At 48.2% G+C, this 57671-nt stretch carries 50 protein-coding genes, 12 tRNA genes, 1 rRNA gene and 2 riboswitches (1 of these 65 running past the window's edge); of the genes, 53 read left to right on the forward strand and 10 right to left on the reverse strand.

The annotated features are described in order from the left end of the window. From rrf to AC58QO_RS31725, 24 genes are all read left to right on the forward strand, one after another. Positions 1-111 (forward strand): 5S ribosomal RNA (gene rrf, locus AC58QO_RS31610); the annotation flags it as partial. 5 nt (positions 112-116) lie between these two features. Then, positions 117-192, forward strand: a tRNA-Asn gene (locus AC58QO_RS31615). 29 nt (positions 193-221) lie between these two features. Next, positions 222-313, forward strand: a tRNA-Ser gene (locus AC58QO_RS31620). Positions 314-348: 35 nt separating this feature from the next. Next, positions 349-423: transfer RNA gene (locus AC58QO_RS31625), tRNA-Glu, on the forward strand. A 14-nt stretch (positions 424-437) separates the two neighbouring features. Further along, positions 438-510, forward strand: a tRNA-Val gene (locus AC58QO_RS31630). Between the two features lie 56 nt (positions 511-566). Next, positions 567-643 (forward strand) — tRNA-Met (locus AC58QO_RS31635). 12 nt (positions 644-655) lie between these two features. Beyond that, a tRNA-Asp gene (locus AC58QO_RS31640) sits at positions 656-732 on the forward strand. A gap of 18 nt (positions 733-750) precedes the next feature. Then, positions 751-826 (forward strand) — tRNA-Lys (locus tag AC58QO_RS31645). A 19-nt stretch (positions 827-845) separates the two neighbouring features. After that, positions 846-925, forward strand: a tRNA-Leu gene (locus AC58QO_RS31650). A gap of 157 nt (positions 926-1082) precedes the next feature. Continuing rightward, positions 1083-1334 carry a DUF1450 domain-containing protein gene (locus tag AC58QO_RS31655; protein WP_497272640.1) on the forward strand — a complete coding sequence of 84 codons (252 nt, stop codon included), beginning with the start codon at positions 1083-1085 and terminating at the stop codon, positions 1332-1334. A gap of 113 nt (positions 1335-1447) precedes the next feature. Continuing rightward, complete coding sequence (locus AC58QO_RS31660) at positions 1448-1957, forward strand: ferritin (RefSeq protein ID WP_497272642.1); 510 nt, start codon at positions 1448-1450, stop codon at positions 1955-1957. A gap of 131 nt (positions 1958-2088) precedes the next feature. Beyond that, the gene (locus AC58QO_RS31665) at positions 2089-2715 is read left to right on the forward strand and encodes a GyrI-like domain-containing protein (protein ID WP_497272644.1); all 627 of its coding nucleotides are present in this window, start codon (positions 2089-2091) and stop codon (positions 2713-2715) included. 56 nt (positions 2716-2771) lie between these two features. Beyond that, positions 2772-3227: an SH3 domain-containing protein gene (locus tag AC58QO_RS31670; protein ID WP_497272646.1), complete on the forward strand. Its 456-nt coding sequence runs from the start codon at positions 2772-2774 to the stop codon at positions 3225-3227. Between the two features lie 26 nt (positions 3228-3253). Beyond that, positions 3254-3952: an AIM24 family protein gene (locus tag AC58QO_RS31675; RefSeq protein ID WP_497272648.1), complete on the forward strand. Its 699-nt coding sequence runs from the start codon at positions 3254-3256 to the stop codon at positions 3950-3952. Positions 3953-4053: 101 nt separating this feature from the next. Continuing rightward, positions 4054-4128: transfer RNA gene (locus AC58QO_RS31680), tRNA-Gly, on the forward strand. A gap of 6 nt (positions 4129-4134) precedes the next feature. After that, positions 4135-4211, forward strand: a tRNA-Arg gene (locus AC58QO_RS31685). Between the two features lie 20 nt (positions 4212-4231). Continuing rightward, positions 4232-4308, forward strand: a tRNA-Pro gene (locus AC58QO_RS31690). Between the two features lie 18 nt (positions 4309-4326). After that, positions 4327-4397, forward strand: a tRNA-Gly gene (locus tag AC58QO_RS31695). Positions 4398-4693: 296 nt separating this feature from the next. After that, entirely contained in the window at positions 4694-5641 is a 948-nt protein-coding gene (locus tag AC58QO_RS31700; RefSeq protein WP_497272650.1) for an acetylxylan esterase, read from the forward strand. 58 nt (positions 5642-5699) lie between these two features. Continuing rightward, complete coding sequence (locus AC58QO_RS31705; protein ID WP_497272652.1) at positions 5700-6206, forward strand: GNAT family N-acetyltransferase; 507 nt, start codon at positions 5700-5702, stop codon at positions 6204-6206. A 126-nt stretch (positions 6207-6332) separates the two neighbouring features. Next, positions 6333-6495, forward strand: a riboswitch (cyclic di-AMP (ydaO/yuaA leader). A gap of 2 nt (positions 6496-6497) precedes the next feature. Beyond that, positions 6498-7373 (forward strand): C40 family peptidase, encoded by an 876-nt coding sequence (locus tag AC58QO_RS31710; RefSeq protein WP_497272654.1) that lies wholly within the window; start codon positions 6498-6500, stop codon positions 7371-7373. 186 nt (positions 7374-7559) lie between these two features. Beyond that, positions 7560-8219: a hypothetical protein gene (locus AC58QO_RS31715; protein WP_497272656.1), complete on the forward strand. Its 660-nt coding sequence runs from the start codon at positions 7560-7562 to the stop codon at positions 8217-8219. Between the two features lie 179 nt (positions 8220-8398). Further along, positions 8399-8932, forward strand: a complete 534-nt coding sequence (gene yyaC / locus AC58QO_RS31720) for a spore protease YyaC (RefSeq protein ID WP_497272658.1) — start codon at positions 8399-8401, stop codon at positions 8930-8932. Between the two features lie 67 nt (positions 8933-8999). Beyond that, on the forward strand, positions 9000-10913 hold the full coding sequence (locus AC58QO_RS31725; RefSeq protein ID WP_497272660.1) for an ABC transporter ATP-binding protein: 1914 nt from the start codon (positions 9000-9002) through the stop codon (positions 10911-10913). A 354-nt stretch (positions 10914-11267) separates the two neighbouring features. Here the strand turns inward: AC58QO_RS31725 and AC58QO_RS31730 are convergent, their stop codons facing one another. After that, a complete protein-coding gene (locus AC58QO_RS31730) occupies positions 11268-11870 on the reverse strand; it encodes a CcdC protein domain-containing protein (RefSeq protein ID WP_497272662.1) in 603 nt (200 codons plus the stop codon). A 164-nt stretch (positions 11871-12034) separates the two neighbouring features. Here AC58QO_RS31730 and AC58QO_RS31735 point away from each other — a divergent pair, with 164 nt between their 5' ends. The 4 genes from AC58QO_RS31735 to AC58QO_RS31750 all read left to right on the forward strand — a co-directional run bounded on the left by AC58QO_RS31735 (position 12035) and on the right by AC58QO_RS31750 (position 14022). Then, on the forward strand, positions 12035-12331 hold the full coding sequence (locus tag AC58QO_RS31735) for a hypothetical protein (protein ID WP_497272664.1): 297 nt from the start codon (positions 12035-12037) through the stop codon (positions 12329-12331). Next, the gene (locus AC58QO_RS31740) at positions 12325-12960 is read left to right on the forward strand and encodes an HAD-IA family hydrolase (RefSeq protein WP_497272666.1); all 636 of its coding nucleotides are present in this window, start codon (positions 12325-12327) and stop codon (positions 12958-12960) included. The genes AC58QO_RS31735 and AC58QO_RS31740 overlap by 7 nt, the downstream gene beginning before the upstream one ends. Before the next feature lie 141 nt (positions 12961-13101). Continuing rightward, positions 13102-13578: a signal peptidase II gene (lspA, locus tag AC58QO_RS31745; protein WP_497272668.1), complete on the forward strand. Its 477-nt coding sequence runs from the start codon at positions 13102-13104 to the stop codon at positions 13576-13578. A 93-nt stretch (positions 13579-13671) separates the two neighbouring features. Then, positions 13672-14022 (forward strand): hypothetical protein, encoded by a 351-nt coding sequence (locus AC58QO_RS31750; protein WP_497272670.1) that lies wholly within the window; start codon positions 13672-13674, stop codon positions 14020-14022. A gap of 86 nt (positions 14023-14108) precedes the next feature. Here AC58QO_RS31750 and AC58QO_RS31755 read toward each other — a convergent pair whose 3' ends face one another. Then, on the reverse strand, positions 14109-16256 hold the full coding sequence (locus AC58QO_RS31755; protein ID WP_497272672.1) for a DNA topoisomerase III: 2148 nt from the start codon (positions 16254-16256) through the stop codon (positions 14109-14111). Positions 16257-16434: 178 nt separating this feature from the next. On the opposite strand from AC58QO_RS31755, the gene AC58QO_RS31760 reads away from it, so the two are divergent. From AC58QO_RS31760 to AC58QO_RS31775, 4 genes are all read left to right on the forward strand, one after another. After that, positions 16435-18057 carry a sensor domain-containing diguanylate cyclase gene (locus tag AC58QO_RS31760; RefSeq protein ID WP_497272674.1) on the forward strand — a complete coding sequence of 541 codons (1623 nt, stop codon included), beginning with the start codon at positions 16435-16437 and terminating at the stop codon, positions 18055-18057. A 21-nt stretch (positions 18058-18078) separates the two neighbouring features. Further along, positions 18079-18762 (forward strand): NAD(P)H-binding protein, encoded by a 684-nt coding sequence (locus AC58QO_RS31765; RefSeq protein ID WP_497272676.1) that lies wholly within the window; start codon positions 18079-18081, stop codon positions 18760-18762. Positions 18763-18820: 58 nt separating this feature from the next. Next, entirely contained in the window at positions 18821-19114 is a 294-nt protein-coding gene (locus AC58QO_RS31770; protein WP_497272678.1) for a Dabb family protein, read from the forward strand. Between the two features lie 89 nt (positions 19115-19203). Next, complete coding sequence (locus tag AC58QO_RS31775; protein WP_497272680.1) at positions 19204-20778, forward strand: choice-of-anchor I domain-containing protein; 1575 nt, start codon at positions 19204-19206, stop codon at positions 20776-20778. 100 nt (positions 20779-20878) lie between these two features. Here AC58QO_RS31775 and AC58QO_RS31780 read toward each other — a convergent pair whose 3' ends face one another. Continuing rightward, entirely contained in the window at positions 20879-21736 is an 858-nt protein-coding gene (locus AC58QO_RS31780; RefSeq protein WP_497272682.1) for an AraC family transcriptional regulator, read from the reverse strand. A 147-nt stretch (positions 21737-21883) separates the two neighbouring features. Between AC58QO_RS31780 and AC58QO_RS31785 the strand changes: the two genes are divergently transcribed. Next, positions 21884-23182 carry an alpha-glucosidase/alpha-galactosidase gene (locus AC58QO_RS31785; RefSeq protein ID WP_497272684.1) on the forward strand — a complete coding sequence of 433 codons (1299 nt, stop codon included), beginning with the start codon at positions 21884-21886 and terminating at the stop codon, positions 23180-23182. Between the two features lie 217 nt (positions 23183-23399). Here AC58QO_RS31785 and AC58QO_RS31790 read toward each other — a convergent pair whose 3' ends face one another. The 6 genes from AC58QO_RS31790 to AC58QO_RS31815 all read right to left on the reverse strand — a co-directional run bounded on the left by AC58QO_RS31790 (position 23400) and on the right by AC58QO_RS31815 (position 29094). Beyond that, positions 23400-23717, reverse strand: coding sequence for a dehydrogenase (locus AC58QO_RS31790; protein ID WP_497272686.1), 318 nt, complete (start codon positions 23715-23717; stop codon positions 23400-23402). 71 nt (positions 23718-23788) lie between these two features. After that, positions 23789-25993, reverse strand: coding sequence for an MMPL family transporter (locus AC58QO_RS31795; protein ID WP_497272688.1), 2205 nt, complete (start codon positions 25991-25993; stop codon positions 23789-23791). Positions 25994-26067: 74 nt separating this feature from the next. Further along, positions 26068-27447 (reverse strand): sensor histidine kinase, encoded by a 1380-nt coding sequence (locus AC58QO_RS31800; RefSeq protein WP_497272690.1) that lies wholly within the window; start codon positions 27445-27447, stop codon positions 26068-26070. Next, entirely contained in the window at positions 27444-28124 is a 681-nt protein-coding gene (locus tag AC58QO_RS31805) for a response regulator transcription factor (RefSeq protein WP_497272692.1), read from the reverse strand. Before AC58QO_RS31805 ends, AC58QO_RS31800 begins: the two co-directional genes overlap by 4 nt. Positions 28125-28272: 148 nt before the next feature. Beyond that, positions 28273-28719: a cupredoxin domain-containing protein gene (locus AC58QO_RS31810; protein ID WP_497272694.1), complete on the reverse strand. Its 447-nt coding sequence runs from the start codon at positions 28717-28719 to the stop codon at positions 28273-28275. 75 nt (positions 28720-28794) lie between these two features. After that, positions 28795-29094, reverse strand: a complete 300-nt coding sequence (locus AC58QO_RS31815) for an HPP family protein (protein WP_497272696.1) — start codon at positions 29092-29094, stop codon at positions 28795-28797. A 114-nt stretch (positions 29095-29208) separates the two neighbouring features. Between AC58QO_RS31815 and AC58QO_RS31820 the strand changes: the two genes are divergently transcribed. From AC58QO_RS31820 to AC58QO_RS31875, 12 genes are all read left to right on the forward strand, one after another. Next, positions 29209-30123, forward strand: coding sequence for a LysR family transcriptional regulator (locus tag AC58QO_RS31820; RefSeq protein ID WP_497272698.1), 915 nt, complete (start codon positions 29209-29211; stop codon positions 30121-30123). A gap of 113 nt (positions 30124-30236) precedes the next feature. Further along, positions 30237-30836 carry an undecaprenyl phosphate transporter UptA gene (uptA, locus tag AC58QO_RS31825; protein ID WP_497272700.1) on the forward strand — a complete coding sequence of 200 codons (600 nt, stop codon included), beginning with the start codon at positions 30237-30239 and terminating at the stop codon, positions 30834-30836. Positions 30837-30910: 74 nt separating this feature from the next. Then, complete coding sequence (locus AC58QO_RS31830) at positions 30911-31477, forward strand: thioredoxin family protein (protein WP_497272702.1); 567 nt, start codon at positions 30911-30913, stop codon at positions 31475-31477. A 19-nt stretch (positions 31478-31496) separates the two neighbouring features. Then, entirely contained in the window at positions 31497-32120 is a 624-nt protein-coding gene (locus AC58QO_RS31835; RefSeq protein ID WP_497272704.1) for an MBL fold metallo-hydrolase, read from the forward strand. 619 nt (positions 32121-32739) lie between these two features. After that, on the forward strand, positions 32740-33018 hold the full coding sequence (locus AC58QO_RS31840) for a hypothetical protein (RefSeq protein WP_497272706.1): 279 nt from the start codon (positions 32740-32742) through the stop codon (positions 33016-33018). 140 nt (positions 33019-33158) lie between these two features. Further along, positions 33159-33353: riboswitch (cobalamin riboswitch) on the forward strand. A gap of 161 nt (positions 33354-33514) precedes the next feature. Continuing rightward, positions 33515-40360, forward strand: a complete 6846-nt coding sequence (locus AC58QO_RS31845) for an S-layer homology domain-containing protein (protein ID WP_497272708.1) — start codon at positions 33515-33517, stop codon at positions 40358-40360. A 62-nt stretch (positions 40361-40422) separates the two neighbouring features. After that, positions 40423-41331 carry a DUF4430 domain-containing protein gene (locus AC58QO_RS31850; RefSeq protein WP_497272710.1) on the forward strand — a complete coding sequence of 303 codons (909 nt, stop codon included), beginning with the start codon at positions 40423-40425 and terminating at the stop codon, positions 41329-41331. Next, the gene (locus tag AC58QO_RS31855) at positions 41328-42221 is read left to right on the forward strand and encodes an energy-coupling factor transporter transmembrane component T (protein ID WP_497272712.1); all 894 of its coding nucleotides are present in this window, start codon (positions 41328-41330) and stop codon (positions 42219-42221) included. The genes AC58QO_RS31850 and AC58QO_RS31855 overlap by 4 nt, the downstream gene beginning before the upstream one ends. Beyond that, entirely contained in the window at positions 42194-43882 is a 1689-nt protein-coding gene (locus AC58QO_RS31860) for an ABC transporter ATP-binding protein (RefSeq protein ID WP_497272714.1), read from the forward strand. Before AC58QO_RS31855 ends, AC58QO_RS31860 begins: the two co-directional genes overlap by 28 nt. Further along, positions 43849-44577 carry an ECF transporter S component gene (locus AC58QO_RS31865; RefSeq protein WP_497272716.1) on the forward strand — a complete coding sequence of 243 codons (729 nt, stop codon included), beginning with the start codon at positions 43849-43851 and terminating at the stop codon, positions 44575-44577. Before AC58QO_RS31860 ends, AC58QO_RS31865 begins: the two co-directional genes overlap by 34 nt. Before the next feature lie 218 nt (positions 44578-44795). Next, complete coding sequence (locus AC58QO_RS31870) at positions 44796-45950, forward strand: Gfo/Idh/MocA family protein (protein WP_497272718.1); 1155 nt, start codon at positions 44796-44798, stop codon at positions 45948-45950. 21 nt (positions 45951-45971) lie between these two features. Continuing rightward, a complete protein-coding gene (locus AC58QO_RS31875) occupies positions 45972-47054 on the forward strand; it encodes a Gfo/Idh/MocA family protein (protein WP_497272748.1) in 1083 nt (360 codons plus the stop codon). On the opposite strand, the gene AC58QO_RS31880 is transcribed toward AC58QO_RS31875, so the two are convergent. Continuing rightward, complete coding sequence (locus AC58QO_RS31880; RefSeq protein WP_497272720.1) at positions 47038-47937, reverse strand: AraC family transcriptional regulator; 900 nt, start codon at positions 47935-47937, stop codon at positions 47038-47040. The genes AC58QO_RS31875 and AC58QO_RS31880 overlap by 17 nt on opposite strands. 503 nt (positions 47938-48440) lie before the next feature. Here AC58QO_RS31880 and AC58QO_RS31885 point away from each other — a divergent pair. The 8 genes from AC58QO_RS31885 to AC58QO_RS31920 form a co-directional block, all read left to right on the forward strand. Next, positions 48441-49310: a carbohydrate ABC transporter permease gene (locus AC58QO_RS31885; RefSeq protein ID WP_497272722.1), complete on the forward strand. Its 870-nt coding sequence runs from the start codon at positions 48441-48443 to the stop codon at positions 49308-49310. A gap of 35 nt (positions 49311-49345) precedes the next feature. Further along, positions 49346-50239: a carbohydrate ABC transporter permease gene (locus AC58QO_RS31890; RefSeq protein WP_497272724.1), complete on the forward strand. Its 894-nt coding sequence runs from the start codon at positions 49346-49348 to the stop codon at positions 50237-50239. 28 nt (positions 50240-50267) lie between these two features. Next, positions 50268-51404, forward strand: a complete 1137-nt coding sequence (locus AC58QO_RS31895) for an efflux RND transporter periplasmic adaptor subunit (RefSeq protein ID WP_497272726.1) — start codon at positions 50268-50270, stop codon at positions 51402-51404. Positions 51405-51422: 18 nt separating this feature from the next. Beyond that, positions 51423-52835, forward strand: coding sequence for an ABC transporter permease (locus AC58QO_RS31900; RefSeq protein WP_497272727.1), 1413 nt, complete (start codon positions 51423-51425; stop codon positions 52833-52835). Then, a complete protein-coding gene (locus tag AC58QO_RS31905) occupies positions 52816-54255 on the forward strand; it encodes an ABC transporter substrate-binding protein (RefSeq protein ID WP_497272728.1) in 1440 nt (479 codons plus the stop codon). Before AC58QO_RS31900 ends, AC58QO_RS31905 begins: the two co-directional genes overlap by 20 nt. 27 nt (positions 54256-54282) lie before the next feature. Continuing rightward, positions 54283-56451 carry a hypothetical protein gene (locus tag AC58QO_RS31910; RefSeq protein WP_497272730.1) on the forward strand — a complete coding sequence of 723 codons (2169 nt, stop codon included), beginning with the start codon at positions 54283-54285 and terminating at the stop codon, positions 56449-56451. Between the two features lie 88 nt (positions 56452-56539). Then, a complete protein-coding gene (locus AC58QO_RS31915) occupies positions 56540-57244 on the forward strand; it encodes a response regulator transcription factor (protein ID WP_497272732.1) in 705 nt (234 codons plus the stop codon). Further along, positions 57217-57671: the 5' portion of a sensor histidine kinase gene (locus tag AC58QO_RS31920; protein ID WP_497272734.1), read on the forward strand. It continues 922 nt past the right edge of the window; only the first 455 of its 1377 coding nucleotides appear in the window; the start codon lies at positions 57217-57219; the stop codon falls past the right edge of the window. The genes AC58QO_RS31915 and AC58QO_RS31920 overlap by 28 nt, the downstream gene beginning before the upstream one ends.

A 57671-nucleotide genomic window follows, 5' to 3' on the forward strand; every position in this document is an offset into this window, starting at 1 on the left:
GATGATGGCGGAAGGGATCCACGCGTTCCCATCTCGAACACGACCGTTAAGCCTTCCAGCGTCGATGGTACTTGAACCGCAGGGTTCTGGGAGAGTAGAACGTTGCCAAGCATTGTTCCCTGATAGCTCAGTTGGTAGAGCACTCGACTGTTAATCGAGTTGTCACAGGTTCGAGTCCTGTTCGGGGAGCCATTTAATTTTTACACATCAGGCCTTTTCATGGAGAGGTGTCCGAGCTGGCCGAAGGAGCACGATTGGAAATCGTGTAGGCGTCACAAGCGTCTCGAGGGTTCGAATCCCTCTCTCTCCGCCATAAGAGCTTTTACATAAGAAAAAGCCTGTTTACGAGGCCCGTTGGTCAAGTGGTTAAGACACCTCCCTTTCACGGAGGTAACAGGGGTTCGAGTCCCCTACGGGTCACCATTTTCATATCCCATGGAGGCTTAGCTCAGCTGGGAGAGCATCTGCCTTACAAGCAGAGGGTCGGCGGTTCGATCCCGTCAGCCTCCATCATCTTTCCTTATGCAAGACTTGATTTAATAGGAAACGTGACTTATACTTAATGACGCGGGGTGGAGCAGCCCGGTAGCTCGTCGGGCTCATAACCCGAAGGCCGCAGGTTCAAATCCTGCCCCCGCAACCAAATAATGAATGTGGAGCTGTGGTGTAGTGGCCTAACATGCCTGCCTGTCACGCAGGAGACCGCGGGTTCGAATCCCGTCAGCTCCGCCATTTTTTATTACTAAACATGAGTCATTAGCTCAGTTGGTAGAGCACCTGACTTTTAATCAGGGTGTCGTAGGTTCGAATCCTACATGACTCACCATTTGCCTTATTTACAGCATGCGCGTATGGCGGAATTGGCAGACGCACTAGACTTAGGATCTAGCGGGCGACCGTGGGGGTTCAAGTCCCTCTACGCGCATCCAAACAAACAGAAAGAGCTTTCTTTCATCCTTTAACGAGGATTGAAGAAAGCTCTTTTTTCGTACACGTTTATCTAATTTTTGGTTGACATTGATTATTATTATCACTAATATCAAGAGTAGTGATGTACGTGAAAAGGCGGGGGGAGATCGCAATTGAAAACGATTAAATACTGCTGCAGAAATGAGAAATTCGGATCCAAACAAATATATAAATCCATTAAGAATGAATTCCCTGATTTGAAGCAGAAGAAGAAAGACTGCCTCGGCAATTGCAGACATTGTAAGAAGGAATGTATTGCGATGATCGGGAAGAAGAAGCTGCTTTGCGCGGAGTCACCTGACCATTTATATGCGCAGATTAAAGAAATAATCTCGACATCTAAGGCGAAAAGCGTGACGGCATGAACCTGGATCTACTAAAATTGTTACTTCCGTTTGTATTTCTATGCACAATTCTGGTAATCTTGTATGTATGGGGAATTCGCAACAGATAACCATACAGAAAGGTGTGTGCACAGATGTTAAACGATACACTAACCGAAGCGCTCAATGAGCAGATGAATTATGAGTTTTACTCCGCGCACGTCTACTTGGCTATTGCTGGTTATTGCGCTGCGGAAAGCTTGGACGGGTTCTCGAACTTTTTTAAAGTACAAGCCGAAGAAGAGAAGTTTCATGCAATGAAAATTTTCAAATTTATAAATGACCGCGGGAAAAAGGTTAATTTTGAAGGCATGAATACGCCAGTGAATCAGTACGAGTCGATTTTGGACGCTTTTGAGCATGCATATCTGCATGAGCAAGAAGTGACCAAACGTATTTACCACTTATCTGACTTAGCGTTGAACGATCGAGAGCATGCGACGATGCAGTTCTTGAAATGGTTCATTGATGAGCAGGTAGAGGAAGAAGCGATGTTCGACAGTATTATTAATAAATTGAAACGCATTGATAAAGACAGCAATGCTTTCTATATGTTGGATGCTGAATTTGCACAACGCTCGTTTACCCCACCGGCTGCGGAATAATTACATATCCTTTTAGAGACAAAAACTTACTTGTTTCGCATAGTTGCGACAGTAAGTTTTTTCTGTTTGTTGACATAAGAGTGTCAGGGTTTATTTTGTATACTCGAAGAAAAAAGAAGGGAAGTGCATTCATGGATAAATTAGATTTAGCCAAAACGCATAAAGCCTATTACACCGCTCCAACAAAACCACAGTTGGTTGAATTCGAACCTATCTCTTATGTTGCTATTGTGGGGAAAGGAGATCCCAATGGTACCACCTTTGCTAACGCCACAGAAGCGCTATACACGGTCGCATACGGTGTTAAGGGCATTTATAAGAAACTGGAGCAAGACTTCACTGTAGCGAAGCTAGAAGGGCAGTGGTGGGTGGATGGCGATCCAAGAACTGCGCTAGAGGTACCGAGGGAAGAATGGCATTGGAAGCTGTTGATTCGTATGCCGGCGTATGTCACTGCTGAGGACGTGGGAGAAGCGCGTCGAGCTGCCGCTACCAAGAAGAAAGAGCTTAAAGTCATCTCCAATGTTGCGTATGAAACTTTGCATGAGGGACGCTGTGTCCAGATGCTGCACGTGGGTCCATATGCGACAGAACCGGAAACACTGGCTCAGATGGAGCATTTTATTGAACAAAATCAGCTCAACTATTGTGGACTTCATCATGAGATTTACTTGTCCGATCCGAGGAAGACAGAGCCGGTGAAATTGAGAACGATTTTGAGATATCCGGTTCAAGCGATAGAAGTGGTGAAGGGGTGATTTTTGCTGTAAAATAGAACATAATGTCGAATTGTGAGCACGGGGAGGGATTGCGGATGCAAAAACGTAACATGACTTCGATTGGACAAGCCGGGGTTGTTCTTATCATTTGGCTTGGGTTGATGTATCCTGCCCCCGCTGCTCATGCTTCATGGTTGGATCGGGTCAAAGAGATCTATCAACTACCAAGTAATGTTGAGCAGATCCAGAAGGATTATGAAGCTACGAAGCAGCAATTAGAAGAACAAAAGGACAAGCTGTCGGAAGCTGTCCGGCAGTCCCAAGAGATCGAAGATCGTCTCCTGAGCCAGAACGAAGCGCTTAAGAAGGATAACGAGCAATTGCAAGAGCGATTGAAAGCGATGGAACAAGTTGCGCTGGATAAAGACAAACGCAATCGAAAAATAACCTACATGATGATTACCGCAGCTGCGCTTGTTGTAGGTTATTTTTTACTCGGGCGCGTGTTTCGCATTATCGTCTGGCGTAGGAAGAAGCGCGGCATGCGTTAGCAGGTAGGGATGAGGAGGGTATGTGTATGGAGGTCATCTTTGAAAATGTGAGCTTACAAGCAAGGATGGCTACACTTCAGCTTGAGCAAGGTGAGTCTGTGCATGTACTGCATCCCAACCAAATTGTAGCGTTCCAGGGGATGCCAGAGCTTAGAGAAGATGCCTTAATGAAGCTTCCCGGTATGTATAGGAAAAAGCGGTTGATTCAATCCCGTGTAAGAGGGCCAGGACAATTGCTGATGGGGCTCCCAGAAGCCTATAGCTTGGCTGTAGTGCCTTTGGAAGCCGAAGATGACCTTTTGTTTGAGTTTCGTCATGTCTTGTTCTATACGGAAGGTGTGACATTCACAACGCATTTGCAAAGCGTCAAGAATTCCTTGATCACGCAAGATCTTGTTAAAATGCAATTTCATGGCCCCGGTACGCTAGGCTTATTAACAGCGGGTCCTTTGCATCAGATGGCTTTAGATCCTAAGCAACCTTTGTATATTGATGTTAACTGTCTTGTAGCTTATCCGCGGCAGGCCAAGCTGCGCCTTTGTGTATATGGTAACACATTGGCTAGCCAGCATATGAACTATCACTGGGAGATCACTGGCCATGGGCATGTGCTCATGCAGCCTTGTAAGCCTGATCCCAAATTAGATGAGCATATGAAATCGGATAGCTTGCTGCGACGCATTGCTCGTGAAGTGCTGCCATTTGGCGGCGTTTTCATTAAATAATAAAAAGAATGAAAAAATAGTTGCATTTGTTACGAATACCTGATATATTATTCCTTGTCGCCTCAGAGAAACACTTGCTGAGCGAGTAAGAAAAACCGTATGCGGAAGTGGCTCAGCGGTAGAGCATCGCCTTGCCAAGGCGAGGGTCGCGGGTTCGATCCCCGTCTTCCGCTCCAATATTTGCGCCCTTAGCTCAGCTGGATAGAGTATTTGACTACGAATCAAAAGGTCGGGAGTTCGAATCTCTCAGGGCGCGCCATTTACACTTTATCTACACTACGGGACGTAGCTCAGCTTGGTAGAGCACCTGCTTTGGGAGCAGGGGGTCGCATGTTCAAATCGTGTCGTCCCGACCACTTTAGATTTTTTTATATGCGGGCGTAGTTTAATGGTAGAACTTCAGCCTTCCAAGCTGATCGCGCGGGTTCGATTCCCGCCGCCCGCTTAAATAAATAAGATCACCTTCGGGTGGTCTTTTTTATTTAAGCTAGGATGGGAAGAGAGCCCGAAGATGGTTCGACCGTCCGTACACACATCTGAGCATAGGCTAAATAGGACGAGCGTCCAAATATACCACTAGTTGCTTCCGTAGGAAGCCTTATAATAAGCATTTGGAGTATTCCCGCCGCCCGCTTACAAGCAAGAGAGACCACCTTCGGGTGGTCTTTTTCTTATTTTCAATAGACGCTTCTGTGCGCGTGGGCTAAAATGGTGGAAAACAGTAGAAGGAGTTTGGCCAACATGAACGCTATTGAAAATCGTATTCAGGGGTTGCATCAGTTTCGGCCGGAGCTAACGGCGCCTGCTGATCTGGCTGCATTCTGGGTGAGGACATGCGAGGAGGCAACTCGCAAGATATCCTATACGAGGGAGCAGGTGGAAGCTCCTTTCGTACAAGCGGTAGTTAACAAAATTGTATTAGAGGGCGCTGAAGGGACACCCATCCATGCCTGGCTGATGCTGCCTCATGCGGAATCTAGCCTCAAGAAGGCTCCCTGTGTTGTCACGTTCCCCGGCTACACGGGCTCAAAGGGAAAACCCGAAGATCATGCAGCTTGGTTGCTTATGGGGTATGCGGTTCTTGCGGTTGATGTACGCGGGCAAGGTGGAGATAGCGGGAACACGCTGCCTCAGGAGTACGGAATGACGAAAGGTTGGATTACACAGGGTATCCTGGATGCAGAGAAGAGCTATTATCGCGCGGTCGCGATTGATTCACTACGCGCTGTGCGTTGTGCTATGGAGCAGCCTGAAATCGACAATGAACGGGTATTCGTTTTCGGTGGAAGCCAAGGTGGCGGACTTGCGCTGCTCATAGCTGCACTCGAGAAGCGCATTCGAGCAGTAGTTGCCCATGTGCCTAATCTATGTCATATGGATATGGGCATTTTGCAATCCGTCAGCTCCCTTAGTGAGGCTGCTGATTTCGTTACAAGATTCCCAGACCGCTTGTCGGACGTTCTGAAGACATTATCCTATTTTGATATTATGAACTTAGGGGATCGTATTGGGCAGCCCGTACATGTGAGTGTAGGTCTGAAGGATTTGACCTGCTTGCCTGAGACTATTTTTGCTGCCTATAATCGGATCTCGTCTGAGAATAAATCGATTGAGGTTCACCCATTCATGGGACATGCGTTACCAGGGGGCTTTCATACTGCGGCACATGCTTTTTTCTCAAAATGGTAAGGTATTGCATGTTCAGAAGGTAATGTTGGATACCCTACTAGGAAAGGAGATGCCAACGATGGAGTTAGTTGATTCATTTGAAGATGTATTCGAACTGATGGAATCCGCTTTTCCTGTGACGGAGATAAGAACATATGAAGGGCAGCGAGCGCTCCTAGCTCATCCTAACTACCGAATTGATGTCGAGAGAGATGCTCAGGGACAATTGCTTGGCTTTTTGGCAAGTTGGAACTTCGGAACGTTCCGATTTGTGGAGCATATCGCAGTCCATACCGCGATTCGGGGCGGAGGGGTAGGCAAACGTATGCTGACGACTTATATGGGCAGCGCTGCAACGCCTATCGTACTTGAAGTCGAGCCGCCGAATACGTCAGATGCCAAGCGGAGAATTGAATTTTATGAGCGGTGCGGCTTTCATTTGAACCTATTTCCTTATGCGCAGCCTCCTCTCAGAGAAGGGCAACCGGAATTACCTCTCCACATCATGAGTTATCCTCGTCCGCTGACGGAAAAAGATTTTAGGCCCTGCAAGAACACTCTGTACGCAGAGGTATATAGGCAGTAAATATAAGGGCGCCCCAGGGTCAATAATCTCTGGAGGTGCTTTTGTTCATGTGTCACAGCTCGAAAAGGAAACACTTACCACCGCGCAAAGGTTGTCAGGCCAAAACGAACTATGCTAGTCTAACATAGACAAAAAATGCCGAATCGCGGAGCATCAAAAGCTCCGGTACGGGGGACTTCTTTACTTGGGGTGAATGGATGCTCAGTTAGTCTTAGGCTAATGGAGCGCACTAGGGAAAACCTCTTCCCGAACCCGTCAACTAACCTCGGAGGCTTCAAGGAGGACAATGTTTTGAAACTTTTTACAAAAAGTGTTATTTGCTCATGCGTTCTTGTGGGTGCAGCCATCTCCATGTTCAACGCTCCATCAGCACAAGCGTCGACAGACACCTCTTCGGTGAAGGTTCAAGTCAATGACGAATTGGTGCAATTCCCTGAGGTACAGCCGTTTATTGACACGGAAGGTACACTACAGGTGCCATTGCGCGTACTGTCGGAGAAGTTAGGCTATCAAGTGGGCTGGGCGAAGCAAGGCGATGAAGTTGTCGTTACGTTGAAGAACGAGGAGCAGGCGATTCAACTAACAACGGACGAAGAGCAAGCGGTTGTCAACAGTAAGTTGGTTGAATTAGAGAGCAGTCCGACGTTGGTTAAGGGAAGCACGTACGTTCCTTTGCGTTTTGTAACAGAGACGTTTGGATCTGCAATTGCGTGGAATGATGCGAATAAAATCGCCATCGTGGAAGAGGACGGTAAGTCCCACAAGCCAGCTTGGATTGCACCGCCACCAGCAGCAAAGGTCGTTCAGCCAAGCGTATCGGCTCAAATTATCCAAGCAGCTACGACTTTTAAAGGAACGCCTTACCGATGGGGTGGAACTACACCCAAGGGCTTCGATTGCTCTGGATTCGTTCGCTATGTGTACGAGGCCAAAGGCATCGAATTGCCGCGCACCTCTGTGCAGATGTATGATCAAGCGGGTGCAAGAGTGACGGATTTAAAAGAAGGAGATCTTGTATTCTTTGCTTCAGGCATCGTCAATCATGTGGGCATCTATGTGGGAAATAATCAATTCATTTCCTCAACGACGTCCAGAGGTGTAGTGGTCGATAGTCTCGCTAGCTCTTACTGGAGCTCCAGATATGTAGGCGCAAAACGCGTTCTTTAAGCCAACGACTAACACAAGTAACAGCAAGGTTGTTCAAGAGCATATGTTCGTCATGTCTTTCACAATGGGAAGCATGGCGGGCAGATGCTCTTTTTTTGCTCGAATATCTGCGATTTTTATCGAATTTTTGAGAATAATAGCCTATAATGGAAAAATGGTTGGAAGAAAGTAGGTGACGCGTGCGACATGCAAGTTAGTGTCTTGAAAAGCTGGTTTCATAAAATTAAATTGTCGGGTCGAGCAGATCGCATGTATAGCGTAGAAACGGGTCCTGCCATACCGGAAGATATCCGGAAAGTGATTGGGCATTTTTTTCAAACCTATAACCATTTCAAAGGGGCAAGGCAATTCCAAACGGATACGTTTATTAAAGAAGTATTCTACGCGACCAAGCAGGATCCGAAGGATCAGCGCTCCATAGATGAGATGGAAGCGTATATTCATAGCAAAAATACAAACCGCTTGCGACTGAAATCGTACATCATCGATGAGTATTTACGCATTGGTGAGAAGGTGTGTATGATCGGTGTGACGCGAGAGTTTAGCAATGCGCATCGAAATCGTGTGCTTTATTTTATCGTGAATGAGGAAGGGACTTGGCGGTTTCATCATATCGTGAGATCCCACCATGGCAAAATTCTTGAGAAGTTTCAGGTGAAGGATCAGGTTGGATTTGTAGTTGGAGATGATAAAGTAGCACTACTCTTTCTTACACATGCCGATTCTGCAGACGCTTCCACCTATATGTTGGGTGATTATGTCCATACGGAAGGCTATCTGGAAGTGGAGCAAGAGGTAAGCGGGCAGCTCTATTATCGAATTGTGCGGATGAACCGTGTTCATTAGTTGTTGACTGATCAGTACAATCAAGCAGCAATGAATAGGCTTTGCTCTGTTGAGTAACGCTTATTTGGTGTGCGCAAATGAAGTGCTTAAGTGGACATGTGCCACCTCCATATGAAAGAATAGAAAATATTATTCATCAGGTGAAGCGAGATGTGTACATGCCTGAAAGGGAGGCGAAAATGGAGAAAGACCCCATAGAGCTGCAGGAGCAGTTTTGGAAAAAGGTGAATGGTCAGGAGTTAGGACAGTATCTGCAAAAGATTGCCTTGAGCAATGAGCTGGATCCTCAGAGGCTGGCCTTTGTTTGTATTGGAACAGATCGTTCAACAGGCGATTCTCTGGGACCGATTGTCGGTAGTAAACTTGCAGAGCTTGGATATCCATATGTCATTGGAACGTTGGCGGCACCCTGTGATGCCAGTAATTTGGCGTTGCGTTTGCAGGAAATTCCACCGAATGTCGTGGTTATTGCGATAGATGCTTGTTTGGGGCAAAAATTGAGTGTTGGTTTGTATCAGTTGTCGAATCAGCCTTTGGCTCCTGGAAAATCAGTGGGGAAGGTACTGCCACCCATTGGTGATTACACGATTGCGGCGATCGTGAATGTGGATGGACCTAGACAGTATAATGTACTGCAAACGACTTCGTTATATCATGTGATTAAAATGGCGGACGAAGTAACAAGTGCCATTACCTATGCAATTCCTTTGTAGCTGAGGGGCAACAAAGAGGAAAGATCGGAGTGATAAGTGAGTGATAGGACCAGGTGGACCAGGGGGAATGGGGCGGCTTTCCGACCGGAATCGTCCGAAGGCGAAGTTGAAGGATGTATCGATACGCAGGATTTTGTTTTTGTTCAAAAGGTATTGGGGACAGCTCTTGGTGATTATCGGCTTGGCGCTGCTTGCGGCAGTGATCGGGTTAGTCCCTCCCTTAGTAATGAAGGAAATTATTGATACAGCAATTCCACAGGGGCGTGTCCAGCTATTGTCTGTGATGGCGCTGCTGTTAATTCTGCTGCCTGTGCTGAGCGGTGTGCTTGGCGTGTGGCAAAACCATCTCAATACCAAAGTAACCCAAGGGGTTATTCGGGATTTGGGACAGTCGTTGTTTCACAATTTACAGCGGCAATCGATGGCTTTCTTCACGGACGCGCGCTCTGGGGAAATTGTTCAGCGGATCACTGGGGATGTGCAATCCGTGCAGAGTGTAGTGACCTCGATCGTTGTATCCTCGATCACGCAGATCGTGATTGTCTTCACGACGATTGGCATTTTGTTTGCGCTCGATTGGAAGCTGGCGATCATATCGGTGCTCATCCTTCCGCTTTTCGTGCTGCCTGTGAAAAAGGTGTCCAAGCTGAGGAAAGCATTGCGGCTCGAAACGCAAAAAGTGCGCTCAGACATCACCTCGCAGCTGAATGAGAACTTCGGTATATCGGGTGCGTTGTTGACGCGGATTTTTGGCAGAGAGAAACAGCAAGAGCAGGAATTCACGAAGATGAATCAAAAGGTGATGGATCTTGAGCTGCGGCTCAATCTAGTCGGCCGTTGGTTCGGGATGGCAACAAGCACGCTAGGACCATTAGGCACAGCTATTATTTATATCTATGGCGGCTACTCTGTCATCCAGGGGGATATGACCTTAGGCTCAATCGTTGCGTTCACGGCGTATTTGGGGCGGTTGTATATGCCTGTAGGGACACTATTGAACCTACAAGTAGAAGTTGCGACGGCGCTGGGGGTATTTCAGCGGATTTTTGAGTATCAGGACATGGTTCCTGATGTCATGGATGCTGAGGGCGCGCGCCAGCTAGGGCCGGTGGCGGGGCGTGTGAGTTATAAGATGGTGTCTTTTGCTTATAAGACTGGGGATTCGGGGCGGAAGGGGAGCCTGGAGGATAAAGTCGAAGTAGGGCGGAAGAAGAAGCTGGAGGATCAGGGCGAGGTAAAGCGGAAGACGAGCCTGGGGGATAAAGGCGAAAAGCTAGTGCAGTATGCGCTGCGCGACGTCACCTTCGAGGCGCAGCCTGGTGAAATGGTCGCACTCGTTGGACCTAGCGGCGCCGGGAAGTCGACGCTGATCGGCATGATCGCGCGGCTGTACGACCCGACGGCCGGTGTCGTTGAGGTCGACGGCGTCAACGTCCGCGACGTGGGGTTAGCGTCATTGCGCGCGCAGATCGCGTATGTGACGCAGGAGTCTTTTCTGTTCCACGCGACGATTGGCGACAACCTGCGCTTCGCGCGGGAGGACGCTACGCGTGAGGAGATGGAGGCCGCTTGTCGGCAGGCCTACATCCACGATTTCATCGTGTCGCTCCCCGAAGGGTACGACACGATGGTTGGAGAGCGCGGCCACCGGCTCTCCGGTGGCGAGCGACAGCGGATCGCGATTGCTCGCGCGATCCTGAAGCGACCGCGCATCCTCATCCTCGATGAGGCGACGTCGCACTTGGACTCGGAATCCGAGTCCTATGTGCAGGCGGCGCTCGAGGAGCTGATGCAAGGGCGCACGACGCTCGTGATCGCGCACCGGCTCTCGACGGTGCTGGCCGCCGATCACATTCTGGTGATCGAGGCGGGCAGCGTCGTGGAGCGGGGCACGCATAGCGAGCTGCTCGCACTGGAAGGGCTGTACGCGCGGCTGTACAGCACGCAGTTCGCGAAAGCTGCCGAGGAGGCAGCGAAGTAGCGGATTGCTCTTGCCGTCATAAAGTTACCTAACGCCACTATCCCCTTCGCTCAGTTCAGCAAGAGTAGATCCATATTCTGAGCCAGTGGGATAGTGCCCACAATCTTAGGTGTTAAAAGAAAGAATCGCCCACTGAATGGGCGGAAACACAGAATTTAACGCCCGAAAAGGGCCTTAAAGCAGAGCGGGACGCCTTCGGTGCACCAAATAGCGCTCCAAAAGGGCGCTAAAAGCGAGTATCGCCCACCGAATGGGCACAGGCAGCTTGCTCGCTTATCAGCGAAAAAAAGGGATATTCCCCCAGGTCAATGGACCGAGGGGAATATCCCTTTTTGTTAACGTTCCGTTACTCAATTACTCCACCCGAACGTTCGCCTGAGGGCTAGCCGCTCCTACGCTGGAGCTGCCATTGCTGGCGATTTCGCTGTCATCACTTTGGGCCAAAGTGGCTGGATCCAACTTGGCTCCTTCACGCAGTAAGTAACCGAAAAACATGACATAATACGAAACGATGATGAAGAAGACACCGGCGGTGACGGGATCTTTTGTAAACTGAGAGAAATCAGCAGGAGAGATGTTAGTGGTTGATCCCGTGGAGATCGCAATAGCTGCGTAACGATACGCAATGCGGCCTAGAAATAGAACTAGGACGGTGACCTCGATCCACAGATGTGTGCGATAGTACCAGCCATCACTCCGATGCTCGAAGCGGGTATGACGAATCGCAGTTCGTCCGAGCAAGGCGCCGCCTGCAAGGCCGATCAGATAGCCGATGAAATGGATGGGATGAACGAAGCCAAGGAGGAAAATGATCATCCCGAATAGGCTGAACAGCGACAGACGAAAGGTGAGTCTGCCTCGCGAAAGCTTTTGAAAACCAATGGTGCGCTTCGCCCGTCGATAAATAAAAAAACCAAAGATCAGAAAGGGAATCACATAGTGTAATGTGTCCTGCATGGGGAAGCACCTCCAAACCTGTCATTGTATTTCCTCATTGTAGCAAATTTGGACGGTCCGTCGTGAGAAATGTTATTCCGTTTACAAAATTGTGTCATACACTTAATAGTAGCTCGATAAACTTACTATTACACACTCAAAGTGCCGCAAGGAGTTGACGGTAAATGGCTCTGATCACTCATGTTAATGTATGTAATGAAGTTAATGAAATTTACTGTTGTCTTCGTAATAAAGTTGTGAAGCTGGACGCGCAGCAGAAAGAGCAGTTTTGCAAAGGCTGTAAAATGTTCGCAGGTAGTGCAGTGGGCTACGAACGAGGTGTTTCCTGTGTGTGGGAGGATTTGCGAATCATAAGTAATCCGCATGTGATCTTAGATCCAGCCCAGGAGTTTAAAGATAATCAAATTCGACAAGTGCCGCCCGAGGGTCCGGCCTTATTTGTATATACACCCAGATGGTAAAACACGTACTGTTTGATTTTGACGGGACACTTGTCGATTCTAGGGCACTGCTGGTTAAGCTCTATAATGAAATGGCCAGCCAATATCGTTTCCGCCCCATTCGTGAGCAGGACTTGGCCCCTCTACGTTCGATGTCCATTTCTGAGCGGGTAGATCGGTTAGGGGTGCCGGTGCTCCAAATTCCGAAGCTCATGGTGGCAGGACGACAGCTGTATCACGAGAATATTCGATCGCTGCAAATCGTGCCTGGGATGAAGGAGGTTATTGCGAAGCTCTCCACACAAGGAGTCAAGAGCTCGATCCTTTCTTCCAACTCTGAGGCGAATATCCGATTATTCCTGAGGAAAAACAAGCTGGAGGGTGCGTTTAAGGAGATCATTTCAGCGAAGCATATTTTCGGCAAACACCACTCCATTCGCAAAGTGATGAAGCAATGGGGAACCACACCCACGCGCATGATTTATGTTGGTGATGAATTGCGGGATATTGAATCATGTAAGAAATTAGGTGTGCCTATCGTGGCTGTGACATGGGGATACGATTCCCCACAACTACTGCTTAGTGGAAATCCGGATCACATGGCAAACACGCCTGCAGAGCTGTATCGAACGTTAACGAGCTTAAGTTGATGTTGAAAAAGATACAAGAGCCGCCACAGCGTTAGAGGACTGGGGGGCTTTTCACGCTGCGCAGAATTAGCTGTTCACTATTCTTTTCAAGTAATATAAAGAGGTGAAGGTTGAAGCCAAAAAGGCGAGGGGAGCGGTAACATGTTATTTTATTCCATTATCCTAGTGATTACGGCTGTCGATCAGCTGTCCAAGATATGGATACGGTCGGTGTTGGAAATTGGGGAGTCTATGCCTTTTTATAAAGATTTCATTTCGTTTACGCATTATCAAAATAGCGGGGCAGCAGGCAGTTCGCTGCAGGGATGGGCTCCCGTATTAGGCATATTGGCTGTTCTTATTGTTGCAGGTATATGGTGGTACCGCAGACAGGGGGGACTTCCAAATCCTCTAAAACAAAGCGCGGCTGCGCTCCTGGTCGGTGGAGCCATTGGTAATGGCATAGAGCGGCTTCTATTCGGGAAGGTCACGGATTTCATCGTCTTTCGATCAGGAAATGGCGTGATGAATTTAGCTGATATTGCGATTAATTTGGGTGTCGTGCTTTACTTGTTGGACATGCTGTTGACTCAAAGAGGTAAAGGAAAAGAAAAAACGAGAAACCCTCAAATTTCGTAGGTATAATAGCCCTTAAATCAATAGTTGGTATAGATCAAAAGAACTATTTGTGGTATCCTTCAAGTAGGAATACGAAAGTGGAGGGATAATCACATGAAAGTCGATCGACAAATACTTGTTGATGAGTTTTTTGCGATGATTCGAAAGTTGAACCGCACGGGTTCCGATATTATGCATGTGAGGGAATTTTTCTGGCGATCCTCAGAAATTCGCGGATTTATCCCGCCGACTGTTGAGTTTATGACGGTTCTCAAAGCGTATAATGCGGTACTTTTTCACGAGTTTCGTAAATCACTTGTGCCACATACCAGTATGCATATTTTAGCTAACGTACATATGGAAGCTGGAGATGCGCTGGTTAGTCTAGGTATCACAAGTTTGGAAGAGCTCGAATTAGCGGTTAAAGGCAGGATATTGACGAAAACACAACAAGTTGTCAGCTAAAGGCTATAAATATGCCGATGCTGGTATTTTCACATAGTATAAAAGCCCAAGCGAAGAAGTATGTCGCTTGGGCTTTATTCTTGGTATTAGTCTTCCTTCTTCTGCTGAAGGGCTGCGAGGAGCTTGTCGGCCAGTGAGTTGCCAACCCCGGATTGATCCGAGAACTTCTCGATCAGCTGACGGTTCGCTTTGGCATTTGCCTTGCGTCCTCCACTCGTAGAATCACCATCGATTTTCTCAACGACATTGCAAGGGCGACATTGAAAGTATTTACCTGCTTTGCCCGTGTGAATTTCCATCTTCTTGTGGCACTGCGGGCACCGATGGTTTGTTAATTGCCCATCAGCTTCTCGTTTATAGGAGCATTCACGGCTGGAACATACCAGATAACGTCCTCGTTTGCCTTTGACTTCCTGGAGGAATTCACCGCAATCAGGACATTTGCTGCCGGTTAAATTATGCGGTTTATAAGCGGCTGAGCTGTGTTTCACTTCGTCAACCAGCTCAGCTGCTTTCTTGCGGATACCGCTAAGGAAGGCATCCATGCTGCCTTTGCCTTTGGAGATGCGTTCGAGCTCCTGTTCCCAGCGTGCAGTAAGCTCGGGAGAACGAAGCTCCTCGGAAGCAAGCTCGATGAGCTGTGTGCCCTTGCCGGTAGGGATGAGCAAGGAGCCTTGGCGTTCGATCGTGTCGGAGGACACGAGCTTCTCGATAATATCTGCGCGAGTCGCAGGTGTGCCAAGACCGAATTTTTCCATCTGCGATAGCAAGGAAGCCTCATTATGGCGAGAAGGTGGCTTCGTCTGACGGCTGATCTGACGGACGTTGCGAGCAGTTACCGCGTCTTTCTCAGACGCTTGTGGCAGCAGCTGACTCGCATCGTCTTCGGAATCATTGTCTTCCCGATCCGGATCGGTGAAATCGGTGGCGCCATAGACCTCTTTCCAGCCAGCTTGCTTCACGACTTTACCGGAAGCATAGAGCTTTTCGCCAGCGATCTCGATCGTTAGCTTCGTTTCATCATAACGGCAAGGACCGCTGAATAAGGCTAGGAATCGGCGAAGAATCAGATCGTAGAGTCGGCGTTCATCTGCGCTTAAAGTAGCGAGTGAAATCGCTTCTCCCGTTGGGATAATGGCATGATGATCACTAACCTTAGAATCGTCGACGATTCGTTTTGTGATGGTCAGCGGCTTACGGATAAAAGGTGCGGCAAGCGCCGCATAGGGGCCAATGGCAGCCCCTTTCAATCGGCCGAGCAGGGTCGGTACCATATCTGAGGTCAAATAACGCGAATCGGTTCGCGGGTAGGTGACCAGCTTATATTGCTCATAGAGCCGTTGAAGGACATTCGACGTCTGTTTGGCAGAGAAGCCGAATTTGCGGTTCGCATCGCGCTGCAGCTCGGTCAAATCATAAGCCAGCGGATGAGGTATCTGCTTCTCGGTCTTATTCACCTGCACGATGCGGCCGCTCTGGCCGTGCAGCTTCGCCTTCAAGGCATCGGAGCGCTCGCGGTCAAAGATGCGCGAGTCGCCGGTCTTCGGGTCCCGCCACTGGGCGCGGAAGGACCCGAGCTCGGCTTCGATCAACCAGTAGTCGACGGACCGGAAATCACGGATTTCCGCCTCACGGTTGATCATCATAGCCAGCGTGGGCGTCTGTACACGCCCAGCGGATAACGACGCGCCGAACTTGCTGGTCAGCGCGCGGGTTACGTTGAGGCCGATCAGCCAATCGGCCTCGGAACGGCAGACGGCTGCTTGATACAGCCGGTTGTAGTCCGTGCCAGGCTTCAGCTGCGCGAAGCCTTCGCGAATCGCCTGATCCGTCTGCGACGAGATCCAAAGCCGTTTGAACGGCTTCTTCCAGCGGATCAGCTCCATAATCCAGCGCGCGACGAGTTCGCCCTCGCGCCCCGCATCGGTTGCTATGACCAGCTCGGACAGGTCACCACGACGGCTGAGATGCTCGATGGCACGAAACTGCTGCGACGTTTCTTTCATGACTTTGAGCTTCATTTTGCCAGGGATAATGGGCAGATCTTCCAGGTTCCAGGTCTTGTACTTGGGATCGTAATCATCGGGCTCAGCGAGCGTAACGAGATGGCCGAGCGCCCAAGTGACGACATATTTGGCACCTTCAAAGTGGTGTTTTTGCTTCTGGTTACAGCCAAGCACGCGAGCAATTTCTTTGGCGACACTTGGTTTTTCGGTCAATACGAGAATTTTCATCGGGTTAACTACCTCTTTTCTACTTACCAAATAGCATAAGCGAAAGGGTCCAACTTTTCAAACCAACGAATTTACGAAATATTCGCGTGTTTATGCCGGAAATCGACGGTATCTGTCTATTTTTGTCTGAATATAGAGTATACTGGATATATATAGAAATAAGAGGGGGGAAACCTCGATGGGGCCTATGTTTTCTCTTTTTTCCAATCATACGATTAAAACAAGGCTTCAACTCTGGATAAGCGCAATCATTTTGTTGTTAGCATTTTCGATCATTGTTCCTTTTTATTTCATTGAGAAGGGAAATCGGTTAGAAGAATCAGGCGTCCAACTCAAACAAATGATTACCTTGCAGAGCTTATATATCGAACGCTGGAATCAAGAAAAGTTGGATGCGATTAAACGGTTCGCGCTCTCCGATAATGCGAAATTTCATAGGATTGGCGATTTGAAGCGGGAGTTTCAAGATTATGCGAAGGTGAATTCGGAGTTTTATTCCATAACCTTTGTTGAACCGGATGGCTATATTCGCACAGAAACGAGCCAGATCTATGTGGGAGATCGTCAGTACTTCCTTCGGGGGAAGGAAAAGAAAGACTACGTCTCTGGTGTCGTGATGTCCAAAGAAAATGGGGTGCCTGTCATTACGTTCTCATCTCCTGTCACTGGCGATCATAATGACTTCAAAGGGATCGTGCTCGGCATCATCACGCTGGACATGTTGAATAAGTTGATGGCACAGCTAAGCTTCGGGGAAACCGGTGAAGTCTATGTGCTGGATGGGCAAGGTAATATTGTTACTGCCTCCAAGCATGCTGAGAATCGTGCGATTACACAGGGGATTACGTCGGACATTTATCAACGTTCTTTGACGAATAGTAAAGATCAGAGTGCGTATATTGGTTTCCGTGGTGAGCGTGTTTATGGTCAATACAGATGGTCTCAAGAGAAAAGTTGGCTTGTCGTTGGCGAGATTACACAGAAAGAAATTTTCCAAAAGCTCAATGAATTAAGCATGACGTTTATTTTCATTTCCTTCATTGCACTACTTCTCAGTATTGCGGCTGCCGTAATAACGGCTTCCAAAATCGAGAGGCCAATTCGATATTTGCTGCGGGCCACGAAGATCATTCAGAAGGGGAACTACGATTACCAGATTGATGCGGACAAAATAAGAAAAGCTCCCGTGGAGCTCCGTCAATTAGTAACCACGTTTAATCTGATGTCCGATCGGCTGAAGTCGAATATTTCGCTTCTAGAGCATTCGGCTTGGATGGATCAACTGACAGAAATACATAATCGACGATACATGATGCTGGAAGGAAATAAGCAATTGCAGACGTGTATTTTCTCCGGCCAGACATGCTCCGTCTTGATGATGGATATTGATCATTTTAAGAAAATTAATGATACGTATGGTCACTTGGTCGGTGATGGCGTTCTTCATCATGTTGCAAGTCTTTTGAAGCGGTTTGCGGGGGAAGACGCGATTGTTGCGAGGTATGGCGGCGAAGAATTTACTCTATTGCTGTTGAGGAAAGATGCGAAAGAGAGTGTCAGATTAGCCGAGGAATTGAGAGAGCTTTTAATTGCGGAGCCGTACAACAGAGATGACCTTACGGTCAAAATCACAGCGAGCATCGGTGTTGCGGAATATTCCCCGACATTAGAATACGGAACGATGGTGCTGGAGGACATGGTTTCTCGAGCAGATCATGCCCTGTATCGGGCGAAGTCTGGTGGAAGGAATCGTGTTGAAGTGGATATCAAATGGTCGTATGATGAAGAAGATCATGTGTAAACTTGAAGTGGGAGGCGTGCTATGAAAGGGAGAACAGCGATTGTTGCGGGAGGAACTGGCTTAGTTGGACAGGAGCTGCTTAAACAGCTAGTGAACGATCCAGACTATGACAAGATTATTGCATTAGTTCGTAAGAAGTTAGACGTGGAGCAGCTTCGCGGGCATGGGAAGCTGGAGCAGCGGGTTATCGATTTTGGTAAGCTGAGTGAGAGTTTGAAAGCTTCAGAGATCGCACATGCGCATGTATTCTGCACGCTAGGAACGACGATTAAAAAGGCAGGCTCCAAGCAGCAATTCCGTAGAGTTGATCGAGACTATCCCTTACTTCTTGCTGAAGTAGCAAGTAAGGCACAGGCCAATGCGTTCGCAATTGTGACTGCCATGGGGGCAGACCGCAATTCCTCCTTTTTCTATAATCAAGTGAAGGGGGAGGTCGAAGACAAGCTGCGAGGGATGAGGCTTCGTGCTTTGTACTTGCTGCGGCCTTCTCTGATCCTAGGTAACCGTGGGGAGTTTCGACTAGGTGAGAAGCTGGGCAGTATCATGTCGCGAGCCATAGCTCCGCTGATGACGGGACGTCTACGGAAATATCGCCCCATTCAAGCGAGCACCATTGCAACGGGCTTAATTCGAGCGGCGAAGTCGGGGAAATTAGGGGTTCAGGTTCTGAACTCTGATCGGATTGCGTCGATAGCTGGTAAGTGATAAGATTAGTGTCGTTTATCATTTATACTCTAAATCATATAGAAAGAAGGTTCACACCATGATTGATCATATTGTCCTTGTTAAATTTGGTGAAACAACAACTCAGGAGCAGCTTCAAGAGGTCGTTGACCGTTTTAAAGCGCTGCGTGCTCATCTGACAGGTATCGTGGATATTCAAGCGGGTCTTAACTTCTCTGAAAAGAATCAAGGCTTTCAAGTGGTACTTTCCGTGCGTTTTGAAGATCGCGCTGCGCTAGCTGCTTATGGTCCTAACCCTGAGCATCAAGCGGTTGCTGCATATATTCGTGAGGTAGGCCGTGTGGATAGCTTGATTGTGGATATTGAGATTTAGTCATTTACATAATCTTTATATTAAAAAAGGATGAAATTAACAATACTCCTCTATGCTGAAAGAGCATATTTCCAAATAGAGGAGTGTTTGTGTTGAAAAAAAGGATGAAAACAGTAGTTGGCGGGGCTATGGCAAGCTTATTGATCGTAGCTGGATTAGTTCCAGCTTACGCGTTAGCAGCAGAAACAACAGATCTTCCTTTACGCACGACGATTGAAAGTATGGAAGGCAAAGTAACCTGGAATGAAAAGGATCGTTCGATCGAAATTCAAGTTGGCGGTGTACAAGCACTCGTGAAATTGGACTCCACAGAGGCTACTTTTCAAGGGAAGTCCATTCAACTGGATAAAAAGCCATATCTCCTCGAGAGTAATGCACAACTAAGTAAAGCTACTTTCAAGACAATACAGGATGAAGTTATCAAAAATCAAAATAAAACAGGGTTGGAGTTGCTTGCAACCTACCAAATGCCGAATAAAAAGGCAGAAATTTCTGCATCGACGCTTGATGGTAAAACGGTCATCGTCACAGAAGCAGACTTGGGCAGCATTTCACTGGTATCGATTGAAAACCTCGCTGCCATATCGGTTAAAAAAGTGATTAGTTTCTTGGATCTTTCCAAAGAGGCTGAAGTGACTAGTGTTGTCGTTACACCAGATGGCAAGTATGTGCTTGTAGGTGTTCGAGCAGGCGACAATGTAGATGTAGCGAACAAAGGTTACCTTGCTGTAGTCGACATTGCGAAGCAAGAGACAGTTAAAACGTATGAAATTGGCGTAGGACCTGATTCCGTAACCATTTCCAGTGACGGTAAGTATGCTGTGGTGTGTAATGAGGATGAAGAGATCAATCCTGCAACAGCTGAAATTGATATGAAAACAGTCAAGCGTCCTGGCTCCATCTCGATCATTGAATTCCCGAATGGAGATGTCTTGAAAGGCGTACATACGGAGTTGAAAATTGATTTAACTCAAGTTAGTGGAGGGGTTACTTATCCTAATGATCCACAACCTGAATATGTCGCTATTAGCCCGGACAGCTTGAAGGCAGCAATTACACTTCAAGAGAATAATGCCATTGCTATCGTAGACTTAGCTTCTAAGAAAATAGACAAGATGTTCGGTCTAGGGGTAACGAAGCATAAAGCTGATTTGAAGAGCAACGGTGTGACTTCCATCACCGAAGATATGACAGCCCGCCCTGAAGCAGATGGCATTGTTTGGTCCTTAGATGGCAAATATGTGATCACTGCCAACGAAGGTGATTTAGGTAAGGATGAGTTTAAGGACGGTGTTAAAGCAGGCGGACGTAATATCATGGTGTGGGACCAGCAGGGGAAAGCGGTCTATGACAGCATGGATCTCATTGATAAAAAGGCAGCTCAAACTGGCTTGTATCCGGATAGCAGAAGTGCTAACAAAGGCAGTGAAGTGGAGAACTTAACAATTGGACTTATCAATGGTAAGCCGCTTCTAGCTGTAGCTTCTGAACGAGCTAATGCGATCTTGTTCTTTGATGTGACTGATGTTACCAAACCGAATTATTTGGGTCTACTGCCATCTGGCGGTGAATCACCAGAAGGTATCCATAAAGTGAACGGTAAGAATATATTTGTTAGTTCAGATGAGGTATCAGGTACGCTTAGTTTCTATGGCATTAAGTAATACGTATTGTGCAGTGACCTAATCATTTGAAAAGAAGAGCCTATTGCCAAGATGTTTGGCGGTAGGCTCTTTGACATTAGTGGAGCGGATGTTCATCCATTTAAGTGCTTCTGAATTCCTTTCGATACACGGAAGGAGCAGAGCCACTCCATTTGTGAAACTGCTTGGAGAAGTAGAGTGCATCATTGAAGCCGACGGAAGAGGCCACTTGATCGATCGTCATGGCTGTCTGTAGCAACTGTTTGGCACGTTCCATGCGGATGTTAAATAAGTACTGCATTGGTGATAATCCGGTGGATTGTTTGAACATTTTGCACAAATAGGTACGGTGATAGCCCAGACTGCGAGCGAGATGCTCGATCGAAACTGCTTGGGTGTACTGTAGCTCTAAGTAGCGGATGGCTTGTCCAATTTGACGTTTAATATCGGTTTCGGCTGTAGGTTTAATGGAGATATGGTGAGCATTCACACGTCCAAGCTCACGAAGAAGCAGGCGCAGCCAGCCCTCGGCTTCCAGCTCCTCTAACTGTGGAAAAGCGGTTTGGCTAAAGGAGGAGCGGATATGGCGATAGTAGTGCCGAATGGTACGTGGCTGACTGCCATACACCACAGCTTGCTCAGGTGAGACGCCAATTTGTGCCAGCGTGGTGCCTGCAGCGCGCCCTGTAAAGGCGACCCAGGTATAATGCCAAGGCGTTTCGGCATCAGCGGTATATGTGAACAGCTCGCCTGGATAAATGATGAATGTATCCCCAGCCTTGCAGGAGTAAGTTCGTCCGCACATTTCAAAGGTGCCTGTTCCGGCATGTACCGTATGGATCAAGAAATAATCATGAACAGCGGGCCCCATTCGATGAAGCGGGTTAGGCTTGCCTTCACCACTGAAAAGGACAGATAAGTCAAGATTACTGTGAAGCGGGTTAATACTTACTGCGAAGTAGGTGTGATCCGGATTCATAAGAGCCTCGTTATGTTTTTTGTTTTGAGCGTACCCTATTAAACTACAAATGTCCATATTGGAGTTGTTTCAATCCATATTTTTCAAACCGAGCTTGCGCTATAGTAAGGATATGTTAATAGATGAACAATTGGAGGAGATTCTCACATGTCCAAAATTACTTTTTTAGGTGCAGGAAGCACGGTTTTTGCGAAAAATGTACTTGGTGATTGTTTGCTCACACCCGCGCTGCAAGGCTTTGAAATCGCTCTCTTTGATATTGATCATGAACGGCTGCAAGATTCAGCGAATATGCTGAACAACATCAAGAAAACAAGTGGAAGTACCTCCATTATTAAAGCGTATACAGACCGTAAAGAAGCATTGAGCGGTGCCAAATATGTGGTGAATGCGATCCAAGTAGGTGGCTATGATCCATGTACGATTACGGATTTTGAAATACCGAAGAAGTACGGATTGCGTCAAACGATTGCAGATACAGTTGGGATTGGCGGTATTTTCAGAAATTTGAGAACGATCCCTGTTATGCTGGATTTTGCTGCAGATGTGCGCGAGGTTTGTCCAGATGCCCTGTTCCTGAACTACACGAATCCAATGGCAGTTCTGACCAATGTAATGAACACGTATGGCGGTGTGCGTACTGTTGGATTATGTCACAGCGTGCAAGCCTGTGTGCCGGAGTTGTTTAAACACTTAGAGATGGATCAAACGGGGGTCAAAGCCAAAATTGCTGGTATTAATCATATGGCTTGGCTGCTCGAAGTGTCCAAAGACGGCGTCGATCTGTATCCTGAGATTAAGCGTCGTGCTGCTGAGAAACAAAAAGAAAAGCATAATGATATGGTTCGTTACGAAATGATGCTTAAATTCGGCCATTATATTACGGAATCCTCTGAGCATAATGCCGAGTACCATCCGTATTTCATCAAGCGGAATTACCCAGAGCTCGTGGATCGTTTTAACATTCCACTCGATGAGTACCCACGTCGCTGTATCGGTCAGATTAGCAGATGGAAGCAAATGCGTGAGGATCTCGTGAACGATGCGAGTCTGACACATGTGCGTTCGCATGAGTATGCTTCCTACATTTTCGAGGCGATCGAGACCGATGTTCCGTTCAAAATCGGCGGCAACGTCATGAACACCGGCTTGATCACGAACTTACCGCGCGAAGCGTGTGTAGAAGTGACTTGTTTGGTTGATCGCAACGGCGTTACTCCTACGTACGTAGGGGATCTGCCTCCACAGCTGGCGGCGCTGAACCGCACGAACATCAACACGCAGCTGTTGACGATAGAAGCAGCAATTACCGGTAAGCGTGAGCACATTTATCACGCGGCGATGCTGGATCCGCACACTTCAGCTGAGCTGTCGATGGATGATATCATCGCGATGTGTGATGAGTTGATAGAAGCGCATGGCAAGTGGCTGCCGGAGTATCACTAAGAATGGGTCGTGGGGATGGATGTCCCCGCGGCCTTTTGTTTTAGGGGCAGCGAGGCTTACCTTTGTCTACTGCTGGAGATAGTCGATAAAATCGACTATCTCGCAAGCAGAAGTGGCCTTGGAGCTAGAATAAGTTGATTTTTCTATTTAGACGTACAACAAAAAGAGCGGTAGTAGACCGCTCTTTTTGTTCTGTTTTAATCGTATCGCATGACCACTACCCGCCAAATGCGTCGCGAAACGCCTCATTTAAGCTTGCCAGCTCGACGTTCCATATAGGTGCAACCTCGGGCGCGACATGTTCGCCGAACCAGTCTGCGAGCAATCGACGGTTACTGCCATTCTCGACGATAAAGGGGAGATTCAGCATGACTTTTTTAACATAAATGGTTTCGGCAGACTTAATCTGCTCGGGGGTGAGCCATATTTTTAACCGCTTAATGGTCCGATATAGCTCCTTGTTGCATGCTCTCCGAATGGCACGAGCGTTGGGGAGTTGCTGTTTATGTCGTTCACTTTGTTTCTGATACACCATACAGGGATCGACGCTCCTCTCTCTGTTATGTGTATGCACAGAGGTGGAGGAGAGCGACTAGGGACAAGAACCTATTGCGCCCAAGTTCGTTGAGCATGCTTCGCCTTCGCCTCACGCGGCCCTATATTGGTCATCAGCGCCGGAAGCAGCATACCACGAACGAGGAAGGTATCGATGAGGATGCCTGCCGCCATCGCGAACCCAAATAACAGGAGCTCCTGCAAAGGCTGCGTCATTAAGACACAGAAGGTCGCCGCCAGCACAATACCAGCTGAAGAAATGACACCGCCGGTTAACGCCGCGCCACGCTGCACGGCTGCTCGCCAAGGATGACGCCGCGCTTCCTCTCGCACCCGAGAGACCAAAATAATGTTATAGTCCACGCCTAACGAGATGAGGAAGATAAAGGTGTACACAGGTAGTCGGTAGCTGAAGGCATCGTGTCCAAATCCGAAATGAAACACACTCCACACAATGCCCATCGTAGCCGCGTAGGACAGCAGCATGGTGGCCATCATGGTGAGCGCCAATCGAATGGAGCGAGTCTGCCAAATCAGCATAAAGGTAATCAATAACGTAATGAGTGAGAAAATAACCAACGTATCCCGTTTATTCATGGTACGGACATCAAGCTGCTCCGCCGTTTGGCCTGCGTAATGCAGGGTATACTTGCCAGGCTCGAAGCCACTCTGCCCAAGCATGGCATCGCTATCCTTGCGTAAGCCAGAGATTACCTCTAGCGCAGCTTGATCATAGGGATTCATGTTCAGAATCAGCTGAAGTTTCAGCGCATGCTTAGGTACATCGGCATTCCCAGGAATTAACTGAGCTTGATTGAGCCCCGACGTAAGCGAACTAATCCCCTCATGCTCCCGGATAAGTCCGGTTAGTTTATCCATTTTGCTAATAAGAGCCTCATCCCAAACGATTTCCTCCTTCGACTCCAAAAGAACAGTGACTGGCGCTAATTGCCCAGGAGGAAACTGCGCCTCCAACGTGTCAAAGCCTTGTCTAGAAGAAATATCGCTAGGAAAGGATTTCATAAGATTAAACGAGTAGCGCATGCCTAGTGTAGATAACGCAGGTGCCGCCAGAACGATAATGAGAACAAGAGCAGTTATCCGTGGCTTTGAGGTAACGCGAGTACTTACCCATGCCCAAAAGCCGTGAGGTTCCTCTTCCAGATGTCCCACATCCGTACGTGGAATAAAAGGCCAGAAAGCTCTCCGCCCAATCAAGGCAAACATTGCTGGAATTAACGTCAGTCCGCCGAGCAAAATAACCACCATCGCGATGGAGAAGACAGGGGCAAAGTTATGATAGGGCTTGAATACAGCAGCGAATAACGTGAGCATGGCAATTAGCACGGTGCCGCCGCTGAAGAAAATCGGTTCAGCCACATTGGAGAAGGCCTTCGCCATCGCATCGTATTTGGAATCGGTTGTCCGTAAGGCGGAACGATATCGCGCAATGATAAATAAGCAGTAATCTGTCAACACGGCAAAAAGCAAGATCATCATGATGGAGAGGGACTGCTTCTCGACGAAAATCCAGCCCATTTTGCCTGCTAAGCCTATGACTCTATCGACAACTGCATACACCATGCCTGCGATAACCAAGGGTATCAAAGCCAACAGCGGTGATCGGTATATGATGATTAAAATGATGAGAATGATACCAAGTGTGGCGAGCATCAATACAAAATCAGCTTTTTTGAAGAGCATAATGGTATCGGATGAGATGCCCGCGGGACCTGTGATGTCAAGCTGCATTGCCCCCAAACCTTGCTGCTCGGACATATGACGAATCTGTTCAAGTGTATCGTAGACAGGACCAGATGCCAGATCCTTTTGGAGGGAGACAGTTAACAAGAGCGTTGTACGATCTGCGGAAAATAAGAGCTCTTGCTGCGCCGCGGGCATTTGATGAAAAGGAAGAGAACGTGTGACGTAGGGCGGCTTCTGATCAGAAGACAGCCACGCACTGATGCTAGTTATAGCGCCACGTTCAGCATCCGTGATAGGGTGCTCGGAATGGAACACGAGGATGGCAGTTAAGCCGTCCGGGGAAGGATAGGCCTCTTGTAATAACTGTTTAGCTTCTTCAGATAATGTATGGCCAGCTAGGCTGCCTTCACCGCCGCTTTGGGCGACTTCTTTGGAAGATGGCGCAAATGCGCTTAATAAAAGGATGGCAGCAAGCCAGCTGATGAGTACGATTTTGACACCTTTGGAACTGCTTACGAACTGGGCAAGACGTGATAAAACATGTTTCATGGCAGGTTCATTCCCCTCTCCTAAATCTACTTCAAATAGTAGGAGAGGAATATGAACGGATGATGAATGCAAGATTACATTCGGGGCAGGTCAATAGTGAAGGTCGTTCCTTTACCTAACTCACTCTGTACATGAATGCTGCCGCCGTGCAGCTCAATGATTTTCTGAACAATCGATAAACCAAGGCCCGTGCCCGCACTGGCGCGGTTTCGGGAGCGATCCGCTTTGTAGAAGCGGGTGAAAATATGAGGCAGCTCCGCCTCTGACATACCAATCCCTGTGTCGCTCACCACGACGGTGACCCCTGTCTCTGAAGACCGAATCGCAATGTGTAAAGCGTCATGAGGACGAGCGTATTTGATGCCATTCGTAATAAGGTTAAGCCAAACCTGATGCATTAATTGATTATCGGCCGAGACATCGGTTTCCGGTAGATCTAGTTCAATCGCTAACTCCTTTTCCGACCATTGCCACTCTGTATGAATGAGAATTTGGCGGATTTGTTCATCCAACCGGTACACAGTACGCTTAACTACATGACTTTCTTTATCTAAGGAGGCTAGCGTTAGGAGCTGTTTGCTGAGGGAGGACAATCGTTTACTTTCATCTAAAATGATATGAAGATAGCGCTCCTTCTCCTCCTCGGAGGTCGTCTGATCTAGTATAGATTGGGCGAAGCCCTGAATCGAGGTTAACGGAGACTGGATTTCATGTGAGACATTGCCCACGAATTCCTGCCGCATATCTTCTACCTGTTTGAGCGATTGCGCCATGTAGGTGAAATCTCGCGCAAGCTCCCCAATTTCATCTTGGCGGGAAACGTCCATCGTCATTTCGTAGCTGCCGCCAACGATCCGCCTTGTGGCTTCTCGTAATCTTTTGACCGGCTTCACGATGAATTGAGAGAAAATAATGATAAGGACGATGCTGAACAGGAAGGTAAGTCCGAGCAGAAAGGCCATCAGCACGCGCACGCCGCCGATCTGCTGTTCCAGATTAGGCCGAACAAATAAGGCATACGTTGTCCCCTGCACCTGAACAGGAACACCGATACTGTTGCGCAGGCTATTTTCAAAATAACCGATCACCATCAGAAGATGACGCTCCTGCAGCATCCCACGGTACGTTTCTCCTGCTAAAACACGATGAATCTGCTCCGGATCGAACTGCGTATGTTTATACGGCGTTCCATAGAAGGTCCCCGCCATCTGTTCATTCACGACATAAAGCTGGAACCCCATATTGGCAATATGGGTGAAATACGTGGCAGGTTCCACTGCCGGCATTTCTTCATAAAGAGAACGGATTTCCGTCGTGATTTTCCAGACTTGTTCCTCGTTCTGATCCCTTAATTTCGTAAGATAATACCAATTCGAAAGAAAGAGTGCGAGCACAGAGCTGACCATCGCGATGAGAATAAACGTAACAACGATGCGAAAATATAATGTTTTCACCCTTCCGTCACCTCAAGTTTGTAACCAAGTCCTCTCACCGTCGTAATCATAAAGTCACTTGTTTTCTCATAAAAACGCTCCCGCAGTCGCTTGATATGCACATCGATGGTTCGGCTGTCACCCTCATAGTCCGTGCCCCACAGCATTTGAATCAGTTGCTCACGCGTGAAAATGCGTCCCGGATGACTCGCTAATTGGGCGAGCAGCTGAAATTCTTTGAGAGGCAGCAGCAACGTTTCACCTGCGATCGTGACTTCATAGCTTTTGCGATTGATGACAGTTTGACCCAATGTAATCATTTCCGAGGAAACTAGCTGGTAACGCCGCAATAATGCTCGTGTTCGGAAGAGCAGTTCCTTAGGCTCGAATGGCTTTACCACGTAATCATCGGTGCCGGAGGCAAAGCCGCGCTCTTTATCTTCAATCTCACCTTTGGCCGTCACAAGAAGAACAGGAATATCGTAGTGCTCGCGGATTTCCGCGCATAGCTCCAAGCCGTCACGCAGCGGCATCATGACATCGACAACGGCGAGATGGATTTGTTCGGTTTCCAGCAGTCTGGAAGCTTGTTCACCGTCACTTGCTTCAAAGACAGAATACCCTTCTTTGGAAAAAAGGAAGCGCATCAGCTCGCGAATATGGGCATCGTCATCGGCGACGAGGATATGTGTTTTCATAGGGGAAGCACCTTTTTCTTTGGGAATCAATTGAGCTTGGCATCAGTGTAAACGAAAAAAAACCTTAATGCCACTTCTGGTATCGAGCCGCCTGATGATGACGATTCGAAGAGCAGAAGGAAGCTTAAGGTTTCGCTGGAGAGGCCTTCTAATAGACCTCGATATAGCCGATCATCGGACCATTATGGGCCATATCGGTATGCGTCATACAGATGAGGCGATACGTCCCCGCTTGGTTGGCGGTAAAATGAACGATGGTTTCTTTGCCTTTCTTCACTTCACCGGAGATATTGAGCCCCTCTATGAGAAAGGGATGACTCTCGCCGTTGACGCCATAGATGCTGAGCTTAATATGTTCGCCTTTCCTCACATTGACGGAGCCGGGGTCCCAGCGATAGGCTTCGATGGTTTTACCATCAGCCGTAGTGGATTTGAACTCCCCAACAACCATATGAATGGTACGTTCGGACGTGGGTTCGGCGAAGGTTGGCAGGATACTTGCTCGATTCACATACAGCCATCCAATGAGAAGGAGTAGAAGTGCGGCTGCTAGCTGCACGACATGCTTTCGTTTGACAATCCATACTCGGGACATAGGGTCCGCCTCCTGTACAAGGGTCTTGTACATCTTATGCGGGGGCTTGTCAGCGCATGAATCGGAATTGTACTCCTACCACCAGGCGGTAGGGTAGGAGGTGCGTGTTGCCCGGTGATACCCGTAGGCAACGCCGAACGCGTTGAGGGCGCAGAGCCCGACGAGCGTGCTCAGCACGTGGCCGCCGATGAGGCTGCGGGGCTGGGCGAGCGGGCTCTGCGGGAGCGCGAAGGCGATGACGCAGGAGGCGCCGAAGGGGGCCATCAGCAGCGAGGTGCGGGCGAGGTCGCCGAGCAGGCTGCACAGCAGGATGGCGATGAAGCCGCCGATGCCAGGAATCAGTTTGAGGGAGAGCGGCCGAAGTCGAGTGAACATGGGGTGTGCCTCTTTTCATTGTGATATCCCTGATGGTATCATGAGATTAAATATTTGAATAACGAATGATTTCGATATTTGGTATTCGATAATTCGATGGGTGGTGCGTTAGTTATGCTAGAACAGCTGGATGGTCGAAGTATGAAAACCTTCGTTACAGTCATGGAGGAAAAGAGCTTCAGCAAAGCCGCTCAGAAGCTTGGCTATGTGCAATCCACGGTGACGATGCATATTCTCCAACTGGAGCAAACTTTGGGACAGTCTCTCTTTCAGCGGTTGCCGCGCGGGGTTGAATTGACGGCAGCTGGCCGAGAGGTGGCGCCGTATGCGTATCGCTTCCTGCAGTTGGGCGAATCTTTGCAAGAGAAGCTTACAGGTCTGCAGGAGCCCAAAGGCGTGGTGCGCCTGCGTGCGCTGGAATCGTTCTGCGTGCCGCATCTACCGAAGATGCTGCCAACGTTGTTCGAGCAATTTCCGCACATTCAGCTGCAGCTGGAAACGGGCTTTCAACGCGACATTATCCAGGAGGTATCGGCATACCGCGTGGATTTAGGCATCGTGCCGCGAGATCCGAAGGTGCGAAATCTTACTTTTATCCCGCTGCTAACGGATGAGTTGGTATGGGTAGGAGCTCCCGCCTTAGTGGAGCGCATCGAGCAGAAAGGCTGGGAAGCTATCGCACAGACGCAGGTCATCGGCTTCGGCAGCCGCTGTATCTACCAATCATTGGCTTCGCAGGTACTGATGACGGACAAAGGGCTTGCTACTTTTACAGAAATGGCCTTCGATAGCACGGAAATGCTCAAACAGACGATGATGTGCGGCATGGGGCTCTCTTTGCTGCCTGTCACCTCCGTGGAGAAGGAGCTTGACGCAGGTCATCTACTCCGAGTAAGTACGGAGCAGCCGATTCCGCTGGAACACGGGTTGATACACCGCGCCGGCAAAGAGCTCAGCGCACCTGTAGAGGCCTGCAAATCGCATATTGTTGCGTATTTTAACGATGAGTTGCATACAAGTAGTGGTTGAGAGCCTGTCTATGATAGAATGTGGATGAGATCATTAAAATAAGAGTTTTTATTAGTTAGCAGTGTATGGTTACAACGAATGGGATGGAAAGCGAAGCGAAGAGAGGGTTACGAATGCATGATTTGATTAATACGGTTTTGGTGTATTTGGAAGGCTTGGGGTACTGGGGGATTTTCCTTGGACTGATGCTAGAGGTGATTCCGAACGAATTGCTTTTAGCTTATGCAGGGTATCTCGTATCCAAGGGCCAAATTAACTTCGTGGGGGCTATGCTTTGCGCGGTCGTCGGGGGGACGTTGGCTCAAATCGTTTTGTATTGGATTGGACGCTACGGTGGCAGGCCGTTTCTGGAGAAGTACGGCAAATACTTGCTGATCAGCAAGCATCATATCGATGTAGCGGAAAGCTGGTTTAACCGGTATGGGACGGGGATGATTTTTACAGCGAGATTTATCCCGATTGTACGTCATGCGATCTCTTTGCCAGGCGGAATGGCCAAAATGCCGTTGGGCAAATTCTCCCTGTACACGGGACTAGCCCTAGTTCCTTACTCCTTTTTGTATATTTATTTGGGCATGAAATTGAAGGACAACTGGGAGACCATTGGCGAGTATGCAGGGCCTTATATTAAACCTTTGATTCTGGCAGCGGTCGTGCTGACGATCTTGTATGCAGGCTATCAATTTTATCTCAAAAGAAAAGCGAAAGTCTAGCAAGGTATTTGGCGGTTTCGTTTGCTTTTGATACAATGAAAGAGAATATGGATGATCTTGGGAGGATGAAATCAATGAGTACGAATCTTGCTAGTAAGCTGCGCACAGGCTTGAAGCCGCAACAGTTTATCGATGGTATGGAGAAAAATAAAGAGCAATTCCAAGCGTATTACGATGGTTTCGCATGGGACAATGAAGAGGATAAGGAATATTTCGAATCCCTCAATAATCGCGATGATCTTCGTTGCTTGATTGTTGCTGCTGACTGGTGTGGAGACGTTGTTCGCAACGTGCCTGTTGTTTTCAAGGCTTTGGAAAATAGCGGCGTGCCGACAGAAGTTCTCATTATCGAGCAAAATTATGATGTGATTGATCAGTTCCTAACAGGCGGCGGGCGTGCGATTCCGATCGTTATTTTCACAGATACAGGCGGTTTCGTGCTTGGACACTGGGGTCCTCGTCCTAAGAACGTGCAAGCGGTTATGACGCAATTCAAGAAAGAAAATCCAGATCGCGATGCGGCAGATTATAACGAAAAAATTCAAGTAGCCAGAGCCGAAATGGGCCGTCAATATGGCGAAGGTAACGGATATCATGCTGTTATTGTGAAGGAACTTCGTTCATTGATCGAGTCGTTCTAAGAGTGAGGGTGGCAACACGATGATCAACATTCAATCCTTCGTTCTAGGTCCGGTTCAGACGAACGCATACTTACTGTCGAATCCAGAGACGAATCAAGGTATTATTATCGATCCAGGCATGAATCCCAAGTCGCTGATCAAAAAGATCGCCGACATGGATATCGTTGCGATTCTGCTGACGCATGCGCATTTCGATCACATCGGTGGTGTAGACGAAATTCGTAAGCTCAAGAACTGTCCGGTGTATATTCACGACCTGGAAGCTGATTGGCTGACGAATCCGAAGAAAAATGGCTCCGCACGCTGGCCTGATCTTGGCGCTCCGATTGTTACGGATCCTGCGGAATTCGCGCTGGATGAAGGGCAAACACTGGAGTTTCTGGGCATCCAGCTCAAAGTGTTTCACACCCCAGGCCACTCTCCTGGCAGCGTGAGCTTCTTGTATGAGAATCACCTGTTCAGCGGTGACGTGCTGTTTAAGCTGTCGGTCGGTCGTACCGACCTCCTCGGTGGAGACAACAATACCCTGCTGGATTCCATTCAGGATAAGTTGTTCCTGCTGGACGACGATGTCATCGTCTATTCGGGGCACGGCGCGAAAACAACGATCGGCTTCGAACGTGAGAATAACCCATACGTGTAAGGCTAGTAGGACTGCTCCCTCGATGAGGGGGCGGTTTTTTTTGTGAGAGGGTGTTCAGGTGAAATCTGTGAACTAGGTTTGAAATGACCGCGTAAGTGGTCAAAGCTGCTAAAAGGCACTTATTTTCAGGGAAATGAGCGAAACGGAGGGAAATAAGTGCGAAAGTGCAACCTTTTGGACCGAAAAGGTGCTCAGAAGAGGCGTGACGGAGGAAATAGTTGCCTTTTTGCACGTATTTTAGATCGAGCGGTCAAGCCGCTAGAAAAGGTTGTCTTTTTGCACTTTTGCAGCCTTCACAGCTGCATTCAAGAGAGGCTCCGCTATATTTATGGCTGGAGCGTCCCTTTTTTGTGCTGGAATGGGAGAGGCTGTGGTGATGAGCGGCAGTTGCCAAAGCTAGCTGGCTAAGCCTAATTCGTATGTTGTTTCGCGCATATGCTCGTTCGCCCATGACACCCACCCAATTTATTAAGTAACTGGGTGTTTACCGTGTGCAACGTAGGTGGTTCCCCATAGACTGATGTTGTAAGCTATTCACCCAACTTCAACAATAACTTTCAAGTTAAACCGCAAGCTTGTGAAAGTCCCTGTAAGGAAAATATGAAGGAGGTGCTCTCTCATGGAACATATAAAAGTTCCGAATTACCCAATGCAACCAATGCCAATGCCAATGCCAACCCCGATGCCAATGCCGATGCCGACTCCGCTTCCAGCTCCTGCGCCTATTATGCATCAACCGATCCACTTGCACGCGTCCTACCAACAAACTGAATTTGTATTCCCAAAACCAGTTCACACGCAAGCAGTTGCTTGTCCTCCGAAAAACAATTCGGCTGCTAGTATCCTAGTACTTTTCATTTTGCTAGTTATCATTACGCGTAGCATTTGTAAGTATTAATTTACGGATTGCACGGGTAAAAGAGGAAGGTAATCCCGCAGGGCTGTGTGTCCTGATGGGGTTGCCTTTTTTTTGTTTTGAAAAAAAGGATTGTCTATTACGATGAAGTCATGTACAATTCGTCATGATTACAGACAATTTCATAAATTAGCTTATTAGGTGCTTTCTGCTGAATCTAGCGGAAGCTTAAAAGGGAAGTTCGGTTGAAATCCGATGCGGTCCCGCCACTGTAACGCTGAGCTTACAATTATAGCCACTCTCGATAACAAGAGGGGAAGGAGATTGTATAAGCGATGAAGCGAAGCCAGGAGACCTGCCTTGTAAGTATTCTATTTTTTTTCCCACGAGGATGGGAGGAAGATGTTTCTTTGCATTTGCCAAAAAGAATGTTTAATCGTTGGATTAACATGCATTCTTACAAAGACATCTTTCCTCTGTTACTCAGGGAAAGGTGTTTTTTTTCGTTTACAAATTAGTAAGGGAAAGAGGTATGCAGATGATTCGTCGTTATATGTCAAAATCGTTTATCGCACTGTTTATGTCTTTTATGCTCTTATTTTCTTCATTAGGGACATTGTTCGTCTCAAGTAAGCAGGCTTTGGCTGCTACAGATACAGGTTCGGAAACATCGGTCTCTGCCAATGTTTATTTGGCGAATGCCAAAAATTATTATGATAGTACAACGAATAAGGTTATGGGCAACTTCCTAGACACACTGTCTTTTAGAGGAGCATGGGGAAGTGATTTTACAGGATATACGTTGCCTGTTGAATTCGGGCAAGATTTCACAAGCAATACTGCCTCCGGGTTTGGGGATCGCATTTTAGGCGTGCTGTCCGTAGGCGGGAATCCGTATAAAACAGCGACCGGACAAAATTTGGTGCAGGCGCTAGTTGAGAAACAAAATGCGAATGGATATTTCGATAGCAGCAATCTTGCTATCCATGCGTGGGCAGTTATCGGACTTAATGCGGCCAACGCTTCACAATATTACAACGAAGGTAAATTGGCTTCCGCCAAAGCTTATGATAAATCAGCTGCAATTAGCTGGATCATTAGTAAGCAAAATGCTACAAGCGGAGCAATTGGGAGCAATCTCAGTAGTACGAGCCCTGCTTTAATCGCACTGGCAGGTGCCAGAGAAATGAATGGCGTAGATGCAGCGATTCAAAAAGCCGTAGCCTATATCAAAACACAACAAAAAAGCTCAGGTGACTTTGTAGGCGGTTTTGGCTCCAATATGGCGGATACTTCTAATGCTGTTATGGCATTAACCTCGGTTGGCATTGATGTGACTAGCAGTGACTGGACAGTCAATGGTGTCAATCCGTTAAGTGTGTTCGCCAAATACCAGTTGGCAGCTGGTGGATTTGCAAGTACAGTGGCCAACCTAACTAACGGCACAGTTAATGCCACCGCAACGCAAAATGCGATCATCGCTTTAAGCCAAATAGTCTCGGGTGTAAGCGTATGGGATAAAATTAAATACGACGTAGATGTTACTGCCGATCAAGGGGCCGTTGATCTTGATTATGCTTTTTTATCGCTCGGCGATACCAGCTATACGACCAATAACCTCTCGTTACCAATAGCGGGGTCATTTGGTTCAACCATAACATGGTCATCGAACGACGCAGCAGTGACTTCCAGCGGAATTGTTAACCGGCCTGTGTTCCCTGCGGATAATAAGGTCGTTAGCCTGAATGCAACCATTACCAAAGGCGGAGCCACATTAATTAAGCCTTTCACGATTAGAGTCATTGCTTCCATCGATAAGATTACAGCTGGTTACTTACTCAACCAATCCCAAAATTACTATAATGTCGTAAAAAATAAAAATCTGACTTCCTGGTGGGATTTAGGTGCGGTTTTCGGCGGTTGGGGATCTGTTAACGGTTATACGTTCCCTTCCTATACAGGACAGTTAACGGCTTCACAACCTACGGATTATGCTGGACTTATTCTGGGCTTGATCAGTTCAGGTAAAAACCCGTATCAAACACCGAGTGGGCAAAATATTATTGAAGAGTTTGTGAGAAGCAAGCAAGGTACAGGAGGCTCGTTCTCTTCTTTAAGCAATCAGCAAATGTGGTCGATTATCGCCTTAAATGCGGCTAATGCGGAGAACATTTATAATCGTACGAATCCGGCTACGCCATACGATAAAAAAGGCGCAGTTCAGAAGCTGATTGCCATGCAATCAGTGAGCGGTTCCTTTGGCAGCTTAGCAGACTATACAGGCATGGCGCTTATTGCTCTTACCGGCTCCAGAGAAATTGAGGGCGCTAATGATGCGATTGCGAAGGCAATCCATTATTTGAAAAGCATCCAGTTGCAAACAGGGGTGTTTGCTGCTGGCTGGGGTAATGATAACGGAAATACGGATGCAACCGTTATTTCCGGTTTAGTTGCCGCAGGAGAGGATCTGACAAGCCCCGCCTGGATAGCAGGCAGTAAAACGCCAATTGATACCTTGTCTCAATACCAGAGTACCAATGGTGGATTTAAGTATAAAACTTCGCTGGGTGTAGATTCGATCGCTTCCTATCAAGCGATTATTGCTTTAGGAGATCTAATTACTGGAGATAGTGTTTGGAAAAGAATAAAAATGGCGGCTCCATCTTTGCCTAACGACGATAAACCGTCATTGGCTGAGATAAATACGGCTATTGATACTGCTTCAAATTATTTTACAGGAGCTAAAGGAGTAGGGGTTATAGATGACTGGATTGCCATTGGTCTAGCAAGATCAGGGCAGAAGCTGCCAGAATCCTACTACCAACACTTAGTAAACTATGTTAGTGGAGTTCAAGGGGAGTTTGACCCGGTAACTGACTTAAGTCGTACGATTTTAGGTTTTACGGTAGCTGGTGGCGATGCAACAAATGTTGCCGGATATAACCTCATAGAGAAATTATATAACTATAGCCAGATGGCCACGAATGGTACCAATGGACTTATTTATGCGTTAATCGCGCTAGACTCTAAAAATTATCAAATACCTGATAATGCTTTATGGACAAGAGAAAAGCTTTTTAATGAGCTTATATCTAAGCAGCATACAGATGGTGGTTTCTCCTTATTTGGCGATATGAGCGACTCTGACATTACGGCGATGGCTTTAATCGCACTTGCTCCTTATCGTAGCAACCCAGCCGTAGCGGATAACATTGATCATGCAGCTAATTGGTTATCTGACCATCAACTGGAAAGCGGGGGGCTCCCAACTGCTTGGAGCAGTGAGAGCAGCGAGAGTATTTCCCAAGCGATTATTGCTTTAACCTCAGCTGGAGTAGATCCGACGGGACCTAATTATACAGCGAATAGCGGTGTGAATTTAGTAGAAAGACTCTTGCAATTCCGTGTGGAAGATGGTGGCTTTAAACATACCATGGATGCTGCAAATTCTAACGGAATGGCAACCGAACAAGCTTTGCAGGCCATAGTAGCCTACAAGATTTTTCGAGACAGCACTGGGGAAGAGCGATTATATGATTTCACCAAATCATTACCAGGGCTTGAACCGACGTTAGCAACTCCGCAAGTGAGTATTCGTATTGAGGGGCCAGAATCTCGTATTGCCGAGGGCAGCACAGTGGGCGCGACCGTCCTTCAGGCACTTGAGTCGTTTACATCCGCCAAAGGCATCGAATTCCAAAAAGAGATGCAATGGGGAGCTCTTAAACTAACCATACAAGGCATTCATCCTTCTGATGAAACAGGAGGGTTTTGGGATTATGCCGTTCATAGAGGAAATACATGGATTACGTCTGCTACGGATACTAGCTTTTCTAAAGTAAATCCAGAATTAATCACGTTAAAGCCCCATGATGAGGTTATTCTCTTTTACACCAATGAATGGATGGCACCTCCTGCGATGCCGATCGATTCCATTACGATTGAACCGGTAACAGGTAGAACGCTTTACGATACTGATTTCAATGTTAAAGTTCAAAAGACCGAAAAAGGGATCGATACGAAGCTTTATCCTGTTGATGCGGCGAACGTTATTGTAACGATAAACGAGGATTCAACAGGCACAGTAGTGGCGTCTAAAACAACGGATGCTAATGGGAAAGCATTGTTTAGTAAGCTTCCTGTAGGACATTATACGGTTTCAGTGTCTGGCTATGTTCAAAGTGGTACACCAACAGTGGTTTATACGACTGTGCCATTAATTAATTTGAGGGAGTTATCGTTACCGAGTGGGAATGATGAACCTACGATTACGATTGCAGCAAGCGATCCGGGCAATCTTATTCCTATCACAAGTGCGGATGCCCATAAAGAAATAACGGTAAACTTACCAGCTGATAGCAACGCAGAGGTTCGACTGAATCTGTCTGCAGGAACTGCCCTTCCAGCAATTAATGCTGTCAAAGGGAATGTATCCATGGTCATCCCTCAGGGGGCACAGATTATCGGAGGGGATTCATCAGCGTTATCCTTAATTACAGCTAATGAAACTACGAATTCAGTCATCATTGGACAGGTAAACACACTCATTCCGGATGGTAAGAAGCTTGATGCTATTTCAAAAGCGATCACAATTGGCGGCAATAGGGGAGTCCAATTTGATCAATTTATCGCCTTAACCTTTAAAGGCATGAACGGGAAGAATGCGGCCTATGTTCAGAATGGATTCCCTTATACCATTCAGAAATATGCCAATGATGCAGCAGGAATCGCCAGCGGTAAAAATGAGTACGCGTATGATAGTGGAAATGATCTTATTGTAAAAACCAAACATTTTACAGACTTTATTGCCTACACGTCTAGCGTGGTTGAAACGCCGGGTGGTGGTACACCTCTGCCAGGTAAACATGTAACGTTATCAGTAGATAAACTAACAATTAATAAAGGATATGTTATACCTGAATTAAGTGTTGAATTACAGCAAGGAGATACGGCTTGGAGTGTTTTAAAGAGAGTACTTGATACTCGCGGAACGATTTATAAGTACAAATGGTACGAGTCCTATGGAAGTGTCTATGTACAGTCTATTGATGGTGATGGTGAGTTTGATCATGGGGAAGGCAGTGGATGGAAGTATAATGTCAACGGTGTTTATCCTGGGTATGGAGCAAGTTCATATACCCTTGAGGACGGCGACTCCGTTCAATGGCGATATACAACTAATCTTGGGGAAGATCTAGGGGAGAAACTACCACCGGGAGCAATACCGCCAGGTCCAATCATTCATCCAAATGATAAGAAACCAGTCATTGAAGTCCCAGAAAGTATCAAGGAAGATTATATCGTAAGCATCACGAAAGAACTTCAAGACAAAGAACAGATCACAATAAACATCCCGAATGTGACATCGAAAGTCATTCTTAATCTAGCAGATGTGAAAGACAGTATTCCCATGATCACTGCTGTGAAAGGCGATATTACGGTTTCATTTGATAAGGGAACCGTGTTGAAATCCGGTGATCCTAATGTAGAGCTCATTACTGGTATTGATCTTAATAAAGCTAATCTGCAAGGTCTCGTGAAGAGTATCCTCAGCAGTGATGGCACGAAACAGCCGAAGCTCGAACACGCTTTTGCCATGGGGAATGGGAATCAATCGGTCCTATTCGATAAGACGCTTACCCTTGTTATTAAGGGTGGGAAAGGGCAGCTCGCTGGATATCTCGAAGGGGATACCTTTACCCCGATTGAGATCTATGAGAATGAAGATGAAGGTATAGCGGCTACGAATGGTAAGGAGAAAGTGACTTACGCGTTCGTCAAAGATAATGATTTGATCATCAAAACGAATCATTTCACGAATTTCGTTACGTTTACGGTTAACGAAGAGACAGCGGAGGCGTTTGATTTAAATAAGCTGTACGCAGACGCGGGCACAATCTCAACATGGGCCCTCGACGCGATCAGCGAGGCGACGAAGAAAGCTTTTGTCAGCGGCAGCTATGGGTCATTTAACCCGCAGACTACGATCACAAGAGCAGAGTTTACGAAGATGCTGGCAGGCGTTCTTGGTTTAGATGTTAAAGCTGCAAAGGTCATAAGCTTCAAGGATGTTACTTCACAGGACTGGTTCTACCCTTACGTGAATGCGGCATACAAAGCTGGGTTCATCTCAGGGTACAGTAACGATCAATTCCTTCCCAACGAGAAGCTGACGCGTGAGCAAATGGCTGTCATTATGGTCAAAGCTCTTGGCCTTCCATCTACTGGACAGACGGCTGCTATTGCGGATTTGGACGAAGTCTCGGATTGGGCCAAAGCGGCGGTGCAGACGGTTATGGCACGTGGGCTGATGTCGGGCTGGGATCAACGTTTCCATCCAAGTGATGAAGTAACGAGAGAAATGGCAACGGTTGTTGCCATGAGAGCTTATCACGATCAACATGATGCAGGGCAGGGAACCCTTCAGCCGGATAGCTTAAAAAAGGCTGTGGTTGAGAAGCAAATCCATCAGACAGCTGCATTCTTGCAGCAAACGATTACCGATCCTACTGTAGCTTCAATCGGTGGGGATTGGACGGTAGTAGGACTGGCGCGCTCCGGCGTTCCAGTTCCAGATGCCTACTACGCGAAATATTACGCGAATGTGGAAAAAATTTTAAAGGAAGCGTCGGGCAAGCTGCACACCGTAAAGTATACGGAGTATGACCGAGTCATCTTGGGATTAACTTCGATTGGTCGTAGCGTTGATCAAGTAGCTGGCTACAATCTAAGAGATTGGCTAGCCGATTACGATACGCTTATCAAGCAAGGCATCAATGGCCCTATCTTCGCCCTCATTGCGCTGGATAGCAGAGCCTATGACATCCCAATGGTTAATGGCGTTAAGAAACAGACAACCAGAGAGCTGTTGATTGATTTTATTTTGAAAAGGGAACTGGCGGATGGTGGATGGGCTCTAGGCGAGAGCGCGACGGAGTCCGATCCGGACATTACAGCGATGGCAATCCAAGGATTGACCCCTTATTACAAAACAAACCAGCGAGTTCAGGCAGCTGTAGATCGCGCACTGATTTGGTTATCCAAAACTCAAAAGGCAGACGGCGGCTACGCGAGTTATGAAACCGCGAATGTAGAGAGCATTGCTCAAGTTGTAGTGGCGCTAACCAGCCTTGGGATTAATCCGCATACGGATGCGCGTTTTATCAAAAACGGCAGCTCAGCGATCGATGCCTTGTTGAGCTTCTCCTCCGTGAGCGGCGGCTTCTACCATGTGAAATCTGGCGGAGTCGATAATGGCGGCGGTAAACCAGGCGAAGTGGATCCGATGGCAACGGATCAAGCGATGTATGCACTTGTTGCGTACGACCGACTCATCAAAGGGCAGACTCGATTATACGATATGACGGATGTACACGTAGAATAAGAAGTGACGAGCAGGGGCATGAGAATGCCCTTGCTTTGTTAGTTAAGGATGTGAATAATCGCATGGCGATGAAAAAGTGGCTGGCCGCTGTTGGGATTGTTGGGCTTTTGGCTATTGCGTTCTTCTGGGGCGGGAATAGCCCGAAAAGCACGGTTGTACCCGAGTTAAGCAGCTCCGATGCTCAAGTAACTCCCTCGGCAGCAATGACAGTTGCACCACCAACGGTTGCACCGAAGGAAATAGAATCAACGCAGCCAATTCAAGCAACGGTTAAGGAGTCAGAAGCTGCCATTGCAAAGGCTGATAAGCCCAATATAGAAGCAGACACAAAGCCTAATCCGGCAGAGCCTAAACCAACCGAGGTTGCAAAGAATCCAGCGGTTGAAACGACTAGCCCTGAACCATCCGTTGAAACAGCCAAGCCATCGGTGCTTCCCTCCCAAGCTCCAGAACCAACGAAGGATAAATTCCTTACCGAACCTGTGCCAGAAGGGAAACCGAATCCAGTCGAGTGGCAGGACGTTACGATCAATAAGAAAAAAACGTTAACGGCTACGTTATCTGTAACCTGCAAGACGATTTTGAGCCATATGAGCCTTTTCAATAAGGATAAGCTGGAAGTGCTGCCTGCTGACGGCGTGATTTATAAGGCGCAGACGGTAACCTTTTACGAGGGGGAATCGGTGTTCGATGTCCTGCTCAGAGAGATGAAGAAGAACAAAATTCACATGGAATTCGCCATGACACCAGTGTATAACAGCAATTATATTGAGGGTATTCACAATTTATATGAGTTTGATTGCGGTGAGCTAAGCGGTTGGATGTACAAGGTGAATGGCTGGTTTCCTAATTATGGAGCGAGTCGTTTCCTTTTAAAAGACGGTGATGTCATCGAATGGGTATACACCTGTGACTTAGGGCGTGACGTAGGCGGAGGCGGAGGTCCGGCTGGGGCAGGTGGGAAAAAATGAGGCGAGACGCCTTCTCGACGTTTCATCCGGTTGTTAACTTTGCGTACTTTGTAGCGATTTTCATATGCAGCATGGTGTTTATGCATCCAATCTTCCAAGCGATTGCGCTCGTCAGTAGCCTCCTCTACTCCATAACGCTAAAAGGGAAGAAAGCCGCTAAATTTAATGGGTTATATCTATTTCCGCTGCTCGTGCTGATGGCTGTGTTGAACCCTGTTTTCAATCACGCAGGTGTGACGATTCTGTTCTATCTACACAATGGAAACCCGATTACACTTGAATCCATGCTGTACGGCATTGCTGCTGCGTGCATGTACGTGACGGTTATTGTGTGGTTTTCCTGCTACAACGCTGTGATGACCTCAGATAAATTCATTTATTTGTTTGGTAAAATGATGCCTGCTCTGTCGCTGATTCTTTCTATGGTGCTTCGTTTTGTACCTAGATATTTAGCACAGTTAAAGATGATTTCGAATGCGCAACGGTGCATCGGCAGGGATGCTTCGCAGGGCAATATCGTGAACAGGGCTCGCAACGGGATTCGCATCCTCTCGATCATGACGACATGGGCGCTGGAAAATGCGATTGAAACCGCCGACTCTATGAAGTCGAGAGGATACGGTTTGCCGGGTCGTACGAGCTTCTCTACCTTCCGATTTGATCGTCGTGACAGACGGGTCAGTTCGATCATGGTTGGGCTCATTCTCATAGTAGGCGCAGGCGCATGGAAGGGAGAGAATACGATACGCTACTTCCCATCGATTCATGTTCAGGACGTAACACCGCTTAGTGTAGTCGTATATATCGCATATGGCTCATTATGCGTACTGCCTGTGTTCATTCAAATTGTGGAGGGGTTCAAATGGCGATTTATCACATCAAGGATCTAAGTTTTGCCTTTCCGCTTCAAGAGACGAATGTCCTGTCTGCGATCCATCTTTCGATTCACAGTGGGGAGTTCGTGACCATCTGCGGTAAATCTGGCTGTGGGAAGAGCACACTGCTTAGACAGCTGAAGTCGGTGCTTACGCCGCACGGTACGCGGAGCGGGGAGATTTATTTTCGCGGGCAGGTGTTGAGAGAAATTGGCCAGCGCACGCAAGCAGCGGACATTGGATTCGTGCTGCAAAATCCAGATAATCAAATCGTGACGGATAAGGTGTGGCATGAGCTGGCTTTTGGATTGGAGAGCTTAGGCTGCGATCAGTCCACGATTCGGCTGCGTGTAGCTGAGATGGCCAGCTTTTTCGGTATTCAGACGTGGTTTCACCGAAGCGTTAGCGAGCTTTCCGGCGGGCAGAAGCAGTTGCTGAATCTAGCCTCCATCATGGCTATGCATCCCTCGGTGCTCATCCTGGATGAGCCCACTTCCCAGCTGGACCCGATTGCTGCAGCGGATTTCCTGGAAACGATCAGCAAAATTAATCGGGAGCTAGGGACGACGATTATCATGACGGAGCATCGGCTGGAGGAGGTTCTGCCGATCTCGGATCGGCTCATCGTGTTGGATCAAGGGAGGATCATTGCTGACGATACACCATCCAAGGTAGGAGAGGTACTGCGCGGGCTGGGGCACCCGATGTTTGCGGCAATGCCTTCGCCGATGCAAATTTATGCGGGTGTCGCCGAGGGGCAGACGGGACCGATTACTGTCAAAGGGGGACGGCAGTGGCTCAGTGCATACATGGCAGATAAGTTGTCTGCGCCTGTATTGGATATACCTACAGACACTACTCCCCACAAAAGTCCGCTTGCGATTCAATTCAAAGATGTGTGGTTCCGACATGAACGGAACGGACCCGATACGATCAAAGACCTCTCCTTCGATGTCCGAGAAGGCCAGTTCTACTGCCTAGTTGGCGGCAACGGGACGGGGAAGACGACAACCTTGTCACTTATCAACGGCATCCTGCAGCCGTATCGAGGGAAGGTGCTGATTGATGGCCATAACCCGGCCAAAATGAAGGCAAAGGAGCTTTTCGTCAATCGCTTAGGCGTTCTGCCGCAGAATCCAGCGACTTTATTCGTGAAGAAAACGGTGGAGCTGGATCTGTATGAAATGCTGACTGACAGTCCATTCTCTCAGGAGGAAAAGAGGCTTAAAGTGGAGGCAGTGGTCCAATTCGCTGAGCTTGAGACATTGCTTGGCATGCATCCTTATGACCTCAGCGGAGGTGAGCAGCAGCGAGCGGCACTCGCCAAGGTGCTCCTTTTGGAGCCAAAAATCCTGCTGCTCGACGAGCCGACGAAGGGTTTGGATGGCTTTTTCAAAGAGAAGCTAGGCCTGTTTCTTAGAAAGCTTCATAGCGAGGGCGTAACCATCGTCATGGTTTCGCATGATATTGAATTTTGCGCGAAGTACGGCGAGGACTGTGCGATGTTTTTCGATGGGAGTATCATGACGACGAAGCCAGCTCACCTGTTTTTCGCGGGGAACAGCTTCTATACGACGGCAGCGAATCGGATGGCGCGTCATATTTGGCGTGAGGCAGTTACGGTAGAGGATGTGGTCGAGCTATGCAAGAGAAGCGCACAGGTAGTAGGCGTTTAAGTCGGCGAACAGTCTTCGCAGCACTGCTCATCCTAATCGTCATTCCTGCAACAATGATGCTTGGGATTTTCGTGCTCGATGATCGAAAATATTACTTTATAAGCTTACTGATCGTGTTATATACGATGATTCCATTCGCGATGGTATTTGAGAATCGTAAGCCACAGGCGAGGGAGCTCATTGTCATTGCCGTATTGGCGTCGATTGCGGTGGCCGGGCGTGGAGCTTTCTTCATGCTGCCGCAGTTCAAGCCAGTCGTTGCAATTGTGATTATTAGTGGCGTGTGCTTTGGCGCAGAAGCAGGCTTTCTCGTTGGAGCGACGGCTGGCTTCGTGTCCAATTTCTTCTTTGGACAAGGGCCGTGGACGCCGTGGCAGATGTTCTGTTTTGGATTGATTGGCTTCGTGGCAGGCATTCTGTTCAAGAAAGGACTGCTCAGGAAAACGAAGCTATCCTTGTGTGTGTTTGGAGGATTAGCAACGTTAGTAATCTACGGAGGCATAATTAATCTAGGCTCGTTACTGATGGTCACGCCTAGCTTTTCTTGGGATGCGTTACTTGCCACTTACATCTCAGGCTTCTGGTTTGATATGGTGCACGCGAGTGCGACGGTGTTCTTCTTGTTCCTGATTTCGGGTCCGATGATTGAAAAACTGGAGCGGATTAAGGTTAAGTATGGATTGATGGATTCGTAGCAGATGATAAGTAAGAATGATAAGTAAGAAAGAAAAGTCAGCTCATGTGAGCTGACTTTTCTTTTTGCACCACCAATACCCCGACCTCAGAGCTTTTAGACTCAGCATCGGTGCTTGCCAGAACCGCAAAGTAACGTCATTTTTGCACAAGATAACGTCACATTTGTAACCGCATTCTTGGTATGCTTGGAGCAACGAAAAGCAAGGAGTTGAAGTGGATGCTGAAGGTAGCAATTATTGGTGCTGGCGCAATCTCGAAGGCGCATATTGAAGCGTATTTACAATTTCCGGAGCGTTGTACGATTGTCGCGATTAGTGACATTTATGTGGATAAAGCTCAGGAGCGAATTGACCAGTTTCAGCTGAAAGATGCGAGAGCTGTGAAGGATTATAAAGAACTGCTGCAAGAAGATATCGATCTTGTTTCGATCTGTACGCCGCCGTATACGCATGCTTCACTTACGGTGGAGTTTCTCGAGGCAGGCGCGCATGTCATGGTAGAAAAACCGATGGCGTCCTCGCTCGAGGAATGCGACTTGATGAATGCGGCTGCGCAGCGGACGGGTAAGATTCTGTCTGTTGTGGCGCAGAACCGCTACAAGACGCCGATGATGAAAATGAAGTCCGTGCTGGAAAGCGGCCTCATGGGCAAAATCGTCCACGTCCAAGTCGATTCCTTCTGGTGGCGTGGCCATTGCTACTATGATCTGTGGTGGCGCGGCACATGGGAAAAGGAAGGCGGCGGCCCGACGCTGAACCATGCGGTGCATCATATCGATGCGCTGCTCTGGATGATGGGCAGCCCGACGGAAGTCCAAGCGTTCATGAGCAATGTGTCTCACGATAACGCTGAGGTTGAAGATCTTTCTATTGGGATGCTTCGCTTCCCGGGCGGTTCCCTAGGGCAAATCACGAGCTCAGTCGTCCATCATGGCGAGGAGCAGCAGTTGATTTTCCAAGGTGCGAAGGCTCGTGTATCTGCACCATGGAAGGTGAAGGCGTCGAACTCGACTTCCAATGGCTTCCCGGAGTCGAACAAGGAGCTGGAGGAAGAGCTGCAAGCTTTTTATGAGGCGCTGCCAGAAGTAAAGTATGAAGGACATGCTGGTCAAATCGACAATGTGTTAACAGCAATTGAGACCGGCGCTCCCGTGCTGATCGATGGGATTAGCGGCCGTCAAACCTTGGAGCTGATCACGGGGATTTATAAATCAGCGAGCACAGGCGAGCTTGTGAAATTCCCGCTAGACGCGGAGGATGCGTTCTATACGAGAAGCGGCGTGCAGGCGAATGCGACCCATTTTTACGAGAAGAACACGTCCATTGAGAATTTCGCACCACAGACGATTACAACGGGAAGTACATTTAAATAACCATAGAGGAGACTGACGATGATGCAAAAAAGCGATGGTATGAATTACGCTCCGCAAGGGAGCTTTAATACGGTTTGTCAGCCAGGTGAGTTTATTTTCGCGGCGGCGGCGTTGGATCATGGGCATATTTATGGGATGTGCAATGGGCTGCGGGAAGCGGGCGGCGAGTTGAAATGGGTGTACGATCCAGATCCAGCCAAAGTGGACAAATTTCTGAGCACTTACCCTGGGGTACGTGTGGCAAGCTCGCTCGAAGAGATTCTGCAGGATGCCGAAGTGAAGCTTGTTGCAGCTGCGGCGATTCCTTGCGATCGTGGTCCTCTTGGACTGCGAGTGATGGATAGCGGGAAGGATTATTTCACAGACAAAGCCCCGTTCACAACGCTTGAGCAATTGGAAGCAGCACGTGCGAAGGTAGCCGAGACAGGACAGAAATATGCGGTCTATTACAGCGAGCGTCTTCACGTGGAAAGCGCAGTTTATGCAGGACAATTAATCGAACAAGGTGCGATCGGTCGCGTACATCAAGTCATTGGATTAGGGCCGCATCGCATTAGTTTGTCGAGCAGACCGGATTGGTTTTTTGAGAAGGAGAAATTCGGCGGTATTCTGTGCGATATCGGGAGTCATCAGATCGAGCAGTTCCTGTATTTTACGGGGGCAAAAGATGCGAAAGTTGTTCACAGTAAAGTAGCGAACTACAATTACCCGCAGCATCCGAATTTTGAGGACTTTGGGGACGCTACGTTGGTCGGAGACAATGGTGCAACAGGCTATTTCCGCGTGGATTGGATGACGCCAGACGGCTTAAGTACATGGGGCGACGGCCGGATGACGATCCTGGGGAGCGACGGGTACATTGAGCTTCGCAAATATGTCGATATCGCTAGAGAGCAGACGAGCAATCATGTGTACCTCGTGAACAAGGATGGGGAGCAGCATTTTGCTGTCAGTGGCCAAGTTGGTTACCCTTACTTCGGTCAGTTGATCTTGGATTGCTTGAACCGTACCGAAGTAGCAATGACGCAGGAGCATACCTTTAAAGCGGCAGAGTTGTGCCTCATCGCACAGCGCGATGCCATGATCATTACGACAGCCGAGTAACGGCTGCGATAGGCGCCTTCTGCCCTTGCTTACGATACTGGTGAGGCGTGACGCCGATGTGGCTTTTGAACATTTTGCAAAAGTACGAGCAATTCGTCACACCAATGGCCTCGCCGACGCGAGCCACAGTCTGATCCGTTGACGTCAGCAGCTTCACAGCTTGCTGCAACCTTCTAGCTGTCACATAGTCGGAAATGCTGGTGCCGGTGCATTCTGTGAACAAATGGGACAAGTGATACGGAGATAGGTGCAGATCAGCTGACATCGTCTCCAAGCGCAGCGGTTCGGTGTAATGCTCCTCCAGCCAGCTGAGAATGCGTTCGGCTTGATGGGATTTGCGTGTCGGACCTGTGCGAACCTGACCTTCGCGCTGCTCCCATAGCGGCATGAAGGTGCGGAAGAAAGCAACGAGAAAGAGGGAGAACTCTTCCAGCTCATCTTGCTTGCTTAGTTTCGGTAGTTTCCGCGCAAGGCTTTGGAAAAGCAGATGAAACTGGTCCTCCTCACCTAGCTCGTAAAGACATGGCGCTTGCAGCTTGCTAGTAAGCATATGCTTGAAAAAAGCCAACAATCGCGGCCAAGGCTCAAAGTAGGGTTCGTATAGGGAAGGTTCAAAATGAACAATAGATCGCACGAATGGCGTCTCGGGATCTATCTGAATATGATGCAGCTGATAAGGTTGAAACACACATAACATATTAGGAATGAGTTCATAACTCTTCTGATCAACTATGAGTGTGCCATGCCCCTCGTGAATGATCAAGACTTCAATACCTTGGTGGGCGTGAAACGTACCCTGATACTGTTCGGTTCCTATGGTTCTTCTCTGATAGGTAAAATAAAGCGGGATTTCATGCAATCGGATGTTTTGATCATAGGACATCAGGGTCACTTCCTCTCCAACAGGTAGGATGGTAGGCGCTCGGTACAGCCAAAGTATACAGGAATGAAGCTTGAAACGGCAAGGCGACAACGATAATAGCTCGTGAAAATAATAGGAAGTCCTTTAACGCTGGGATGATGCTGGCCGTTTAGGGCTTTTTGCATTTGACGTCATTATTTAGCTGGCTGGGGTATAAAGCTACCGGATTGGAAGGGTTAAGCAGTCGGAGGGGGAACGAGGATACGCTAATCAGCTACTTTGGGTGGGAATAGCGTGTTCGAAGAGGAAATAGTGCATTAACGTTCCCCTTCATGCATCAAATCACGCAAAAGAGACTAATTAGCGTACAGACGTTCCCCTTTCGAGCACAAACTGAGGGTATTGCGGCATGAAGTTATCAAGAAAGTAAGTCCAAGACGAAAAGTCTTGGGCTTTTTTACGTTCTAATCCATTTCTAATTTAGGAATGAGAGAATGTGTTTTGTGGGAAGGAGGAACGCATTTGTGCTGAGATGGTTACGGGGCAACGAGGGTCTTACAGCACTTCTATTTCTATTGCCAAGCCTGGCAGGATTTGCGGTGTTTTTCTTGATACCTTTTGGGATGGGGTTTTATTATTCGCTCATGGACAGTCCTATTAACGGCTCTTTTGTGGGGATAACGAATTATCGCGAGCTGCTGGGAAATCCCATTTTTCGGCGAGCGGCCGTGAATACAAGTCTTTTTATGGCCATCTGTGTGCCGCTGAACATGTTAGTTGCGCTAGGGCTGGCTATGCTGCTTAACAGGAAGCTGCCTTTGCGTCAAACATTCCGGATCTCGTTCTTGAGCCCGCTTGTTGTACCAGTGGCTTCGGTGGTGCTGGTATGGAATGCACTATTCGATCTGCATGGGACAATCAACGCATGGCTTGCGAACTGGGGAATTCGTCCGCACGACTGGATGGAAAGCGAAGCCTCCTTGTATGTGCTGATCATTGTCTACCTTTGGAAAAACATCGGTTACAATATGATCCTCTTCCTAGCAGGCCTTCAGAACATTCCAAGCGATTATTATGAGGCAGCGTCGATGGATGGAGCCGGTAAATTTCGGCAGTGGCGATCTATTACGCTTGTTTATTTGACGCCGACGGCTTTCTTCGTTTTTATTATGTCGATCATTAATTCCTTCAAAATGTTTCGAGAGACTTACTTAATTGCCGGAAATTACCCGGATGAAAGCATTTATATGCTGCAGCATTATATGAACAACATGTTCAAATCACTGGATTATCAGAAGCTAACGTCTGCCGCTTTTCTAATGGCTCTGGTGATCGTACTACTCGTCTTGACGCTATTCGTGGTGGAGAGGCGCATTAGCAAATCCATCGGTTAACGGCGGCGGATTGGCGACTGAAAGGAGAACCATGCATGCAAGCAAGCCGCTTAAAACCGCTTACTGTCCGATTGGGACGAAGGTCCGCGCGAATCGTGCTAATCACTGTGCTCATCGTGCTGTTGGCGGGATTTCTTTTCCCGATGGCGCTAACTATTGCGAACTCGTTCATGGCGGAAGAGGAGATTACGAGCAACTACGCTGCACTTTCGGGAGATACGGATGATGGTCCATTCATCACCATGAAATGGATACCTGATCGCGTAACCCTGTCGCAATACTACGCTGTTTTGGTGGGGAGGCCGCAGTTTCTATTCATGTTCTGGAACTCGGTGAAAATGACAGTGCCGATCATCGCGGGTCAACTGGTTGTGGCTTCGCTCGCTGCGTATGCCTTTGCCCATTTACGTTTTCGCTTTCGCGAGCCGCTCTTCTTCCTGTACATTGTCACGATGCTGATGCCTTTTCAGGTCACGCTGGTACCCAACTTTATTGTCGCGGATAAGCTTGGGCTAATCGGTTCGTATGGGTCGATTATTTATCCCGGCATCTTCAGCGCCTTCGGCGTATTCCTGCTGCGGCAGTTCATGATGGTTGTGCCTGCTAGCTACATTGAAGCAGCGCGTGTAGACGGGGCAAGCCACTTCTACATATGGACAAGAATTGTACTGCCCATGTGCGGCACAGGTGTAGCGGCGCTATCGATTCTCGTCTTTATTGATAACTGGAATATGGTGGAGCAGCCGCTGATCTTCCTAAATGATGCGATCAAACAGCCGTTATCTGTGTACTTAGCCGTCATTGGCGACGAGGAGCGAGGCATCGCCTTTGCCGCGTCTGTGGTGTATATGCTGCCACCTCTTCTAGTAGCTTTGTATGCGGAGAAGTATTTGGTCGAAGGCATCCAGTTGTCAGGAATAAAAGGGTGATAGGGATCACACATAGGAGGAACGTTGTATGGATGCATTAATGGCCGCCGCCGACGGCGAACGTGCCAAGAAGAAAGGAATCAGAAAGGCTATCTTTGCCTTCATTTTTGCGATGGTCGCTTTGACGTTCTTCTCAAATACCCTGCTGGGAATATCGCTGGCCGAGGTGACCGTAGAGAAGGCAACGGCGGGCACCTTGTCACATGAGGTCACTGGTTCGGGGACTATTGAGTCGGCAGAAACCGCCGATGTCTACGTGGAGACCAACTGGGCCGCAAGCGAGGTTGAAGTGAAGGTCGGAGATAAAGTGACAGCTGGCCAAGAGCTGGTCGTATTTAAAACAAGAGAGACAGAAGATTCGCTGAAAGACAATCAGGCACGATACGCCCAGAAGCAGTTGAGCTTGGAGAAGCTTCAGGAAAACTATCAGGAAACTTTCCGGAGCAATGATGAGAAGCAAATGCGCAGCATGGCTCGGGATATCGAGAGTACGCAGCTGGATATGCAGATTTTGGAGAGACAGATTGCCAATCAAAAGCGTCAGCTTGCCGAATTCTCTCGTCTCACGGCACCTGTCGGCGGGATCGTGTCGGCAGTCAATGCCGTGAAGGGGGCACCTGTTCCTAGCGGGAAAGCTGCGGTGAGCATCGCTGATTTGTCCAAAGGTCAGCAGATGAAGGCAACCATTGACGATGCCAAAGCTCCTTATGTCGCGGTGGGCGATAAAACAGAGCTCATTTTCTCAACGCTCAGTAATGCCCGAATTCCGGCGCAAATTACCGATATTCGGGATGCGGTAAGTGCCACCGGTCAGTCCAGCCAGTCCACTCAAAAGGGGAAGGAAATTACCTTCACACTGAAGGACGATCGATTGAAAGGCGGGGAAACCGGCGAGTTCGATATTGTCAAAAAAACAGCCTCGTTCCGCTCGCTCCTGCCTAACGATGCTGTGCGGGAGGATGATCAAGGCACCTACGTGCTGCTCCTGAAGGAGAAGAAAGGCCCATTAGGCACGGAATACGTTGCTGGGCGGGCGAATGTCCAAATCGGAGACGCGGATGATACGAAAACATCCATCGAGAATGGCATTACGCCGCTCGATAAAGTCATCGTCTCGAGCTCGAAATCGATTGCTGATGGTGACCGCGTTCGTGCGGATCAATAAATGAGAGGAGAGCAGGACATGCAGCGTTCCAGATTAGCCGCATGGATGGTATTTACCGGTGTGCTGTTGCTGCTGGCAAGCAGCGGGTTAGTCGCTTCCATTGTAAGCGAGTGGAAGCAGACGAACGGCGCCTATGGGATGCAGCAGCTAACGGTGAATGTGGATCCATCGACTGCGCGAGCAAGCCCAGCAAGCCCCGCAGGCTTGACGTTGAAGGAGGCGGAGCTGCTGGCGAAAAAGTGGGCTCCGCTGCCGCTCACTTATGCAGCGAGAGAGCAAACGCGAGCGGTCTATGGCACGGCTCGGGTGAACACCGACGTGTTCGGCGTGAGTGACGCCTACACGGATTTTAACCAGATCAAGCTGAAGGCAGGCGCTTCCTTCGCCCAAAGCTCGGTGGATGAACACAGCCGAGTTGCTGTAGTTAGCGCTACGGTTGCCCAGCAGCTGTTTCGTGCCAATCAAGTCGTAGGTAAAACGATTGAGCTGTTCGGTGTCGCTTTTACCGTCATCGGCGTGTTCGAGGATGAAGGTTCTCTACTTCGGCAGATGTCCGACGACGGCAGCCCAAATGTGCTGATCCCCGTCACGACCTTGGTCGATGTGCAACCGGATGCGGTCATTGAGACGGTTCAAATGGCGGGAAAGCCTAGCGCAGTTGCCGGCGGAGAGAGTCAAGTGAATGAAGCACTTAATTCGATCGGTTCCATGCCTTCGCAATTCAAAATCGCCAACCACGAGCTTGCCCATACGAAAATGGCACAATGGCGATTGATTCAGCTGTTTGTATGCGCCATGATCGCGATCTTCTTGCTCGTGCGGTTGATGATCCGACAATCGACAATCATCCAAGGTGTATTACAACGGAGACTGGCTAGAGAGAACTGGAGTGATGCGCTGATTCACGAGCGAGCACCGCTGCTACTAAGCACGTTCTCTCTGCTCGGTATGGCCGCGTGCATCATTGCCCTGTGGACGGGCATCCGATTTCACCTCTACATTCCGCTGGAATGGGTGCCGGAGCAAATCATTGATGTTTCCTTTTATATAGAAAAGCTGCAAAGCCTATGGCAGCAGGAAACGGCACAGATGGGATACGTCCCATCGCCGCAGGAGCTGTTGACGGATGCTGCTAATCGGCTTACAGGCAGGTTGTTTATCGCGGGCATGCTGTTCGGCTTGCCACTGCTCCTGCTTGGCGTCAGGTTATGGGTGCTGGCAAGGGTACCCGTGTATGCTCAACTGCAACGCGTGTTCATCTATGTGCCAGTTGCAGCTGTTATCATTTTCGCCATCGCCCAGTGGGCGGGGTTGTCTTACCAGATCGAGCCGCTGGACTATGCGGTACTAGGTGCGCTATGCACCGTGGCTATTATTCATTTTAACCCATCTGAAGGAGTGACATTTTCTTATGCGCAAAATCACAGTTAAACAATCGGTCATCGCTTGCTCGCTCGTTTCTATGTTATCTCTGACAGCTTGTTCGTCCAATACGACGACAACATCAGGCGACACAGGAAGTACAACAGCACCTGCTACCGGGAACAAAACAGTCACACTATCTGTGATGACATCCGATCGTTTTCTCGAGCTAGCCAAACAGAAATACGAGGCACTGCATCCAGACACGAAAATTAACATCAAAGAGTATGCAGCGGCACCTCAAACGGCGCCACAAGGCCAAGCACAAGGTCAGGGGCAGCAGCAGATGATGATTATGCAGAAGCCAGATCCGAAAAACACAGAGAAATACGCCAGTTCGGTCGGCGCAGAGCTCATGAGCGGCAAAGCTTCGGATATCATCGTGACGAGCGGACTGCCTTATCAGAAATATGCGGACAAGAAGCTTCTGGAGAATATCAGCGACCTGATGAGTAAAGATGCTTCGTTCAAAAAGGATAACTATTACGCAGGTATTTTCGATGCTATGAAATATAACGGTTCCTTATATGCGGTCCCGATTAAAGTGGGATTGAATATGTGGCTCGGCAATCAAGCTGTATTGAGCAGCCAACAGATCGACGACAGCAAGTGGACTTGGGCGGATTTTAAGAAAAAAGCCAGCGCATTGGCCTCGGATAAAAATAATGACGGTAAACCAGACACGTATCCAATGGGCAAAATAGAGCCTGCCGAGCTGATCACGTCGATGCTGGGCAGCAGCTTCTCTAAGTTCGCCGATGTCGGTGCAAAGAAAGCGAAGTTCGATACCCCTGATTTCATTAACATGCTAAAGCTTGCGAAATCGATGTATGACGATAAGGTCATTCTCGCGGATAACTCGGACCCTAATAATGTCGTTTTCCAACCGAAGGGGAACGTTCTGATGTACATGGATATGTATACGATGCCGAAGATGAATTTTGAGGGTAAAGGCGGCTATTACAATTTGCCTTCGGAGAGCGAAGCCAGAGGAACTCAGTTCACTTCGTCATTACCACTCGCCATCAACAGCAAATCAGCTAATAAGAAGGAAGCCTGGGAATTCGTGAAGTACTTGCTGTCCGATGAGATGCAATCGGCTAGAGAGTTGACGGGGATTGCGGTTAACAAGACTGGAGCTAAAGCGCAAATCGACTTCTTGAAAACGCTCGGAACAGGCGGCGAAGGCGGAGGCAAAAGCATGAAGCTTATGATTAATGGCAAAGCAGCGACTGTTCAACCTGCCACGGAGCAGGATGTAACGGCCATGGAGAAGATCTTGAACAATATTAGCGTATATGCGGAAAGCGATTTGAAAATCACGAATATTGTTGCCGAAGAAACAGCACCGTTCTTCCAAGGTCAGAAGTCCGCTGAGGAAGTTGCGAAGGTCATTCAGAACAAGGTTAACACCTATTTGCAGGAGTAACCGTCAGTCAAGGAGGATGTATGCACCATGAAGATTCGTCACCGTAAAATGATTCAGTTGCTTCTGTTCCTCCTCCTCCTAAGCAGCGCTGCTTCCCCCGTTTCGGCCTCGGCCGATGCTGGGGTTGCTTCGTCTACATCTGCTGAGCTTGCCGAGGAGCAGATCATCGGCTCTACATCGCTAGGAAAGGCCGCTATCGGTGAGGCTAGCTACATGGAAGTTCAAGATCTCATGCTGTTGCCTGGCGATCAGGACGGAATGGTCACTTTCACAGTAGTTGTCCATAACGGCGGTGTGAGTGAACTGTCTTTTAAAAATTATTGGGTACGTCTGCAGTCCAAGGCTGGCAGTACGTTTACTGTCAATCAGCTAGCGCAGAGCGGCGATACGCATGGAATTGCACCAGGTACAAGCCAAGCGTATAGCTTCTATGCCAAAGTGAACGCGACAACCGAGCTTCATGATCTCGTATTTAAGCTCGTTCAGTTGGATTTTTCGGTTGCTGGCTTTGAACGAGTTATCGGTCAATTGACGCCTGCGAGTGATTACACCGTGGTGACGCCAGTGGGAACGACACGTTCGGTTCGTATTGGAGGCACACCATTTCATGCGAATATCAATCGTACGTCCATTAGTAGAAATGATGATTTCTATTTGCCATCGATTTATTTCGAAATGGAGAATAAGGGGACAGGGAGCATCAAGCTGCCAGATTTGAGCTATTTCATACGCACCGCACAAGGGCACATGTATCCGCTGCAAGCTGCTACTTTGGGTAAAGGTACAGAGCTGCAACCATTGGCTGAAAAAGAGGGCCTCCTCAGCGGCTCCATTCCTAGGGAAGCGGGAGCGGAGGGCTGGCAGCTCGTCATTACGGAAACGACGAGTGGAAGTGACGGCAAAAGCAGCATGAAGCTGCCGGTCACTTTTTTCGAAGTGCCGGAAGCTGTGGAAGTTGAGGTTTCACTGGGGAACGACTACGACTTCTCCAACAAGTCAGGTACTTACACCACACGATTGACATCCCTGCAGCGATTGCCATGGGAGGATCAAGACATTTTGGCGGCTAACATCACGTTAACGAATAAAGGGAGTCAGGCGCTGCCTATTCCGGATCTGAAGGGTTATTTTGAACTTGATGATGTTGTTACAATCGAGGCTAGCTTAATTCGGACGGATCGAGTGATCAGCCTTCAACCGGGCAAAGAAATCAATCTACAGCTCGCAGGAAAAATACCGTATACGAGCGATTTTAAGGATTTGAATCTCGTTTTACAAGAGAAGGCTTCGGATAACCAAGTGAGTGATTTGCTCACGTTTCATCATAATAAAGAGCTATTGGGGATGAAGGTAATTCCTGCTGCTGGGACGAGAACGCTAACCGATATTGGGCAAAGCGCTGCTTATTCCGTGCGTTCCACGCAAACGTTCCAAGGCGAAGGCGCCGATTTATTCACAGTTCAGTTGAGTGTCGAAAATCTAGAGAAGCGGTTCACAGATCTGCGAAAGCAGGTTGCTCAGTTTAGAGCGGAAGACGGCACGGTTTTCCCGGCCCAAATGACCGAGATGACCAATAAGGTAATTCCTGGTGGCAAGGCACTTATTTATGTGTATGCAACCCTACCCAAAGGGTATATGACAGCAGATTTGCAGCTTATACTTGGCGACGCAGTAACCTTCTCAGGTGCAGCAACGGGTAAAGGTGGGGCAACTGATGACGAGAATGGCTATGTCAACGCTGCTGTCTTTCAATTGCCCGACGAGATCGAAGAGCCGCTGGGTGGTTTTGCTGAGCTGGATGTCTACCCTTATACGATTACGTTAAGTCATATCGGGACACAGGTTAATTTTGCACAAGGGACCGTTATGCTGGATTTCGATTATGATTTGAAAAGGGACACCTTAGTGGAAACGAGCATGAAGGATCATTCGTTGATTGTTGAGCTGAGAGACGAATTGAACGAGAGTGGGAAAGAAATTATCGTGAGCCAAACGTATGAGTTGGATGGGACGGATCCGATCAAATCGCTGCAGGTGGGCTTCCACGATGCCACGATCTCGTACACGAATAAGGATAAAATCTATAAAATCAGTGATATGAGTACGTATCAATTGAATGTCTACCACCAGTTTCAAAATGGAAAGAAAAAATTAATCGCATCCAAAGAGCTGAATTGGTTCATATTTACAGACTAGCCTAAGCTTATTTTAAGCTAGCGTTCATCTCATCCCTTTATACTGAACCCAATAGAGTGGTTGCGGTGCAACAATGGGGAGGAAATCGATGAAAATACTCGTTGTGGAAGACGAGCTGCCTTTGCTGCAAACGATACGAACCTTGCTGGAGGAAGAAGGCTACCAGGTGGATGCGACCCCTTGCGGCGATGAGGGCTGCTATTTGGCGGAGCAAGGCATCTACGATTTGGTCGTGCTCGATCGGATGCTCCCTGGGATGGATGGGATTAAAATTGTGCATAGCTTGCGGGCTAAACAAGTTCTGACGCCCATTTTGTTCCTAACGGCAAGAGATAGTGTTGAGGATATGGTAAAGGGACTGGATTCCGGTGCGGATGATTACATGACGAAGCCATTCGGCGTACCGGAATTACTCGCAAGAGTCCGTGCGCTGCTGCGCAGACGCGGGGGGATCGAAACCGAGGATCGTCTTGCCTATGATCAGCTTGTGCTAATCGGAAGAACGAAGGAAGCTGCGATTGCTGGGCAGCCGTTGGAGCTTACGCTGAAGGAATTCGAGCTGCTCGAATATTTGCTGCGGAATCGGGGGCAAATTCTCACACGGGAGCAAATCTGTCTTCGCGTCTGGGGGCTGGATTCAGATGTAGGGTCCAATGTAGTGGACGTTTATGTCTACTATTTGCGCAAAAAACTGAAGCCTTTCGATTACGATCACATGGTCCATACGATTCGGAATGTTGGGTATATTTTAAAGGAGAATGCCGTATGTTCAAAAAGACCCGAACTCGTCTGACGTCGTTGAACGCGGTTGTTTTCTTCTTCATCATTGTCTGCCTTGGTATGATCGTCTATACCGAATTGCGTCATCAATTGTATGCCAATGTCGATGAGTCGTTACAGCAGAGAGCCCAGCAGGATGCGCAGTTTTTCTATACCAAATCTCAATTGTTGTCGCCAAATGAGCCTTCAGATGGCACGACCAAGAAGACATTAATTCAGGTTCAGGGAATTGATCCGCGCGTGTTTTTGGTGCTGTGGGATGATAAGGGGAATTCCTATCCGATCCTAAATGCCGGGGCAGCGATGCATAAGGAGATCGATGCCTTCAAGCCTTATCGATCTATCGCCATGCCTCAAACGGTTAACATGGCTAACCATTCATATCGTATTTATGCTCTTCAATATGAGCAGCCGAGAATGATGAATTTGAAGGTATTGAC

It is taken from the genome of Paenibacillus sp. J31R30, from assembly GCF_059692115.1.

What these genes read in the sequence shown, in the direction of transcription:
- AC58QO_RS31895 (WP_497272726.1), top strand. Translation starts at nt 50,268, where the DNA reads ATGGATGCATTAATGGCCGCCGCCGACGGCGAACGTGCCAAGAAGAAA.
- AC58QO_RS31855 (WP_497272712.1), top strand. Translation starts at nt 41,328, where the DNA reads ATGAGGCGAGACGCCTTCTCGACGTTTCATCCGGTTGTTAACTTTGCG.
- AC58QO_RS31790 (WP_497272686.1), bottom strand. Translation starts at nt 23,717, where the DNA reads ATGGTGTATCAGAAACAAAGTGAACGACATAAACAGCAACTCCCCAAC.
- AC58QO_RS31910 (WP_497272730.1), top strand. Translation starts at nt 54,283, where the DNA reads ATGAAGATTCGTCACCGTAAAATGATTCAGTTGCTTCTGTTCCTCCTC.
- AC58QO_RS31805 (WP_497272692.1), bottom strand. Translation starts at nt 28,124, where the DNA reads ATGAAAACACATATCCTCGTCGCCGATGACGATGCCCATATTCGCGAG.
- AC58QO_RS31875 (WP_497272748.1), top strand. Translation starts at nt 45,972, where the DNA reads ATGCAAAAAAGCGATGGTATGAATTACGCTCCGCAAGGGAGCTTTAAT.
- AC58QO_RS31770 (WP_497272678.1), top strand. Translation starts at nt 18,821, where the DNA reads ATGATTGATCATATTGTCCTTGTTAAATTTGGTGAAACAACAACTCAG.
- AC58QO_RS31730 (WP_497272662.1), bottom strand. Translation starts at nt 11,870, where the DNA reads ATGCAGGACACATTACACTATGTGATTCCCTTTCTGATCTTTGGTTTT.
- AC58QO_RS31765 (WP_497272676.1), top strand. Translation starts at nt 18,079, where the DNA reads ATGAAAGGGAGAACAGCGATTGTTGCGGGAGGAACTGGCTTAGTTGGA.
- AC58QO_RS31880 (WP_497272720.1), bottom strand. Translation starts at nt 47,937, where the DNA reads ATGTCCTATGATCAAAACATCCGATTGCATGAAATCCCGCTTTATTTT.
- AC58QO_RS31900 (WP_497272727.1), top strand. Translation starts at nt 51,423, where the DNA reads ATGCAGCGTTCCAGATTAGCCGCATGGATGGTATTTACCGGTGTGCTG.
- uptA (WP_497272700.1), top strand. Translation starts at nt 30,237, where the DNA reads ATGCATGATTTGATTAATACGGTTTTGGTGTATTTGGAAGGCTTGGGG.
- AC58QO_RS31785 (WP_497272684.1), top strand. Translation starts at nt 21,884, where the DNA reads ATGTCCAAAATTACTTTTTTAGGTGCAGGAAGCACGGTTTTTGCGAAA.
- AC58QO_RS31670 (WP_497272646.1), top strand. Translation starts at nt 2,772, where the DNA reads ATGCAAAAACGTAACATGACTTCGATTGGACAAGCCGGGGTTGTTCTT.
- AC58QO_RS31760 (WP_497272674.1), top strand. Translation starts at nt 16,435, where the DNA reads ATGGGGCCTATGTTTTCTCTTTTTTCCAATCATACGATTAAAACAAGG.
- AC58QO_RS31810 (WP_497272694.1), bottom strand. Translation starts at nt 28,719, where the DNA reads ATGTCCCGAGTATGGATTGTCAAACGAAAGCATGTCGTGCAGCTAGCA.
- AC58QO_RS31735 (WP_497272664.1), top strand. Translation starts at nt 12,035, where the DNA reads ATGGCTCTGATCACTCATGTTAATGTATGTAATGAAGTTAATGAAATT.
- lspA (WP_497272668.1), top strand. Translation starts at nt 13,102, where the DNA reads ATGTTATTTTATTCCATTATCCTAGTGATTACGGCTGTCGATCAGCTG.
- AC58QO_RS31795 (WP_497272688.1), bottom strand. Translation starts at nt 25,993, where the DNA reads ATGAAACATGTTTTATCACGTCTTGCCCAGTTCGTAAGCAGTTCCAAA.
- AC58QO_RS31675 (WP_497272648.1), top strand. Translation starts at nt 3,254, where the DNA reads ATGGAGGTCATCTTTGAAAATGTGAGCTTACAAGCAAGGATGGCTACA.
- AC58QO_RS31905 (WP_497272728.1), top strand. Translation starts at nt 52,816, where the DNA reads ATGCGCAAAATCACAGTTAAACAATCGGTCATCGCTTGCTCGCTCGTT.
- AC58QO_RS31715 (WP_497272656.1), top strand. Translation starts at nt 7,560, where the DNA reads ATGCAAGTTAGTGTCTTGAAAAGCTGGTTTCATAAAATTAAATTGTCG.
- AC58QO_RS31835 (WP_497272704.1), top strand. Translation starts at nt 31,497, where the DNA reads ATGATCAACATTCAATCCTTCGTTCTAGGTCCGGTTCAGACGAACGCA.
- AC58QO_RS31755 (WP_497272672.1), bottom strand. Translation starts at nt 16,256, where the DNA reads ATGAAAATTCTCGTATTGACCGAAAAACCAAGTGTCGCCAAAGAAATT.
- AC58QO_RS31860 (WP_497272714.1), top strand. Translation starts at nt 42,194, where the DNA reads ATGGCGATTTATCACATCAAGGATCTAAGTTTTGCCTTTCCGCTTCAA.
- AC58QO_RS31845 (WP_497272708.1), top strand. Translation starts at nt 33,515, where the DNA reads ATGATTCGTCGTTATATGTCAAAATCGTTTATCGCACTGTTTATGTCT.
- AC58QO_RS31705 (WP_497272652.1), top strand. Translation starts at nt 5,700, where the DNA reads ATGGAGTTAGTTGATTCATTTGAAGATGTATTCGAACTGATGGAATCC.
- AC58QO_RS31815 (WP_497272696.1), bottom strand. Translation starts at nt 29,094, where the DNA reads ATGTTCACTCGACTTCGGCCGCTCTCCCTCAAACTGATTCCTGGCATC.
- AC58QO_RS31740 (WP_497272666.1), top strand. Translation starts at nt 12,325, where the DNA reads ATGGTAAAACACGTACTGTTTGATTTTGACGGGACACTTGTCGATTCT.
- yyaC (WP_497272658.1), top strand. Translation starts at nt 8,399, where the DNA reads ATGGAGAAAGACCCCATAGAGCTGCAGGAGCAGTTTTGGAAAAAGGTG.
- AC58QO_RS31890 (WP_497272724.1), top strand. Translation starts at nt 49,346, where the DNA reads ATGCAAGCAAGCCGCTTAAAACCGCTTACTGTCCGATTGGGACGAAGG.
- AC58QO_RS31820 (WP_497272698.1), top strand. Translation starts at nt 29,209, where the DNA reads ATGCTAGAACAGCTGGATGGTCGAAGTATGAAAACCTTCGTTACAGTC.
- AC58QO_RS31780 (WP_497272682.1), bottom strand. Translation starts at nt 21,736, where the DNA reads ATGAATCCGGATCACACCTACTTCGCAGTAAGTATTAACCCGCTTCAC.
- AC58QO_RS31830 (WP_497272702.1), top strand. Translation starts at nt 30,911, where the DNA reads ATGAGTACGAATCTTGCTAGTAAGCTGCGCACAGGCTTGAAGCCGCAA.
- AC58QO_RS31660 (WP_497272642.1), top strand. Translation starts at nt 1,448, where the DNA reads ATGTTAAACGATACACTAACCGAAGCGCTCAATGAGCAGATGAATTAT.
- AC58QO_RS31665 (WP_497272644.1), top strand. Translation starts at nt 2,089, where the DNA reads ATGGATAAATTAGATTTAGCCAAAACGCATAAAGCCTATTACACCGCT.
- AC58QO_RS31865 (WP_497272716.1), top strand. Translation starts at nt 43,849, where the DNA reads ATGCAAGAGAAGCGCACAGGTAGTAGGCGTTTAAGTCGGCGAACAGTC.
- AC58QO_RS31750 (WP_497272670.1), top strand. Translation starts at nt 13,672, where the DNA reads ATGAAAGTCGATCGACAAATACTTGTTGATGAGTTTTTTGCGATGATT.
- AC58QO_RS31725 (WP_497272660.1), top strand. Translation starts at nt 9,000, where the DNA reads ATGGGGCGGCTTTCCGACCGGAATCGTCCGAAGGCGAAGTTGAAGGAT.
- AC58QO_RS31870 (WP_497272718.1), top strand. Translation starts at nt 44,796, where the DNA reads ATGCTGAAGGTAGCAATTATTGGTGCTGGCGCAATCTCGAAGGCGCAT.
- AC58QO_RS31850 (WP_497272710.1), top strand. Translation starts at nt 40,423, where the DNA reads ATGGCGATGAAAAAGTGGCTGGCCGCTGTTGGGATTGTTGGGCTTTTG.
- AC58QO_RS31840 (WP_497272706.1), top strand. Translation starts at nt 32,740, where the DNA reads ATGGAACATATAAAAGTTCCGAATTACCCAATGCAACCAATGCCAATG.
- AC58QO_RS31915 (WP_497272732.1), top strand. Translation starts at nt 56,540, where the DNA reads ATGAAAATACTCGTTGTGGAAGACGAGCTGCCTTTGCTGCAAACGATA.
- AC58QO_RS31700 (WP_497272650.1), top strand. Translation starts at nt 4,694, where the DNA reads ATGAACGCTATTGAAAATCGTATTCAGGGGTTGCATCAGTTTCGGCCG.